This window comes from Agromyces neolithicus (genome assembly GCF_039529735.1).
Taxonomy (GTDB): domain Bacteria; phylum Actinomycetota; class Actinomycetes; order Actinomycetales; family Microbacteriaceae; genus Agromyces; species Agromyces neolithicus.
Window position 1 is genome coordinate 1 of sequence record NZ_BAAANJ010000008.1, and the last position, 57671, is coordinate 57671.

49 protein-coding genes, 2 tRNA genes and 1 riboswitch are annotated in these 57671 nt (G+C 69.4%); of the genes, 26 read left to right on the forward strand and 25 right to left on the reverse strand.

Translation table 11 applies throughout. The features are described from left to right. Window positions 1-831 (reverse strand): IS256 family transposase (locus ABD164_RS11595; protein WP_344296301.1); only part of this gene is annotated, 831 nt, incomplete at its 3' end. 436 nt (window positions 832-1267) lie between these two features. Between ABD164_RS11595 and pepN (ABD164_RS11600) the strand changes: the two genes are divergently transcribed. The 9 genes from pepN (ABD164_RS11600) to ABD164_RS11640 all read left to right on the forward strand — a co-directional run bounded on the left by pepN (ABD164_RS11600) (window position 1268) and on the right by ABD164_RS11640 (window position 13975). Continuing rightward, entirely contained in the window at window positions 1268-3832 is a 2565-nt protein-coding gene (pepN, locus tag ABD164_RS11600; RefSeq protein WP_344296303.1) for an aminopeptidase N, read from the forward strand. A 389-nt stretch (window positions 3833-4221) separates the two neighbouring features. Beyond that, the gene (locus ABD164_RS11605) at window positions 4222-5133 is read left to right on the forward strand and encodes an ABC transporter ATP-binding protein (RefSeq protein WP_344296305.1); all 912 of its coding nucleotides are present in this window, start codon (window positions 4222-4224) and stop codon (window positions 5131-5133) included. Continuing rightward, window positions 5130-5978: an ABC transporter permease gene (locus ABD164_RS11610; RefSeq protein ID WP_344296307.1), complete on the forward strand. Its 849-nt coding sequence runs from the start codon at window positions 5130-5132 to the stop codon at window positions 5976-5978. Before ABD164_RS11605 ends, ABD164_RS11610 begins: the two co-directional genes overlap by 4 nt. Window positions 5979-5988: 10 nt before the next feature. Beyond that, complete coding sequence (locus tag ABD164_RS11615) at window positions 5989-7272, forward strand: sensor histidine kinase (protein WP_344296308.1); 1284 nt, start codon at window positions 5989-5991, stop codon at window positions 7270-7272. After that, window positions 7269-7976, forward strand: a complete 708-nt coding sequence (locus ABD164_RS11620) for a response regulator (RefSeq protein ID WP_344296310.1) — start codon at window positions 7269-7271, stop codon at window positions 7974-7976. Before ABD164_RS11615 ends, ABD164_RS11620 begins: the two co-directional genes overlap by 4 nt. Window positions 7977-8054: 78 nt before the next feature. Continuing rightward, a complete protein-coding gene (gene pepN / locus ABD164_RS11625; protein ID WP_344296312.1) occupies window positions 8055-10613 on the forward strand; it encodes an aminopeptidase N in 2559 nt (852 codons plus the stop codon). Window positions 10614-10624: 11 nt separating this feature from the next. Beyond that, the gene (locus tag ABD164_RS11630; RefSeq protein ID WP_344296313.1) at window positions 10625-11743 is read left to right on the forward strand and encodes a mechanosensitive ion channel family protein; all 1119 of its coding nucleotides are present in this window, start codon (window positions 10625-10627) and stop codon (window positions 11741-11743) included. Then, complete coding sequence (locus ABD164_RS11635) at window positions 11740-12219, forward strand: globin (RefSeq protein ID WP_344296314.1); 480 nt, start codon at window positions 11740-11742, stop codon at window positions 12217-12219. Before ABD164_RS11630 ends, ABD164_RS11635 begins: the two co-directional genes overlap by 4 nt. A gap of 67 nt (window positions 12220-12286) precedes the next feature. Next, window positions 12287-13975: an FAD-binding dehydrogenase gene (locus tag ABD164_RS11640; RefSeq protein ID WP_344296316.1), complete on the forward strand. Its 1689-nt coding sequence runs from the start codon at window positions 12287-12289 to the stop codon at window positions 13973-13975. 90 nt (window positions 13976-14065) lie between these two features. Here ABD164_RS11640 and ABD164_RS11645 read toward each other — a convergent pair whose 3' ends face one another. After that, complete coding sequence (locus ABD164_RS11645; RefSeq protein WP_344296317.1) at window positions 14066-14743, reverse strand: DUF8185 domain-containing protein; 678 nt, start codon at window positions 14741-14743, stop codon at window positions 14066-14068. A gap of 87 nt (window positions 14744-14830) precedes the next feature. Here ABD164_RS11645 and ABD164_RS11650 point away from each other — a divergent pair, with 87 nt between their 5' ends. From ABD164_RS11650 to ABD164_RS11660, 3 genes are all read left to right on the forward strand, one after another. Next, window positions 14831-15712: an acyl-CoA thioesterase gene (locus ABD164_RS11650; protein WP_344296318.1), complete on the forward strand. Its 882-nt coding sequence runs from the start codon at window positions 14831-14833 to the stop codon at window positions 15710-15712. Between the two features lie 161 nt (window positions 15713-15873). Continuing rightward, complete coding sequence (locus ABD164_RS11655; protein WP_344296320.1) at window positions 15874-16359, forward strand: QcrA and Rieske domain-containing protein; 486 nt, start codon at window positions 15874-15876, stop codon at window positions 16357-16359. Beyond that, the gene (locus ABD164_RS11660; protein WP_344296321.1) at window positions 16359-16880 is read left to right on the forward strand and encodes a hypothetical protein; all 522 of its coding nucleotides are present in this window, start codon (window positions 16359-16361) and stop codon (window positions 16878-16880) included. The genes ABD164_RS11655 and ABD164_RS11660 overlap by 1 nt, the downstream gene beginning before the upstream one ends. A 3-nt stretch (window positions 16881-16883) precedes the next feature. Here ABD164_RS11660 and ABD164_RS11665 read toward each other — a convergent pair whose 3' ends face one another. The 4 genes from ABD164_RS11665 to ABD164_RS11680 form a co-directional block, all read right to left on the reverse strand. Beyond that, window positions 16884-17360, reverse strand: a complete 477-nt coding sequence (locus ABD164_RS11665; protein ID WP_344296323.1) for an acyl-CoA thioesterase — start codon at window positions 17358-17360, stop codon at window positions 16884-16886. 2 nt (window positions 17361-17362) lie between these two features. Continuing rightward, complete coding sequence (gene ettA, locus ABD164_RS11670; protein ID WP_344296324.1) at window positions 17363-19045, reverse strand: energy-dependent translational throttle protein EttA; 1683 nt, start codon at window positions 19043-19045, stop codon at window positions 17363-17365. Window positions 19046-19050: 5 nt separating this feature from the next. Then, window positions 19051-19545 (reverse strand): DUF6993 domain-containing protein, encoded by a 495-nt coding sequence (locus ABD164_RS11675; protein ID WP_344296326.1) that lies wholly within the window; start codon window positions 19543-19545, stop codon window positions 19051-19053. Window positions 19546-19624: 79 nt separating this feature from the next. Next, window positions 19625-20188, reverse strand: coding sequence for a single-stranded DNA-binding protein (locus ABD164_RS11680; RefSeq protein ID WP_344296327.1), 564 nt, complete (start codon window positions 20186-20188; stop codon window positions 19625-19627). A 235-nt stretch (window positions 20189-20423) separates the two neighbouring features. On the opposite strand from ABD164_RS11680, the gene ABD164_RS11685 reads away from it, so the two are divergent. The 3 genes from ABD164_RS11685 (at window position 20424) to ABD164_RS11695 (ending at window position 22526) form a co-directional block, all read left to right on the forward strand. Continuing rightward, window positions 20424-21431, forward strand: coding sequence for an aldo/keto reductase (locus tag ABD164_RS11685; RefSeq protein WP_344296328.1), 1008 nt, complete (start codon window positions 20424-20426; stop codon window positions 21429-21431). Between the two features lie 107 nt (window positions 21432-21538). Beyond that, window positions 21539-21790 (forward strand): hypothetical protein, encoded by a 252-nt coding sequence (locus ABD164_RS11690; protein ID WP_344296330.1) that lies wholly within the window; start codon window positions 21539-21541, stop codon window positions 21788-21790. Between the two features lie 82 nt (window positions 21791-21872). Further along, window positions 21873-22526 carry a hypothetical protein gene (locus ABD164_RS11695; protein ID WP_344296332.1) on the forward strand — a complete coding sequence of 218 codons (654 nt, stop codon included), beginning with the start codon at window positions 21873-21875 and terminating at the stop codon, window positions 22524-22526. A gap of 40 nt (window positions 22527-22566) precedes the next feature. On the opposite strand, the gene nadE is transcribed toward ABD164_RS11695, so the two are convergent. Then, window positions 22567-23388 (reverse strand): ammonia-dependent NAD(+) synthetase, encoded by an 822-nt coding sequence (nadE, locus tag ABD164_RS11700; protein ID WP_344296333.1) that lies wholly within the window; start codon window positions 23386-23388, stop codon window positions 22567-22569. 131 nt (window positions 23389-23519) lie between these two features. Here nadE and ABD164_RS11705 point away from each other — a divergent pair, with 131 nt between their 5' ends. The 6 genes from ABD164_RS11705 (at window position 23520) to ABD164_RS11730 (ending at window position 27335) form a co-directional block, all read left to right on the forward strand. Next, window positions 23520-24740 (forward strand): cation:proton antiporter, encoded by a 1221-nt coding sequence (locus ABD164_RS11705; RefSeq protein ID WP_344296334.1) that lies wholly within the window; start codon window positions 23520-23522, stop codon window positions 24738-24740. 72 nt (window positions 24741-24812) lie between these two features. Then, window positions 24813-24885: transfer RNA gene (locus tag ABD164_RS11710), tRNA-Arg, on the forward strand. A 53-nt stretch (window positions 24886-24938) separates the two neighbouring features. Beyond that, window positions 24939-25559, forward strand: coding sequence for an oligoribonuclease (orn, locus tag ABD164_RS11715; RefSeq protein WP_344296336.1), 621 nt, complete (start codon window positions 24939-24941; stop codon window positions 25557-25559). Window positions 25560-25602: 43 nt separating this feature from the next. Further along, window positions 25603-25678, forward strand: a tRNA-His gene (locus tag ABD164_RS11720). 22 nt (window positions 25679-25700) lie between these two features. Next, window positions 25701-26048, forward strand: a complete 348-nt coding sequence (locus tag ABD164_RS11725) for a metallopeptidase family protein (RefSeq protein WP_344296337.1) — start codon at window positions 25701-25703, stop codon at window positions 26046-26048. A 24-nt stretch (window positions 26049-26072) separates the two neighbouring features. Further along, window positions 26073-27335: a serine hydrolase family protein gene (locus ABD164_RS11730; protein WP_344296339.1), complete on the forward strand. Its 1263-nt coding sequence runs from the start codon at window positions 26073-26075 to the stop codon at window positions 27333-27335. Between the two features lie 62 nt (window positions 27336-27397). On the opposite strand, the gene ABD164_RS11735 is transcribed toward ABD164_RS11730, so the two are convergent. The 8 genes from ABD164_RS11735 to ABD164_RS11770 all read right to left on the reverse strand — a co-directional run bounded on the left by ABD164_RS11735 (window position 27398) and on the right by ABD164_RS11770 (window position 33862). Beyond that, complete coding sequence (locus ABD164_RS11735; protein ID WP_344296341.1) at window positions 27398-27658, reverse strand: hypothetical protein; 261 nt, start codon at window positions 27656-27658, stop codon at window positions 27398-27400. 97 nt (window positions 27659-27755) lie between these two features. Next, complete coding sequence (locus ABD164_RS11740; protein WP_344296343.1) at window positions 27756-28319, reverse strand: AAA family ATPase; 564 nt, start codon at window positions 28317-28319, stop codon at window positions 27756-27758. Further along, the gene (locus ABD164_RS11745; RefSeq protein WP_344296345.1) at window positions 28306-29085 is read right to left on the reverse strand and encodes an energy-coupling factor transporter transmembrane component T family protein; all 780 of its coding nucleotides are present in this window, start codon (window positions 29083-29085) and stop codon (window positions 28306-28308) included. The genes ABD164_RS11740 and ABD164_RS11745 overlap by 14 nt, the downstream gene beginning before the upstream one ends. Next, window positions 29082-30608: an ABC transporter ATP-binding protein gene (locus ABD164_RS11750; protein WP_344296346.1), complete on the reverse strand. Its 1527-nt coding sequence runs from the start codon at window positions 30606-30608 to the stop codon at window positions 29082-29084. The genes ABD164_RS11745 and ABD164_RS11750 overlap by 4 nt, the downstream gene beginning before the upstream one ends. Window position 30609: 1 nt before the next feature. After that, a complete protein-coding gene (locus ABD164_RS11755; RefSeq protein ID WP_344296348.1) occupies window positions 30610-31239 on the reverse strand; it encodes an ECF transporter S component in 630 nt (209 codons plus the stop codon). A gap of 38 nt (window positions 31240-31277) precedes the next feature. Beyond that, a riboswitch (TPP riboswitch) is annotated at window positions 31278-31388 on the reverse strand. 54 nt (window positions 31389-31442) lie between these two features. After that, window positions 31443-31799 (reverse strand): hypothetical protein, encoded by a 357-nt coding sequence (locus tag ABD164_RS11760; protein WP_344296349.1) that lies wholly within the window; start codon window positions 31797-31799, stop codon window positions 31443-31445. Window positions 31800-31829: 30 nt separating this feature from the next. Beyond that, window positions 31830-33170 (reverse strand): DNA polymerase IV, encoded by a 1341-nt coding sequence (locus ABD164_RS11765; protein WP_344296350.1) that lies wholly within the window; start codon window positions 33168-33170, stop codon window positions 31830-31832. A 50-nt stretch (window positions 33171-33220) separates the two neighbouring features. Beyond that, on the reverse strand, window positions 33221-33862 hold the full coding sequence (locus tag ABD164_RS11770; RefSeq protein WP_344296352.1) for a hypothetical protein: 642 nt from the start codon (window positions 33860-33862) through the stop codon (window positions 33221-33223). A 181-nt stretch (window positions 33863-34043) separates the two neighbouring features. On the opposite strand from ABD164_RS11770, the gene ABD164_RS11775 reads away from it, so the two are divergent. Further along, the gene (locus ABD164_RS11775; RefSeq protein ID WP_344296353.1) at window positions 34044-35342 is read left to right on the forward strand and encodes an acyltransferase family protein; all 1299 of its coding nucleotides are present in this window, start codon (window positions 34044-34046) and stop codon (window positions 35340-35342) included. A 58-nt stretch (window positions 35343-35400) separates the two neighbouring features. On the opposite strand, the gene gatB is transcribed toward ABD164_RS11775, so the two are convergent. The 7 genes from gatB to ABD164_RS11810 form a co-directional block, all read right to left on the reverse strand. Then, the gene (gene gatB, locus ABD164_RS11780; RefSeq protein ID WP_344296355.1) at window positions 35401-36915 is read right to left on the reverse strand and encodes an Asp-tRNA(Asn)/Glu-tRNA(Gln) amidotransferase subunit GatB; all 1515 of its coding nucleotides are present in this window, start codon (window positions 36913-36915) and stop codon (window positions 35401-35403) included. Next, on the reverse strand, window positions 36915-38450 hold the full coding sequence (gene gatA / locus ABD164_RS11785; RefSeq protein WP_344296357.1) for an Asp-tRNA(Asn)/Glu-tRNA(Gln) amidotransferase subunit GatA: 1536 nt from the start codon (window positions 38448-38450) through the stop codon (window positions 36915-36917). Before gatA ends, gatB begins: the two co-directional genes overlap by 1 nt. Next, window positions 38447-38749, reverse strand: coding sequence for an Asp-tRNA(Asn)/Glu-tRNA(Gln) amidotransferase subunit GatC (gene gatC, locus ABD164_RS11790; protein WP_344296359.1), 303 nt, complete (start codon window positions 38747-38749; stop codon window positions 38447-38449). Before gatC ends, gatA begins: the two co-directional genes overlap by 4 nt. A gap of 96 nt (window positions 38750-38845) precedes the next feature. Beyond that, window positions 38846-41131, reverse strand: a complete 2286-nt coding sequence (gene ligA, locus ABD164_RS11795) for an NAD-dependent DNA ligase LigA (protein WP_344296360.1) — start codon at window positions 41129-41131, stop codon at window positions 38846-38848. Window positions 41132-41199: 68 nt separating this feature from the next. After that, the gene (locus ABD164_RS11800; RefSeq protein ID WP_344296361.1) at window positions 41200-41931 is read right to left on the reverse strand and encodes a hypothetical protein; all 732 of its coding nucleotides are present in this window, start codon (window positions 41929-41931) and stop codon (window positions 41200-41202) included. 96 nt (window positions 41932-42027) lie between these two features. Continuing rightward, a complete protein-coding gene (gene mnmA / locus ABD164_RS11805) occupies window positions 42028-43134 on the reverse strand; it encodes a tRNA 2-thiouridine(34) synthase MnmA (protein ID WP_344296363.1) in 1107 nt (368 codons plus the stop codon). Between the two features lie 204 nt (window positions 43135-43338). Continuing rightward, the gene (locus ABD164_RS11810) at window positions 43339-44553 is read right to left on the reverse strand and encodes a cysteine desulfurase family protein (protein WP_344296364.1); all 1215 of its coding nucleotides are present in this window, start codon (window positions 44551-44553) and stop codon (window positions 43339-43341) included. A 19-nt stretch (window positions 44554-44572) separates the two neighbouring features. Here ABD164_RS11810 and glgX point away from each other — a divergent pair, with 19 nt between their 5' ends. Together glgX and ybaK are read left to right on the forward strand one after the other, a co-directional pair. Continuing rightward, a complete protein-coding gene (gene glgX, locus ABD164_RS11815; RefSeq protein WP_344296366.1) occupies window positions 44573-46654 on the forward strand; it encodes a glycogen debranching protein GlgX in 2082 nt (693 codons plus the stop codon). After that, complete coding sequence (gene ybaK, locus ABD164_RS11820; RefSeq protein ID WP_344296368.1) at window positions 46651-47160, forward strand: Cys-tRNA(Pro) deacylase; 510 nt, start codon at window positions 46651-46653, stop codon at window positions 47158-47160. Before glgX ends, ybaK begins: the two co-directional genes overlap by 4 nt. A 143-nt stretch (window positions 47161-47303) precedes the next feature. On the opposite strand, the gene glgP is transcribed toward ybaK, so the two are convergent. Beyond that, entirely contained in the window at window positions 47304-49880 is a 2577-nt protein-coding gene (gene glgP, locus ABD164_RS11825) for an alpha-glucan family phosphorylase (protein ID WP_344296370.1), read from the reverse strand. A 470-nt stretch (window positions 49881-50350) separates the two neighbouring features. Between glgP and ABD164_RS11830 the strand changes: the two genes are divergently transcribed. Both ABD164_RS11830 and glgB read left to right on the forward strand, forming a co-directional pair. Then, a complete protein-coding gene (locus tag ABD164_RS11830; protein WP_344296372.1) occupies window positions 50351-52372 on the forward strand; it encodes an alpha-1,4-glucan--maltose-1-phosphate maltosyltransferase in 2022 nt (673 codons plus the stop codon). After that, window positions 52365-54563 (forward strand): 1,4-alpha-glucan branching protein GlgB, encoded by a 2199-nt coding sequence (glgB, locus tag ABD164_RS11835; protein WP_344296373.1) that lies wholly within the window; start codon window positions 52365-52367, stop codon window positions 54561-54563. The genes ABD164_RS11830 and glgB overlap by 8 nt, the downstream gene beginning before the upstream one ends. Window positions 54564-54725: 162 nt before the next feature. Here glgB and ABD164_RS11840 read toward each other — a convergent pair whose 3' ends face one another. Together ABD164_RS11840 and ABD164_RS11845 are read right to left on the reverse strand one after the other, a co-directional pair. Beyond that, window positions 54726-55688 carry a tetratricopeptide repeat protein gene (locus ABD164_RS11840; protein WP_344296374.1) on the reverse strand — a complete coding sequence of 321 codons (963 nt, stop codon included), beginning with the start codon at window positions 55686-55688 and terminating at the stop codon, window positions 54726-54728. After that, entirely contained in the window at window positions 55685-57577 is a 1893-nt protein-coding gene (locus ABD164_RS11845; protein ID WP_344296376.1) for a DUF8094 domain-containing protein, read from the reverse strand. The genes ABD164_RS11840 and ABD164_RS11845 overlap by 4 nt, the downstream gene beginning before the upstream one ends. Window positions 57578-57671 lie beyond the last annotated feature (94 nt).

Consider the following 57671-nt stretch of genomic DNA (forward strand, 5'->3'; position numbering starts at 1 on the left):
GACCCCCGCCGACCGAGCGACCCCAACCAGCATCATCGGCATAACCGCGAACACGGCATAACAGCACACGATGATCACGTCCTGCACGCCGCGGTTGCGCAACTCGGTGAGCATATTCATCCACTGCTTCGCGCCCTCCCCACCGGTCGGACCGACCCACGTCCCAAGCACGTCGCGGTGCCCGTCCAGATCGATACCCATCGCCACGTACACCGGCCGGTTCCCGACCGTCCCGGACCGGATCTTCAGCATGATCGCGTCGATCAGGACCACCGGATACACCGGCTCGAGCGGGCAGGCCCGCCATTCCGCCATCTCCTCCACGACCCGGTCGGTCACCGTGGACACCAGATCCCGGGACACCTCGTCGCCGTACATCTCCGCGAGATGGCTTGCGATATCGCCGGTGGTCATGCCCTTCGCGTACAACGAGAGCACGTTCTGATCGAACCCGTCGAGGCGGCGTTGATGCTTCGGCACGATCCGCGGCTCGAACGTGCCCGCCCGATCCCGCGGGACCTGCACGGTGACCTCGCCGATCTCGGTCCGCACCGACTTGGGTGTCGACCCGTTCCGGCTGTTCCCGCTGCCCCGCCCGCTCATCGCGTACCGGTCATACCCGAGATGATCCGACAGCGCGGCCTCCAACGCGGACTGCAGCACCTGCCGAGTCAGGCCCGTCAACAGCCCGTTCGGGCCCGTCAGCTCGATGCCCTGCGATTGCGCCGACGCGACCAGCTGCTCCGCGAGTGTCGACAGGTCGACCTCGGCCTGAACGACCTCACCGGTCTGCGGATTCACCTGCGTGAACCGCTCCAGTTCGCTACTCATGCGCGATTCTCCTCACACCACGACCCCAAATCGCGGCAATCACGCCGAGCCATTTACACAAACTTCCCGACAGACCCGCGCCCGGGCTCGTGATGCCATGCCTCCCGTAAACGGCAGCACCTCGGCCGAACGCGCCGCCCGGCGAGATCTACTTGTCGGCCTTGTCAGCCTTGTCGACACGGCAGGCGACCAGGTGCTCGGCGTCGGTCTGCGCGGCCAACCCGGTACACACCGTTGAGTGTCTCGGCGAGCAACTCCTGCGCGGCCTCCGGACGTTCGGCACCGGGCGTGAGTGCCCGCACCGCCCTCAGGTCGTCCTTCAGAACCATCGGTGACGCCGGGCGATCGAGCACCACTCCATTGACCATCGCCCGGGTCTAGGCTGGGTCACGTTGCCTGCGGCCACGAGCCGCGTCGATATTGCGAAGGAGCGCACGTGCCCGGAGAGAATCTCACCCGAATCGAAGCCGAAGAGCGGGCCGCGCTCGTGACGGTGCACGACTACGACGTCGTGCTCGATGTCACCACCGGACCCGAGGTGTTCAAGACCACCACGACGGTGCGGTTCGCCGCGGCAACGCCGGGTGCGTCGACGTTCATCGACGCGATCACGGCGGCCGTGCACTCGGTCACGTTGAACGGCGTCGAACTCGACCCGGCCGAGGTCAGCGACGGCGTGCGCATCCAGCTGCCGAACCTCGCCGCCGAGAACGAGCTCGTCGTCGTCGCCGACGGTAACTACATGAACACCGGCGAGGGACTGCACCGCTTCGTAGACCCCGTCGATGACGAGGTCTACCTGTACACCCAGTTCGAGGTGCCCGATTCGCGCCGCATGTTCGCGGTGTTCGAGCAGCCCGACCTGAAGGCGACGTTCCGCTTCACGCTCACGGCGCCGTCGCACTGGGAGGTCGTGTCGAACTCCCCCACGCCCGAGCCCGAGCTGCACGCTTCGACCCGTCGTGCCGACGACGTCTCGAAGGCGACCTGGGCGTTCTCGCCGACGCCGCGCATCTCGAGCTACATCACCGCGCTCGTCGCGGGCCCCTACCACGTGGTGCGCGACGAGCTCACGAGCGCCGACGGCCGCACGATCCCGCTCGGCGTCTTCAGCCGCAAGAGCCTCGCCGAGCACCTCGACGCCGACTACATCTTCGAGAAGACGAAGCAGGGCTTCGAGTACTTCGAGGCCAAGTTCGACGTGCCGTACCCGTTCGAGAAGTACGACCAGATGTTCGTGCCCGAGTACAACGCGGGCGCCATGGAGAACGCGGGCGCGGTGACGTTCACCGAGTTCTACGTGTTCCGCTCGAAGGTGACCGATGCCGTGCGCGAGCGCCGCGTCGTCACGATCCTGCACGAGCTCGCGCACATGTGGTTCGGCGACCTCGTCACCATGAAGTGGTGGAACGACCTGTGGCTCAACGAGTCGTTCGCCGAGTGGGCGTCGACGATCGCGACCGCCGAGGCCACCGAGTGGACCGAGGCGTGGACGACATTCAACTCGATGGAGAAGAGCTGGGCCTACCGCCAAGACCAACTGCCCTCGACGCACCCGGTCGTCGCGACCATCAACGACCTCGAAGACGTGCTTGTGAACTTCGACGGCATCACGTACGCCAAGGGCGGGTCGGTGCTCAAGCAGCTCGTCGCGTGGGTGGGCGTCGACGCGTTCTTCGCCGGCGTCTCGGCGTACTTCAAGAAGCACAGCTGGGGCAACACGACGCTCGCCGACCTGCTCGCCGAACTCGAGATCGCCAGCGGCCGCGATCTCTCGGCGTGGTCGGGCCTGTGGCTCGAGACGGCGGGCGTGAACACCCTGCGCCCTGAGATCGAGACGGATGCCTCGGGCACGGTAACCTCCTTCGCGGTGCTGCAGTCGGCCATCGACGAGCACCCCACCATCCGGCCGCATCGCCTCGCCATCGGGTTCTACAACCTCTCGGGCGGCAAGCTCGTGCGCGAGCACCGCGTCGAGCTCGACGTCGACGGCGAGCGCACCGAGGTCGCCGAGCTCGCCGGCCTCGCGCGCCCCGACCTGGTGCTGCTCAACGACGATGACCTCGCCTACGCGAAGATCCGGCTCGACGAGGCCTCGCACGGCGTCGCACTCGCCAATCTTTCGGCGATCGAAGACCCGCTCGCACGGGCGCTCGTGTGGAGCTCGGTGTGGGACGCCACCCGCGACGCCGAGACCCGCGCGACCGACTATCTCGCGCTCGTGCTCGGCAACATTGCGAGTGAGACCGAGTCGACGACGCTGCGCATCGTGCTGGCCAACGCCAACCTCGCCGCCAGCGCCTACACCGCCCCGGAGCGACGGGCCGAGGCGCGCGCCGCACTCGCCGACGGCTACTGGAAGCTGGCGCAGGAGGCGGCGCCGGGCAGTGACGCGCAGTTCCAGTTCGTGATGAACTTCGCCGCGATCGCCGAGGCCGGCTCGCACGTCGACGACCTCGCCGCGCTCTACGACGGGTCGCGCACCCTCGAGGGACTCGAGATCGACACCGACCTCGGCTGGGAGCTGCTGATCGCGCTCGTCGCGGCCGGCCGCGCCGGCGACGCCGAGGTCGACGAGCGCCTCGCGAGCGACAACACCGCGACCGGTCAGCAGTCGGCCGCGCACGCCCGTGCCGCGATCCCGACACCCGAGGGCAAGCAGCGCGCCTGGGCATCGCTCATCGACGTCGACACCGCCACGAACACCGTGGTGCGCGAGACCGCCGAGGGATTCCTGCGCGGCGACACCGCCCTGCTCGAGCCGTTCGTTGGGCCCTACTTCGAGATGCTCGAGCGCATCTGGGAGGAGCGCAGCTACGCGATCGCCGAGAAGCTCGTCGATGGCCTCTACCCGTCGCCGCTCGCGAACCGCGCGCTCGCCGACGCGAGCCGCGCGTGGCTCGACGCGCACCCCGACGTGCCCGCACTTCGCCGACTCGTGATCGAGCGGCTCGCGGGTGTCGACCGCGCGCTCGAGGTGCAGCAGCGCGACGCGCAGTAGGCAGAATCCCGCCGGTCGAGTAGCGAAGCGTCCCGTCGGTCGAGTAGCGACGAAGGAGCGTATCGAGACCCCTCGCGAGGTCTCGATACGGCGCTGGAGCGCCTACTCGACCGGCGGTGGAAGGTCTCGATACGGCGCTGGAGCGCCTACTCGACCGGCGGTGGAAGGTCTCGATACGGCGCTGGAGCGCCTAGCGACCGGCGGTGGAAGGTCTCGATACGGCGCTGGCGCGCCTAGCGACCGGCGGTGGAAGGTCTCGATACGGCGCTGGCGCGCCTAGCGACCGGCGGTTGGGCGGCGGGCGTGGTACCCCGGTACCATCGCCCGCCGCCCCGATACCCTTCCTGAGGCCGATGTGCCCGGGTCGCGGCATCCGTAATTTCGATGTCATGATCACTGCAGAAGGACTTTCCAAGCGCTTCGGCGCGAAGACCGCCGTCGATGACATCTCGTTCACCGTGCGCCCCGGTCAGGTCACCGGCTTCCTCGGACCGAACGGCGCCGGCAAGTCGACGACCATGCGCATGGTCGTCGGCCTCGACCGCCCGAGCGGCGGCAGCGTCACGGTCAACGGCAAGCGGTTCGCGCAACATCATGCACCGCTGCACGAGGTCGGCGCCCTGCTCGACGCGAAGGCGGTGCACACCGGCCGCACCGCCGAGAACCACCTCCTCGCGATGGCCGCCACACACGGCATCGGCCGGCAGCGCGTGCGCGAGGTCATCGAACTCACCGGCCTCGAGTCGGTCGCCCGCAAGCGGGTCGGCGGCTTCTCGCTCGGCATGGGCCAGCGCCTCGGCATCGCCGCGGCCATGCTCGGCGACCCGGCCACACTGCTCTTCGACGAGCCCGTCAACGGGCTCGACCCCGAGGGTGTGCTGTGGGTGCGCCAGTTCGTGCGTCACCTCGCTTCAGAGGGGCGAACCATCTTTCTCTCGTCGCACCTGATGAGCGAGATGGCGATGACGGCCGACCACCTCATCGTGCTCGGCAAGGGTCGAATCATCACGGATGCCCCGGTGTCGGACGTCATCGCGGGTGGCACGCGTTCCCGCGTGCACGTGCGGTCGCCCCACGCGTCGCAGCTGGCCGACCTGCTCGCCCGACCCGATGTCACCGTCATGCGCGCTGAAGCCGGCGTACTCGAAGTGACCGGCCTCGACGCGGCGGGCATCGGCGATCTCGCGGCACAGCATGCCCTCGCAATCCATGAACTCACCCCCAAGACCGCATCGCTCGAGGAGGCCTACATGGCCCTTACCGCCGACGCCGTCGAATACCGTTCGGAGGCAGTCCGATGACCACGATCACCCCTACCGCGACCCACCCTTCGCAGGGCGTTCCCACCATGCGACTCACCTTCGGCGGCGTGCTCCGCTCGGAGTGGATCAAGCTGCGCAGCCTGCGATCGACCGTCTGGTCATACCTCATCGTCATCGCCATCGCCCTCGGCATGGCGCTGCTCATGTCGCTCAGCATGGTGAACGGCATGAGCGGCGGCACGGATATCTCGGGGGCACCCGCCGGCCAGCAGCACGAGCTGGTGATGCAGGCCTCCACGTTCGGTGTCTACTTCGGCCAGCTCGTCGTCGGCGTGCTCGGCGTGCTCGTCATCAGCGGTGAGTACACCACCGGCATGATCCGCTCGACGCTCACGGCGGTGCCGAAGCGGCTGCCCGCCCTCGCCGCGAAGGGCGTCGTGCTGTTCGTCGCGACCTTCGTCGTCGGTGCGATCGCGAACCTCGGCGCGTACATCACCTCGTCGATCGTGTTCGGCACCGACCTCGAGCTGTTCGACCCGAATACGCTCCTCACGCTCGCGGGCGGCGCGCTCTACCTCGCGCTCGTCGCCGTGTTCGCGCTCGGCGTCGGCACGATGCTGCGTTCGAGCGCGGGCGGCATCGCCGCGGTGCTCGGACTGTTGCTGCTGCTACCGACCGTGCTGCAGCTCATTCCGGCCGACTGGGCGCACGACATCATCCCGTACCTGCTCTCGTCGGCGGGCATGACGATGTTCATGGCGATCGGCGCCGATGACGCAGCGATCGTCGGCCCGAACGCATGGCAGAGCCTGCTGGTCGTGCTGGCCTGGGTCGGGGTTGCCCTCGCCGGCGCCGCGGTGCTCCTGAAACGACGCGACGCGTAGAGTCCTGCCTATGACGGAAGCACCGTTCTCCCCCGGCCGCCCGGCTTCGGCGGTCGGGGGAGAACTCCGCCTGCCGAAGCCCCCGGGCGTGATCCGACAGTTCTGGGCGCGGCATCCGCGACTGACCGACTCGCTCATCGCGGGCATCTACGGTGTTCCGACCCTCGTGAGTACGATCGTCATCGCCGTTCAGCACGAGCCCCCGCTCTGGCTGTCGTTGCTGCAGGTGGCGGTGGTGCTTGCGGCCGCTGCGGCAATACTTCTGCTGCGCCGTACCCGCCCATGGCCAGTGCTGACTCTCGGCTGGGTCGCGTGTCTCGTCTCGGCGCCATCGGGCACGCTCGACATCCTCGTGATCCTGATCGCCCTGTACGCATTGGCCGTATACGCCACGTCGCGCGCAGCATGGATCGGCTTCGGCATCTCGGTCGGGGTCGGCGCCGCGGGCTCGAACCTGTCGACGTGGCTGCGCGACGCCCTGATCGTCGAGCCGTTCGATTTCGAACCCCTGGGCTCCTCGATCGCGTTCGCGTTGTTCATGCTCATCGCCACCCTCATCGGCGTGACGGTCGGCAACCGCCGCAGGTACCTCGATGCGCTCATCGCCCGCGCCCACGACCTGGCGAGGGAACGCGACCAGCAGGCCGAGCTCGCCGCGGTGCAGGAGCGCTCGCGCATCGCCCGCGAAATGCACGACATCGTCTCGCACGGCCTGACCGTGATGATCACCCTCGCCGAGGGTTCCGCGGCGACCGCCTCCCGCGATCCCGAACGCGCCGCCGACGCGATGCGCAACGTCGCCGATGCCGGGCGCGACGCGCTCGGCGAGATGCGCCGCATGCTTGGCGTGCTGACCGGGCCGGCTGATGCTGCCGCCGACCGTTCGCCGCAGCCGGATGTCGCAGCCATTCCCGCGCTCGTCGACGGCTTCCGCGAGGCCGGCCTGCCGGTTCGGCTGACGACTTCAGGAGCTCCGATCACCGAGCCGACGGTTCAGCTCACCGTGTACCGCCTCGTGCAGGAGGGGCTCACGAACGCCTTGCGCCACGCCACCGGCGCACATCGGGTCGACGTGCTGGTCGAGCGGCGCGATGACGAGATATCGGTGACGATCGAAGATGATGCGGCGCACGCCGCACCGCAGATGACCGGTGCGGGGCGCGGCCTCGCCGGGCTGCGTGAGCGCGTCGCGCTGTACGGGGGCGCCGTCGACGCCGGGCCACGACCCGGCGGCGGCTGGCGGCTCCACGCCACGCTCAACGGGACATCCGATCGCACCGAAGGAAGCGCATGACCGACGACCGTCCTTTCGCAATTCGCGTCGCGATCGTCGACGACCAGTCGCTCGTGCGCACCGGCTTCCGCATGGTGCTCGAGGCCGAGCCCGATCTCGAGGTCGTCGGCGAGGCCGGCGACGGCGCGGCCGCGATCGACCTGGCACGATCCACGGCGATCGACGTCATGCTCATGGACGTGCGGATGCCCGGGGTCGACGGCATCGCCGCGACCGCCGCCGTGACGGCGGCCGAACGCCCGCCTCGTGTCATCGTGCTGACGACCTTCGACCTCGACGAGTACGCCTTCGCCGCGATCCGAGCAGGTGCGAGCGGCTTTCTGCTGAAGGACGTGCGCCCACACGAGCTCGTCAGTGCGATCCGCACGGTGCACGCCGGCGAGGCGGCGCTCGCGCCGCGCGTCACCCGCCGCATGATCGAGATGTTCGCCGACGAGCTGCCGGTCGCAGGTGCTGACGCTGCGCCCGCGCCGTCGCTGCTCGACGCGCTGACGCCCCGTGAGCGCGAGATCCTCGTCGCCATCGCCGAGGGGCTCAACAACACCGACCTGGCCGCGCGCTTCCACCTGTCGGAGTCGACCGTGAAGACCCATGTCGGCCGCATCCTGCAGAAGCTCGATGCACGCGATCGCGTGCATCTCGTGATCATCGCCTACGAGCACGGGCTCATCCCTCCGGCAGCGGGGGTCTCGATACGGCGCTGAGGCGCCTACTCGACCGGCTGGGAGTCGGCGAGCGTAGGTAGGCTGGCTGGGCACATCGACGCGAAGGGGTCTCATCACATGCCGGCTGCCAATCTCACCCGCAGCGAGGCCGAAGCCCGCGCCGCCGCCATCGAGGTCCGCGATTACGCGATCACGCTCGACCTGACTCGCGGCACCGAGACCTTCTCGAGCGAGACGGTCGTGCGGTTCGGCGCGACCCCGGGCGAGTCGACATTCATCGAGGCGACGACGCGTGAGGTGCACGAGATCGTGCTGAACGGACATCCGCTCGATCTCTCGGCAAGCGACGGTGCGCGAATCCGACTCGACGACCTCGCGGCCGAGAACGAACTCATCGTGCTCGGTACGTTCGCGTACTCGAACACCGGCGAGGGACTGCACCGCTTCGTCGATCCCGTCGACGACGAGGTCTACCTGTACACCGAGTTCGCGGTCGCCGAGGCGAATCGCGTGTTCGCGGTGTTCGACCAGCCCGACCTGAAGGCGTCGTTCCGCTTCACGATCACCGCGCCCGCGCACTGGCAGTTCCTGAGCAATGCGCCAACCCCCGCGCCCGTCGTCGACGGCGAGCATGCCACCTGGGCGTTCGACGCCGGCCCGGTGATGTCGAGCTACATCGTCGCGCTCGTCGCGGGGCCCTACGCCTCGTGGCGCGACACGGCCACGAGCGTCGACGGCCGCGAGGTGCCGCTCGGGCTCTTCACGCGCGCCTCGCTCGCCCGGTACGCCGACCCCGAGGTCATGTTCGAGACGGTGAAGGCCGGCCTCGCCTTCTATGAGCAGGCGTTCGGCGTGCCCTACCCGTTCGGCAAGTATGACCAGATCTTCGTGCCCGAGTACAACTGGGGCGCCATGGAGAACGTCGGCGCGGTCACGTTCAACGAGTCGTACCTGTTCCGTGCGCGCGTCTCCGACGCCCGGCGCGAGCAGCGGGCCATCGTGGTGCTGCACGAGCTCAGCCACATGTGGTTCGGCAACTCGGTGACCATGAAGTGGTGGAACGACCTGTGGCTCAACGAGTCGTTCGCGACGTGGGCGTCAACGCTCGCGACCTCGCAGGTCACCGAGTTCACCGGCGTCTGGGCGACGTTCGCGAGCGACGAGAAGACGCATGCGGCCGAGCAGGACCAGCTGCCGTCGACGCATCCGATCGTCGCCGTCATCGATGACCTCGCCGACGTCGAGGTCAACTTCGACGCAATCACGTACGACAAGGGCGCCTCGGTGCTCAAGCAGCTCGTCGCGTTCGTCGGCCTCAGCGCGTTCCAGCGCGGCGTCGGCGCGTACCTGACCGCACACGCGAGCGGCAACGCGACACTGCGCGACCTGCTCGACGAGCTCGAACGCGCGAGTGGGCGCGAGCTGACCCGCTGGTCGCAGCTGTGGCTCGAGACCGCCGGCGTCAACACACTGCGGGCGGTCGTCGAAACGGATGCCTCGGGCACGATCACCGCCGCACGCGTCGAGCAGTCCGCGGCCGCGCAGCATCCGACCCTGCGCCCCCATCGGCTCGCGCTCGGGTCGTACACCCTCGACGGTTCGACGCTCACCCGCACGCATCGCGTCGAACTCGATATCGACGGACCGAGCACCGACGTCCCAGAACTCGTCGGCCGGCCGCGTCCCGACCTGCTGCTCGTGAACGACGACGACCTGACCTATGCGAAGGTGCGGCTCGACGATCAGTCGTTCGCGATCGCCACCGAGCACCTCGCCGGCATCGCCGACCCGGTCGCCCGTGCGGTCGTGCTCGGGTCGGCGTGGGACGCCGTGCGCGACGCCGAGCTCGCTCCACTCGCGTTCGTGCGGCTCGTGGTCGCCAACATCGGGCGTGAGACGCAGTCGGCCGCGCGCGGTCTCGCCCTCGGTCACCTCGAGACGGTGCTCGATCGCTACCTCGCCGAAGAGCACCGTGCGCAGATCGCCGCAGAAGCGGGCGACGCCGTGTGGGCGCTCGCCGAACTCGCCGACGCCGGCTCAGACACGCAACTGCAGTTCGTGAAGGCGTTCACCCGCATCGCGGCCACGGCCGCGCACGCCGACGTGCTCGGCAGCCTGCTCGACGGGTCGATCAGGCTCCCGGGGCTCGAGGTCGATCTCGACTTGCGGTGGGAGCTCGTCATCGCCCGTGCGACACTCGGCGCGGGCACTGATGAAGAGCTCGCCGACGCCCTGCAGCGCGACGACACCGCCAAGGGACGCCAGCTCGCCGAGACCGCGCGGGCCGCCCGACCCGACCAGGCGTTCAAAGATGCCGCGTGGCAGCGCGTCATGACCGACACCGCGCTTTCGAACGACCTGGCGCGTGCGATCGCCGACGGCTGGCGCCGCACGACCTCGCCCGAGCTGCTCGCCTCGACCACGGTGGAGTACTTCGATCGCCTGCAAGCGGCGTGGTCCGAGCGCGGCTTCACGATGGGGCGCATCATCGCGACGCGGCTGTTCCCGTCGCCGCTCGTCACGCCCGAGCTCGCAGACCTCACCCGCGCGTGGCTTGCCGGCAACACCGAGCCCGCGCCGTTGCACCGGCTCATCGCCGAGCAACTGGCAGAACTCGAGCGCGCGCTGGCTGCTCGGGCGCGCGATGCCAGCGAGCTCTCGGTCGCGGCTCAGTAGACTTTCGCAGCATGTTCAGTTCTGAGGTTCCACCCGAGCCCACACCGGTTCCCAGCCCGGTGAGCGGCGACTTCTGGGCGGGCATCGTCGACTACTGGGTGACCAACTGGGACGACGTGCTCGGCAACCTCATCTCGATCGTCTTCATCATCGCGATCGCCCTGCTCATCCGCTGGGTGCTGCACTTCGTCATCGAGCGCGTCGTCAAGCAGATCGTCACGGGCGTCAAGAAGAAGCAGGACGTCACCGACACGCAGGCGCTGCAGGCGTCGCCGTCGCCGCTCGCGGCGGTGCGTCTCGTGCAGCGCACGCGAACGCTCGGGTCGGTGCTCACGAACATCGTGAACGTGATCCTGTTCATCATCGTCGTGCTGCTCATCGTGAACACGATCAATCCCGACGTGCTCAGCTCGTTCGCACTGCTCACGGCGGCGGTCGGCGCAGGCCTCGGCTTCGGCGCGCAGAACATCGTGAAAGACGTGCTCAACGGCCTCTTCATGGTCGTCGAAGACCAGGTCGGCGTGGGCGACATCGTCGACCTCGGACCGGCCACCGGCATCGTCGAAGCGGTGCAGATCCGCATCACCAAGGTGCGCGACGTGAACGGCACCCTGTGGTTCGTGCGCAACGGTGAGATCCTGCGCGTCGGCAACATGTCGCAGGGTTGGGCGCGTGTCATCCTCGACCTCGCGATTCCGTACGACGTCGATGTCGAGGCCGTCGAGGCCGAGCTGCTGCGCACCGCCACCGAGATGTCGCAGACCGGCAAGTGGCGCTCACGCATCCTCGAGAAGCCCGAGGTGTGGGGTCTCGAGTCCATCACCGACGAGGCACTCGTCATCCGCGTCGTGATGAAGGTGCGCTCGTCGGCGAAAGACGACGTCGCCCGCGAACTGCGCATGCGGCTCAAGCGCGCCACCGACGCCATGGAGGTCAGGCTCCCGAACCTGTCGAGCGTCGTGCTCACCGGCTTCGACGGGGCGACCCGCGTGCGGGGTGCGAAGCCGCCGCGCACGGCGCCGAGTGCCATCGTCGAGGGCGCGCCGCCCGCCAAGGCACGCCCCGCCCGCGCGCCGCGAGCGCCCCGAACGCCGAAACCCCCGAAACCGCCGACCGGAGACCCATCATGACCGAACAACTGCAGCCCGGGGCATCCGCGGCGCAGTCCCCCACGAAGGTACCGGCGGCGAACGTGCCGCTGCGTGGCAGCGAGCACGGCGAAGCACTCGGCGCCTCGTTCTACGAGACCGTCGGCGGCCGGCCGACGTTCGAGCGGCTCGTCGCCGAGTTCTACCGCGGCGTCGCCGACGATCCGGTGCTGCGGCCGATGTACCCCGAAGAAGACCTCGGGCCGGCCGCCGAGCGGCTCACGATGTTCCTGGTGCAGTACTGGGGTGGTCCAGGAACCTACAGCGAACAGCGCGGTCACCCGCGGCTGCGGCTGCGGCACCAGCCGTTCAAGGTCAACCCAGAGGCCCGCGACCGCTGGCTCGCGCACATGCGCACGGCCGTCGACTCGATCGAGCTGCCGCCCCTCGCCGAGGCGACCCTGTGGGACTATCTGCAGCGGGCCGCCCTCGCGATGGTCAACACGTTCGACGACTGACGACCCGACTGCGTCGCGGGCGCCCCGGCCCGCGACGCACCTCACCACCCGAGACGAAGGAGTCCACGTGGCAACAACCCCCGCCCCCGCCGACCGCACCCCGGCCGCGGCGCCCGAACCCGACGCGATCATCGTCGGCGCCGGCCTCTCGGGCCTTGTTGCGGCTGCAGAACTCGTCGACGCGGGCAAGCGCATCGTCATCGTCGAGCAGGAGCCCGCGGCGAGCCTCGGCGGACAGGCGCACTGGTCGTTCGGCGGGCTGTTCCTCATCGACTCCCCCGAGCAGCGACGCATGGGCGTGAAGGACTCGCTCGATCTCGCGAAGCAGGACTGGGACGGCACCGCGGCCTTCGACCGCGATGAAGACGAGTGGGGCCGCCGCTGGGCCGAGGCCTACCTCGAGTTCGCCGCCGGCGAGAAGCGTGCGTGGCTGCACGACAAGGGCGTGCGCTTCTTCCCCGTGGTCGGCTGGGCCGAGCGTGGCGGCTACAACGCGATCGGTCACGGAAACTCCGTGCCGCGATTCCACATCACGTGGGGCACGGGCCCGGGGGTGCTCGCCCCGTTCATCGCACGTGTGAAGGCGGGCGAGGCGGCCGGGCTCGTCGAGTTCCGGCACCGGCACCGCGTCGACGAACTGGTCGTCGAATCGGGTGCCGTCGTCGGTGTGCGCGGTGCGGTGCTCGCAGCCGATGCCGCGGGGCGGGGCGAGCCCTCGAACCGTGAGGTCGTCGGCGATTTCGACCTGCGTGCCGGCGCCATCGTCGTCGCTTCTGGAGGCATCGGCGGCAACCACGAACTGGTACGCAGGTTCTGGCCCGAGCACATGGGCGCCGCACCCGCCTCGATGCTGTCGGGAGTACCCGCCCACGTCGACGGGCGCATGCTGCCCATCAGTGAGCAGGCCGGTGCGCGCCTCGTGAACGGCGACCGCATGTGGCACTACACCGAGGGCATCACCAACTGGCAGCCGGTCTGGCCGATGCACGGCATCCGCATCCTTCCGGGCCCGTCCTCGCTGTGGTTCGACGCCGAGGGCAAGCGCCTCCCCGTGCCGCTGTTTCCCGGGTTCGACACGCTCGGCACGCTCGAGCACATCGTGTCGACCGGCCACGACCATTCGTGGTTCGTGCTCACCCAGAAGATCATCGAGAAGGAGTTCGCGCTCTCGGGCAGCGAGCAGAACCCCGACCTCACCGGCAAAGACCTGAGGCTGCTCGCCCAGCGCATCGGCTCTGGGGCGCCGGCACCGGTCGAGGCGTTCAAGCAGCACGGGGTCGACTTCGTCGTCGCCGACACCCTCGATGAACTGCTCGACGGCATGCGGGCGCTCTCGCCCGACGTCGAGATCGATGCCGAGAACATCACGCGCGAGGTCGTCGCCCGTGATCGCGAGGTCGACAATGAGTTCTCGAAAGACCTGCAGCTCACGGCGGTGCGCGGTGCGCGCAAGTACCGCGGCGACAAGCTCATCCGCGTCGCGACGCCGCACAAGATCCTCGACCCCGCCGCGGGTCCGCTCATCGCCGTGAAGCTGCACATCCTCACCCGCAAGAGCCTCGGCGGCATCCAGACCGACCTCGACTCACGCGCGCTCGGCGCCGACGGCACGCCTGTGCCGGGGCTGTACGCCGTGGGCGAGGCCGCCGGCTTCGGCGGCGGTGGTGTGCACGGTTATCGCGCGCTCGAGGGCACGTTCCTCGGCGGATGCCTCTTCACGGGCCGAGCCGCCGGACGCGCCGTCGCCCGGGGCTGATCGCCGGTCGAGTAGCGACGAAGGAGCGTATCGAGACCAGTGGGAGGTCTCGATACGGGGCTGGCGCGCCTTCTCGACCGGTGCCTGCGGCTACGCCTTCAGCGTCCAGGGCTTGCGTCGCACGAGCACATGGCCGCGACGCGACGTGAGCCGCGTCCACGGGCCGGTCTCGAACAACCGCACCGGGTCGTCGCCGAGAAAGCCGAGGCTGAACGCGGCGAACGCGGCACCGGCGGGAACGTACTCGAGCCCGTCGACACCTCGACCCCACACCTCGGAGCGCACCCGCTGCACGAGTTGTTCGCCCGTGCCATCGGGAATCGCGGCGGCGACCTCGTCGATGCCCGCACGTGCAGCGGCCTCGAGCGTCGCGGCATCGGTCTCACCGAGCGCTCGCCAGCCGCCTCGCGGCGGAGAGATCCCTGCCCACGTCACGGTGCTCACCTCGGGTGGGCGCGACATGCTCACGACGCGCGATTCGTCGTCGCCCACCTCGGAACGGGCGCGCACGATTCGTTCGACGAGCGAACGCATCGGCACGACCGAGTCGAACTCGGCATCGTCGGCGAGCGCGAAGGTGCGCAGGCCGAGCACGGTCGGGCTTTCGTCGAGGATGCCGCGCGGATAGAGGATCGCCGTGTAGACGGCGAGGATGCCCGAACCGGCCACGAGACGCACCGACCCGTCTTCGACGCGGCCGGCCCGTTGCAGGTAGGTGTGAAGGTCGCCGAGCGACAGGCTGTCGGCGAGCGTGAGTTGTTGAGCCATCTGCTGTCTAAACTACCAAGGACGCGCCGACGCCCCGACCGCAATGAGAGACGACGGGCAACGGTCGCGCACCGACACGGAGGAACGATGAACGGTCCCATCGACGGCCTGCTGAGCACGTTGAACCTCACCGACACCGGCGCGCGCACACGCGAAGACATCTTCACCGGGCCCTCGCAGTGGATGCCGCTCGGACGCGTGTTCGGCGGGCAGGTGCTCGCGCAGTCGCTCGTCGCGGCGATGCACACCGTGCCGACCGACCGCGCCATCCACTCGATGCACGGCTACTTCCTTCGACCAGGCGATGTGCAGCATCCGATCACCTTCTCGGTCGACCGCCTGCACGATGGCCGCTCGTTCACCACCCGCCGCACCCAGGCCTACCAGAACGGTGAGCCGATCCTCTCGCTCATCGCGTCGTTCCAGACCCACGACGAGGGTGTCGAGCACCAGGTCGACATGCCCGGCGACCTGCCCGACCCCGAGAGCCTGCCCTCGACTGCCGACGTGCTCGGCGAGTTCGATCACGACGTCGCCAGGTACTGGTCGAGCCAACGCGCCTTCGACGTGCGGCACATCCCCTCGCCCATCTACCTCACGGTCGACGGCGAACGCGTGCCCCGGCAGGCCGTGTGGATGCGGGCCTTCGGTCGCCTGCCCGACGACCCCAACCAGCACCGCGCGGCGCTCGCCTACGCGACCGACTACTCGATCCTCGAACCGGTGCTGCGCGCCCACGGCATCGCCTGGTCGTCGCCCGGCCTGAAGGTGGCCAGTCTCGACCACGCGATGTGGTGGCACCGCGACACCCGGGTCGACGAGTGGTTGCTCTTCGCGCAGGAGTCGCCGTCGGCGGGCGGCGGGCGTGGTCTCACGCTCGGCCGCATCTACACGCAGGCCGGCGTGCTCGTCGCCAGCGTCGCTCAAGAGGGCATGGTGCGGGTTCCGCTGGGTAAGGCGATCGACTGAACCGAACACGAGCCGATCTCGTTCTAAGGAATACGGTGCCTGATCCGAATCCATTCGGCTGAATGAAATTCCGTGAGGCTACCGCGCCCCTACCGCCGGTTCACCGAGAATGGGGCCAGAACGCGCGCACGGCGCGGCTCGCGACCGAAGGAGGCCTCTCGATGACGGATCCCACCGAACTCACGCGGCGTACCATGCTCACGTTCGGCTCACTCGGCGCATTCGGCGGCGCGCTTGTGCTCGCCGGCTGCGCCGCGGATGTCTCGCCCGATGGCGACTCCGAAGCGCCGACGCCCGACGTGACCGACGATCCCCCCGCCGAGCCGAGCGGCGCACCCGATGCTCCCGCCGTCGGCGATGACATCGCAGCGCTCGCCGACGTCCCCGTGGGCGGAAGCATCGATGCCACGATCAACGGCGAAGCTGCCCTCATCTCGCAGCCCACCGCGGGACAGGTGGTCGCGTTCAGCGCGATCTGCACGCACCAGCAGTGCGTGGTTGCGGCAGCCGGCACGGAGTTCCACTGTCCCTGCCATGGCTCGATGTACGACGCCGCGACGGGCGAGGTCATCCAGGGTCCCGCGCTCGAGCCATTGAGCGAGATCGCCGTCGCCGTATCGGGCGACCGTATCGTGGCGGCCTCCTAATGGACTACGAAGTCGCCGGCCTACCCGCCCACGTGCTGCTCGTGCACGCCGTGATCGTGCTCACGCCGCTTCTCGGCCTGCTGCTCGTCGTCATCGCGGTGTGGCCCGCCGCACGGCGCGTGCTGTGGCTGCCCGCACTCATCGGTGCGGCGGTGCTGCTGCCGCTCGGGCTCCTCACCATCGAGGCGGGCAAGTGGCTCGAAGTACGCGTACCCCCGGCACCGCTCATCCAGCAGCACACTGCGATGGGCGAGGACATCGTTCCCTGGCTCATCGCACTGCTCGTGCTCGCAGCGGTGATCGCCGTCTGGGCGATCGTCGAGCGAGCTGCGAAACGTCGAGCCGCCGCGACCGACGGCCGCGGGTTGACGCGCGGCGTGCGCATCGTCGTCGGGGTCGTGCTGACGCTCGCCGCGCTGGTGATCACCGTCGGATCGACGTGGACGATCGTGCGGATCGGCGAGGCCGGTAGCAGAGCCGTCTGGGAAGGGTCGTTCAGCGACGTGCCGCTCGACCGCTGACGCTCAGCGGCGGCGGAACGTGACCGCCTCTTCGAGGTACGGCTCCCATGCGGCGCGTTCGGAGTCGCTGATGCGTCGCGGACGCTCGGTCGCGGCATCAACGACGACGATCGTCGTGACCGCGCGCGTGTACAGCACGCGCGGTGCGACGTCGGCCGGTGAGAACACCTCGTAGCAGACGTCGAGACTCGCACCACCCATGTGCCCGATCCACAGCTCGACGTCGAGCGGCTGGCGTTGGTACGGGATCGGAGCGAGGTACTCGACTTCTTGGCGGGCGATGAGCGTGATGGTGTTCGCGCCGGGGCTCGCGTCGAGCACCGCCGTTGACGCGCCCACGGCGTGCTCTGACGTGTCGTCGCTGACCCAGAACGCCTGGATGCGCGCCTCTTCGAGCAGGCTGAGCATGCGGGCGTTGTTCACATGTCCGTAGGCATCGAGGTCGCTCCAGCGAAGCGGCGTCGGCACGTGCAGGCGCATGGCTAGTCTCTCGTGAGCTTGCGGTAGGCCGAACGATGCGGCTTCGCCGCCTCGGGCCCGAGACGCTCGATCTTGTTCGCCTCGTAGGACTCGAAGTTGCCCTCGAACCAGTGCCAGTACGACGGGTTCTCGTCGGTGCCCTCGTAAGCGAGGATGTGCGTCGCGATGCGGTCGAGGAACCAGCGATCGTGCGTGATGACCACCGCGCAGCCGGGGAACTCGAGTAGCGCGTTCTCGAGGCTCGACAGCGTCTCGACATCGAGGTCGTTGGTGGGCTCGTCGAGCAGCAGCAGGTTGCCGCCCTGTTTGAGCGTGAGCGCGAGGTTCAGGCGGTTGCGCTCGCCACCCGAAAGCACTCCGGCCGGCTTCTGCTGGTCGGGGCCCTTGAACCCGAATGTCGAGACGTAGGCGCGGCTGGGCACCTCGGTCTTGCCGACCTGAATGTAGTCGAGCCCGTCGGAGACGACCTCCCAGAGGGTCTTCTTCGGGTCGATGCCGCCGCGGGACTGGTCGACGTAGGAGATCTCGACGGTCTCGCCGACCTTGACCTCGCCGCCGTCGATGGGTTCGAGGCCGACGATGGACTTGAACAGCGTGGTCTTGCCGACGCCGTTGGGGCCGATGATGCCGACGATGCCGTTGCGGGGCAGCGAGAAGCTGAGGCCCTCGATGAGGGTGCGGTCGCCGAAGCCCTTCTTCAGGCTCTTCACCTCGAGCACGATGTCGCCGAGTCGAGGGCCCGGCGGGATCTGGATCTCTTCGAAGTCGAGCTTTCTCGTGCGCTCGGCCTCGGCTGCCATCTCTTCATAGCGCGCAAGGCGCGCCTTCGACTTCGCCTGACGACCCTTGGCGTTCGAGCGCACCCAGTCGAGTTCGCTGGCGAGTCGCTTGGCGAGCTTGGCGTCTTTCTTGCCCTGCACGGTGAGTCGCTCTTGCTTCTTCTCGAGGTAGGTCGAGTAGTTGCCCTCGTAGGGGTACAGGCGCCCACGGTCGACCTCGCAGATCCACTCGGCGACGTGGTCGAGGAAGTAACGGTCGTGGGTCACGGCGAGCACAGCGCCGGGGTACTTCGCGAGGTGCTGCTCGAGCCAGAGCACGCTCTCGGCGTCGAGGTGGTTCGTGGGCTCGTCGAGCAGCAGCAGGTCGGGCTTTTGCAGGAGGAGCTTGCAGAGTGCGACACGGCGCTTCTCACCACCAGAGAGCACCGAGACCCGCTCATCGCCGGGCGGGCAGCGCAGGGCGTCCATCGCCTGGTCGAGCTGCGAGTCGAGGTCCCACGCGTCGGCGGCGTCGATGGCCTCTTGGAGGGTGCCCATCTCGGCGAGCAGCGCGTCGAAGTCGGCATCGGGCTCGGCCATCGCGTGCGAGATCTCGTTGAATCGGTCGAGCTTGGCCTTGATGGGGCCGACGCCCTCTTGCACGTTCTCGAGCACCGTCTTGGTCTCGTCGAGCACGGGCTCCTGCATCAGGATGCCGACCGAGTAGCCGGGCGTGAGCTTCGCCTCGCCGTTGGACGGTTGGTCGAGCCCGGCCATGATCTTCAGGATCGTCGACTTGCCGGCGCCGTTCGGGCCGAGGACGCCGATCTTCGCGCCGGGCAGGAACGCCATCGTCACGTCATCGAGGATGACCTTGTCACCGACCGCCTTGCGGGCGCGAACCATCGAGTAAATGTAGTCAGCCATATCGCCTACCAGTCTATGGGTCGCGTCTGACCCACGAGACAGCCGCCGATGCCGAGGGCAGGCCGCACCGCGCCGTGGTACCCGCCCGACTCGGGCCCGTACTGGCCGACGAGGCAGTCGTCGCCGAGCCGGACCGAGAACAGCACCGAGCCCGCCTGCAGGTCGACGGTCGTGCGGTCGGCGGTGACCTGCATCACCGAACGCTCGAATCCGACTGCAGTGAGGGCGTCGATGAAGTCGCGCCCGCCCGCCGACTCGTTCGCGGCGATGACCGAACGGTTCACCGAGTCGAAGAACGCGCGGTTCTCGGCTGCTGGGAGGTCGGGTTGCAGTCGGGGCACTGTGGTCGCCTCGGGGGTGTCGGATACCGCCGGGGCGGAGACGGATGGCGCCGGCGACGGCGACGGTGGTTGCGGAATCCGCGAGCAGCCTGCGAACCCGAAGATCACGACGATTGCGGTCAGTGCGACCGATGTCGCCGTTCCGATCGGTTGTGCCACCGTTCTCCTCAGCTGTCGTGCCGGCCACCCGAGCCGAGTCTATGGAGTCGTGACGACTCGGGTGGCCGGGTCGCGCCGATCAGTCGGCGGCTCCGGCGGTGGCGAACACCTCACCGGTGCGCTCATCGGCATCGTCGTAGGCCGTGAACGCGTGGTCGGGATCCGACCCTCCGAGGTCGGACACGCCCCAGCCGGCCGCGTCGTCAGGCGCACCGAAGCCGATCGACGACCCGTCTGCCGCAACCTCGGTCTCGGCGGCGTCCGCCTCGGTTCCCGCAGCGCGCGGCTTCTCGAGCCGTCCGTACGTCGTGACGCACCACGAGAGGTCGTGACCGATCGTGTCGGCCTCGATCTCGACGTTCGTTCCGGCCTTGGTGCCGTTGTTCCACTCGCGCTGACGCAGCCGACCTCGGACGACGAGGCGCTCGCCCTTGCGCACCGAGAGGCTGGTGTTGACGGCGAGCTGCCGGAACGCCGAAACGGTGTACCAGTTGGTCTCGCCGTCCTCCCAGGCGCCCTTGGTGCGGTCGAAGTACCGGTGTCGCGAGGCGAACCGGAACGAGGTGATCGCGAGCCCCTGGTTGGTGACGTGGTGTCGCGGGTCGCTGCCCACGATGCCGGTCAGTGTGATGGTGTCGGTCATAGTGCACTCCTCGGTCGGGCGCCGCCGCGGATCGACGGCTCGCGGTCCCGGGGCGACCTCGTGCCGGACGACGCCCCGGAACCGCGTGACTCGAGCCTCGGGCCCGCGGCGGGACATCCGACGACCCTTCGGCACACCGGTGGAGAACCGTGCACGCGGCGGCGCTGTCGAGGAGGAGTGGATGCCGTCGAGGACTGGCGGGAACACGGCCTCCGGTGGCCATAGAGTTGGCCGAATGAGCTTCGTCGCAGACCCTGAACGTTACGACCGCATGCTGTACAACCGGGTCGGCCGCAGCGGCCTGAAACTCCCCGCGCTGTCGCTGGGACTGTGGCACAACTTCGGTCACGACCGGGCCTACGACACGCAGCGCGCGATCGTGCGGCGTGCCTTCGACCTCGGCATCACGCACTTCGACCTCGCGAACAACTACGGCCCTCCCGTCGGCAGCGCCGAGGAGAACTTCGGTCGCATGCTCGCAACCGACTTCGCGCCCTATCGCGATGAGCTCGTCGTCTCATCGAAGGCCGGTTACGACATGTGGCCGGGCCCGTACGGCGAGTGGGGCTCGCGCAAGTACCTGCTCGCGTCGCTCGACCAGAGCCTGCGGCGTCTCGGCCTCGACTATGTCGACATCTTCTATTCGCACCGGCCCGACCCCGAGACGCCGATCGAAGAGACGATGGGCGCGCTCGCGACCGCGGTGCGCCAGGGCAAGGCGCTGTACGTGGGAATCTCGAACTACGGCCCCGATGAGACCCGTACGGCCGCCGCGGCGCTCGAAGCCGAGGGTGTTCCGCTGCTCATCCACCAGCCGCGCTACTCGATGTTCGATCGGCACATCGAAGCCGGTCTCTTCCCGGCTCTCGACGAAGTCGGCGCTGCCAGCATCGTGTTCTCCCCGCTCGCACAGGGGCTGCTGACCGATCGATACCTGTCAGGGGAGGTCCCGGCCGGGTCGCGAGCCGCGACGAGCCGGTTCCTCTCCCCCGACCGCATCAGTGCCGAGTACCTCGACCGCGCCCGCGCGCTCTCGGCGATCGCGACCGAGCGCGGGCAGTCGCTCGCGCAGCTCGCGCTCTCGTGGGTGCTCAGGCAGACGCTCGTCGCGAGCGCGCTCATCGGCGCGTCGAGTGTGGCCCAGCTCGAGCAGAACGTCGCCGCGCTCGATGCGGCACCGCTCACCCAGGCCGAGATCGATCGCATCGAACCGTTCGCCGCGCACGGCACCGCGCTCGGCTGAGTTCGCCTCGCCTCGCCGCTCGCCGCCCATCGAATCGGCGGATGTCGGTGGGTCTGCGTATCGTCGCAGACACACCGCAGGGCCGGCTGCACGATGAGAGGAGCGAAATGAGCACCGCCGTACTCGCACGAAGCCGCGAACCCTTCCCCGTCGTCGTACCCGGTATCACGATCTCGGCTGCCGCGCCCGACCTGTGGCGGGTCACGCGTTCGAACGGCGCGGTCATCGGTCACATCGAGCGCAGGGGCCACGACGACAGTGCGCGATTCCAGGCGCGACGCATGCTGCAGGGCGGCATGCGATCGATCGATCTGGGCGAGTTCTGGTCGCCACGGGCGGCGGCTGAGCTCTTCCGGTGAAGCCCGTCGCGTGCGGTCGCGAGTTCTTGGCGCGCCGCAGGCGGGTCGCGTCGGCGCCACGCCGTCGCGGTAGCCTGCGGCCATGCAGTGGTGGAATGACTTCATCTCGTGGATCACATCGAGCGACGCCCAGACGGCCGTCTTCACGGCTGCCGTGCTCTTCGTCGCCGTGCTCGCTGCCGGTTTGCTCGCCGCCGTGATCTCGACGGGCGCGATCAAGCGGGTCATCGCACAGCGCGACCGCGAGGCGAAGACCGCGGCCATCGCCGCGCTCGTCGACGCGGCGACCGAAGCGTCGGTGTGGAACTCGCTCACTCCGCAAGAGCAGGTGCTCGCCGACCGCGTCGTCGGTCAGGCCGACATCCAGGTGCGGCTGCTGCCGATCCGCGGTTCCGACATTGCGGCGAACTGGGCGGCACACCAGCTGCACGAGCTCAAGCGAGCCTCCGCGACGTTCGGGTACCAGCTCGACCCCGCGGTCGTAGAGTTCCGTGACCGACTGCTCGAATGGCAGCGCCACCCGGCGCGCACGCGCAAGCAATTCCAGAACGACCTCGATCGCTGGCGCACGCAGCGGGTCGAACAGCCCGAACTCGAGACCGTCGAGCAACAAGATGCATGGGTCGCCGCCCAGCACCACGAGCGCTACACCGAGACCGTCGCCGTCGACGACGCCACTGCAGACGCCGCGACCGGACCGACCCCGACGGTGGCCACCGACCTCCCCAGCCGCTGAGGCTCGTCAGTCGCCGACGCGGGTCAGTCGCTGACGCGGGTCACCGCCACCACTCGTCGAACATCGACACCGGCACGGTGCGCTTGTGGCGCGTCTGCAGGAACCGCGCCTCGATCTTCTCGGCGATCTCGGCGTCGATGTCCTCACCCTCGAGGAACGCATCGATATCGCGATAGCGCAGCCCGAGGTTCGCCTCGTCGGACTGACCCGGGATCCCGTCGAGCAGGTCGGCGGTCGGAACCTTCGTAGAGAGCCGCTCGGGCGCTCCGAGGTATTCGAGCAGCGCCCGCCCCTGCCGTTTGGTGAGGCCCGTCAAGGGCAGGATGTCGGCTCCCCCGTCGCCGAACTTCGTGAAGAATCCCGTGACCGCCTCGGCGGCGTGGTCGGTGCCCACCACGAGCAGTCCGCCTTCGCCCGCGAGGGCGTACTGGGCGATCATTCGCGTGCGCGCCTTCACGTTTCCCTTGCCGAAGTCACTGATCGGCAGGCCCGTCGCCTCGGCGAAGTCCGCCGACAGGCCGTCGACGCCGCCGCGGATGTTGAAGACGACGGTCTCCTGCGGGTCGATGAAGTCGAGTGCCAGCTGCGCGTCATCCTCGTCACGCTGCATGCCATACGGAAGCCGCACCGCGATGAATCTCGCAGCGCCTCCCTCGGCGACGACCTCTTCGACCGCGAGGCGGCACAGACGCCCGGCGAGTGTGGAGTCCTGTCCGCCGCTGATGCCCAGCACGAGGCCCTTGGCCCCCGTTGTGCGCAGGTACCCCTTCAGAAAGTCGATACGGGCACGCACCTGCTCGGCAGGGTCGATGGCAGGGGTGACATTGAGTTCGGCGATGATCCGGGCCTGCATGTCTCGCATGCCCCGACGATACCGTCGGCGTGTTTCGAGCAGGAAACAGGACGCGGACATCGACACCGACCCGAGCGGCTGAGATCCGCTCCCAGTAGCATCGCGACTGGGGGTTCGGCCGCGCACCGAGGGGAGGGGCCATGGAAGTCTCGGTCAGCACCATGCTGTTCGTGCCCGCGATCGCCGCGGCCGCGCCGCTGCTCGTACGCGGCATCGGGCGCTGGCTGGCGATTCCGCTCGTCGTGTTCGAGATCCTGCTCGGGCTGGCGCTCGGGCCGTCGGGTCTCGGCTTGGTGGTACCCGACGCATTCCTCGACCTCCTGTCGGAGTTCGGCCTGGCGATGCTGTTCTTCCTCGCCGGCAACGAGATCGACTTCCGCAAGATCCGCGGCCGGCCACTGACCCGCGCCGCGATGGGATGGATCATCTCCCTCGCGGCGGGCCTCGGCATCGCTGTCATCTTCGCGGTCGATCTGCCCGCTGCGGCGTTCATCGGAATCTCGCTCACGTCGACCGCGCTCGGCACGATCCTGCCCGTGCTTCGCGACTCGGGCGACCTCGGCACGCCGTTCGGTATCGCGGTGATCGCCTTGGGTGCGGTCGGAGAGTTCGGACCGCTGCTGGCGATCTCGTTGTTCCTGAGCGGCCGCTCACCGCTCGTCGCGGCACTCGTGCTGCTGCTCTTCGCGGTCATCGCCGGCGCCGCCATCTGGTTCGCGGCGAAAGGGCTCGGCGAACGCCTGCACCACGCGATCACGGCGAGTCTCCACACAAGCGGGCAGTTCGCGGTTCGCCTCGTACTGTTCGTGCTGCTCGCACTCGTCGCGCTCAGCATGGTGCTCGACCTCGACATGCTCCTGGGCGCATTCACCGCGGGCGTGATCTATCGGCTCCTGATCGCGGGTGCGCCGAAAGCCGACGCCGAAGCGGTCGAATCGAAGCTCGAGGCTGTCGGGTACGGGTTCCTCGTTCCCGTGTTCTTCATCAACACCGGCGTGGAGTTCGACCTCGCCGCCCTGTTCGCCGACGGACGCACGATGGCGATGCTGCCGTTGTTCCTGGTGCTGATGCTCGTCGTGCGCGGCATACCGTCGCTGCTCGCCGCGGTACCCGGCGCAAGCCGGCGCGATCGCATCGCGACCGCGCTCTTCGGAGCGACCGGCCTGCCGATCATCGTCGCAGTCACGGCGATCGGTGTGGATCGCAACGAACTCGACACCGGTACGGCTGCGGCGCTCGTCGGTGCGGGAATGCTCTCGGTGCTGCTGTTCCCGCTCATCGCGCTCGCCATCCGCGTCACCCGGAGACGATCGCGTCGACGCACGATGACCGATGACGTCGGCCTTCCCACCGAAGGCTGAGCGTCGACCGGCACAGCGCAGGCGATCAGCGTGCGGTGGCTATGCTGTCTGATGCACGTTCCATCGTCGCCCCCCCCCGTAGCTCAGTGGACAGAGCAGGTGGTTTCTACCCACTTGGTCGGGAGTTCGAATCTCTCCGGGGGGACGTCCGTGCTCGGCTCGGCGGTCGGTGTCGGCGCCCCCCGCTAGACTCGCCGCATGGCTTCCTCGAGTGACCGACTGGTCTGGATCGACTGTGAGATGACCGGGCTCGACCTCGAGGTCGACGAGCTCGTCGAGATCGCGGTCATCATCACCGACTACGACCTGACGCCCGTCGACGCGGGGCTCAGCATCGTCATCAAGCCCGACGCGAGCGCGCTCGAGTCAATGGGCGAGTTCGTACGAGCGATGCACACCGAGTCGGGCCTCATCGAAGAGATCCCCAACGGAGTGAGCGTTGCCGACGCCGAGTACCAGGTGCTCGAGTACGTCCTGAAGCACGTCCCCGCAGAGCAGAAGGCCCCGCTCGCGGGCAACTCCATCGGCACCGACCGCGCATTCCTCACGAAATACATGCCGCGCCTCGACGCACACCTGCACTATCGCAACGTCGACGTGTCATCGATCAAAGAGCTCGCGAAGCGCTGGTACCCGCGTGCATACTTCAACGCACCGGCGAAGAACGGCGGGCACCGCGCCCTCGCCGACATCCTCGAGTCGATCCGTGAACTGCACTACTACCGGCGCGCAGTGTTCGTCGCCGACCCCGGCCCGTCGAGCCAAGACCTGCAGACGCTCGCGGCGTCGGTCGTGCACGAGTTCTCCTCCAAGGTGTAGTAGTCTCTTGTAGTTGCCAGATCGCCTCGGCGGTCGACACATGGTGGGTATAGCTCAGTCGGTAGAGCGCCTGGTTGTGGTCCAGGAGGTCGCGGGTTCAAGCCCCGTTACTCACCCCAATGCCCCGGATCGGAGCAGGCCGTGCACCTCGACGCCGAAGCCTTTGAAGCACTGGTCGTCGATGAACTCGACCGATTGCCCGATGACATGGTCGACGGACTCGAGAACGTCGTGTTCGTGGTCGAGGATCGCCCTGAAGACGGCTCGCTCGACACGCTCGGCCTCTACGAGGGATGGGCGCTCACCGAACGCGACCGGTACGGCTTCGGCGAGATGCCCGACCGCATCATCCTGTTCCGCGAACCGCTGCTCGCCATCTGCGACGACGAAGGCCAGTTGCGCGATGAGATCCACGTGACCCTCGTGCACGAGATCGCGCACTTCTACGGCATCGACGACGACCGGCTGCACGAGCTGGGCTGGGCCTGAGCCAGACCGGGTTACCCTGAGTCCATGAATCTGCGCCCCGGCCGCATCATCGGCATCACCCTCGGGGCAGTGGCGATCCTCGCCGTCGGCGTGTACGGCCCGGCAATGCTCCTCGGCCCGCTCCCCGAACCGTCGGTGCACCTCGCGACGACCTCGGCCGAGACATCCGAAGCGGGCGCCGCGGCGCCCATCGTGCTGCCCGACGAAGGCGCGAGCGCGCTCGCCCTCGTGTCCGAAGACGGCAGCGCCGCAGCTCTCGCGGCCGCCGGTGACTCCGACGCAGTGCCGATCGGCGGTGCGGTGAAGCTGGTGACGGTGCTCGCGACGCTCGAGTCCCTACCGCTGCCCGCCGACGGTGATGGCCCCGGACTGCGGATCGGCCCCGCCGACTACACCGACTACCTGCGATATGAGGCCGAGGGGTCGCGCACCCTGCAGGTCTCGCCCGGCGATACCTGGTCAGAGCGCGACGTCGTTCGCGCCGTGCTGCTCGCCTCCAGCAACAACCACGCCGACACGCTCGTGCGTTGGGCATACGGCAGCGTCGACGCGTACGTCACGGCCGCGAACGAGTGGCTCGCCGAGCAGGGCTTCACGGCGACCCGTGTCGCCGATGCGACGGGACTGTCGGGAGACAACGTCGGCACGCCCGAAGAGCTCACCCGGCTCGCGGCGCTCGTGCTCGCAGATCCAGAACTCGCGGCGATCTATGAGGCTCCCGACTCCAACACGTTCGGCGCCCGCAACGTTCCCGATGTCGTCGACCGGCTCGGCGACGAGGGAATCCGCGCGATCGCACGCAGCTACACCGATGAGGCGGGCGTCAGCTTCATCTACACGACGACCGTGACCGCGGCCGAGGGCGACGAGCCCCATCGCGTCATCGGCGCACTGACGCTCATGCCCGATTACGAAACACTCGATGCCGCCGTCGTGCAGACCACGCAGTCGGTGTCGGCCGCGGCGCAGCCGATCAGCGTCATCACGGCGGGCACGAGTTACGGCAGCGTCGAATCGGCGTGGGGCGACACCGCCGAGCTGATTGCGACCGCCGACCGAACCGATGCCGCGTGGGGCAGCGATCCGGGCGAGGTGTCGGTCACCGTCGAGCGGTTCACCACGGCGCCGGCCGGGCGCGTGGTGGGCCGCGTCGCGGTCACGACGGCCGACGGCGACCTCACGTCGGAACTCGAACTCTCGAGTGGCATCGGCGATCCGGGACCGCTGTGGCGCCTCGTGAACCCGGCCGCGCTCATCAGCGCCTTCGTCGCAGGCCAATCGAGCTGACGACACCGACGCACCGTGCGCTCGAGTCGCCTACCTCGTGGTGAGCGCCCGGGCCTGCTCCATCAGTCGTTGTTGTCCTCGTCGAACTCGACGGGATCGGAATCACCCGCGTCGAATCGGAACCGCACGCGAAGCTGGCCGTTCACGTGATGCTGGTCGACCGCGTCGTACCAGAAGAGCGACTCGAGCCCGTCGACTGCGGCAACCATGCCCACACGCGTCTCGGGCTTGCCCGAGACGAGGGCGCGGTGCTCGAAGTCGCCCTCGAGCGGACCGTCGATGAACTCCGCGACGTACTGCACGCCTGCCGTATCTCCACTCATGTCACTACCGTAGTCCTCGCGGCCCTACGGTGGCAGGGACACGCGAGTCGAACGGCAGCTCGTCGCGGCACGTGCCGAGGCATGAGGCGGCCGCCGATCAGATGTCGACGGCGCGCACCCTGATGGCGTCGACGAGCACCGGCCTGGTACGGCGCACATGCCGACGCCATTGCCGCTCCCACATTTCCCAGTACGGGTCGAAACGCCCCTGGTCGCGGTCGAGCGCACGTTGCTTGCGAACACGATCGGATGCCTCGACCCAGACCCGCACGGCGTCGCGCGCCGCACGGCCCGCGGTGAACGCGCCGCACCCCTCGATGACGAGGGCCTGGCCGGGGCGGTTCACCTCGGGGTTGCCGGCGCGATCGGCCGCCCAGTCCCACCGTCGCCAGCGGCCGACATCGCCGCGCAGCAACGACGGCACGAGCGTGCGGGCGAGCTGCTCACCGGCCAGGTCGAGCCCCGACCATCCGGGGTACACGTCATCGAGGCGAACAAGGGTCGGCTCGACGCCGGGCCACGCCGCGACGACCGCGTCGGCGAGTGTCGACTTGCCGGCACCGCTCGGCCCGTCGATGAGCACGATCGGTGTTCGTCGTCCGCGCACGGCCGCGATGATCGCCGCGACCGCGGGGGTCGCGACACCGTCACGACCAGACAAGGTTCCAGCTTCCGGTGAGGATCGCCGCCGACACCGACACGACCGCGATGAGGCATCCGACCGCGATCACGCACCATTCGGGCGCGCCGAACGTCGCCGTGCGCGCCCAGGTGCGCTGCACCGGAGCACCGAACCCGCGCGACTCCATCGCCGTCGCGAGCGTGCCGCCCCGGCGGATGGCGAGCACGAGCAACGCGAACGCCTGGCCGAGGCTGCGCCGCACGACACCGAGATCTGCGACGCCGCGGGCCCTGCGGGCGAGCGCCAGGTTGCGCCAGTCGTCGATCGACGATCCGACGAGCCGCAGCGCCGCAAGCGCGCCGAGCACGAAGCGCGCGGGCAACCTCAGCGTCTGGGCGAGCCCGTCGGCGAAGTCGGTGGGATCGATCGTGAGGAAGAGCACGACCGCCGGCAACGCGATGGCGATCACGCGCGTCATCGTGGCGAGCCCGATCGCGATCGATCCGTCGCTCACCTCGATGAGGCCGAACTGCCAGTACGTCGTGCCCGAGGGCTCGCCGTAGAGCACCATGCTGATGCCGGTGAGCGGCGCCGCGATCCAGACGGGCAGGGTGCGGGGCGACCACAGCAGGGGCCCGAGCCCGACGGCGGTGAAGAGGATGAGTTCGCAGAGGATCGCCACGCCCGCCGACACCGGATCGAGCGTGAGTATGAGCCCGATCGAGAGCGGAATCGTCGCCGCGACCTTCGCGACGGGATTGATCGACGCGAGCGGCAGGTCGGGGCGAACGGCGGCGATGCTCATGCCGACACACCCCCGCCGTTCGAGCGACCGCGCACCGGGGCGTCGGTCAACGCGGCACCGCCGGCGAGCGCGAGCCCGAATCGCGAGTCGGCGACCGCGTCGATGAACGTGTCATCGTGCGTCACGGCGATGATGCCGACGCCCTCGTCGCGCAGGTCGGTGATGAGGCGCGCGAGCTCACGCCAGGTGTTGGCGTCCTGCCCGAACGTGGGCTCGTCGAGCACGAGCATGCGCGGTCGCGTCACGAGCACCGTGCCGACCGAGAGCCGGCGTTTCTCGCCGCCCGAGAGAGTGAACGGGTTCGCCGCGGTGAGCGCTTCGAGCCGCAGCGACGAGAGCAGCGGTTCGATGCGTTCGCGCCGCTCGGCCGGAGACATCTTGAGCGCGCGCGGCCCGACCTCGAGCTCTGCGAGCACCGATCCGGTCAGGAATTGGTGCTCGGGATGCTGGAACACGGTGCCGATGCGGGTGAGCAGGTCTCGGGAGCGCCACCGCCACGGCTCGGTTCCGCGGGCGCCCGCCATCGGCGCCCCGGGTTCGAGGCGTCCGCCTTCGGGTCGCAGCAGACCCGCCATCGTGAGCGCGAGGGTCGACTTGCCCGCTCCGTTGGGCCCGGTGATCGCGGTGATGCAGCCCGAGTCGACGCGCAGGTCGATGCCGCGCTGCACCGGCACACCGGGCACTCGGGCGACATCGAGCCGATGCGCGGTCATCAGCGGCTCGGAACCCCGGGCCGTCGAGGGATCGGCCCGCCACGGGACATCCGACGGCAGCCAGACCCCCGCCGCACGAAGGGGTGCCGCCTGCTCGACCAGCACGTCGTCGGGACGGCCGTCGGCGATGAGCCCGCCCTGCCCGAGCACGACGACCCGGTCGACGACCGGCAGCCACACCGAAACGCGGTGCTCGATGACGACGAGCGTCGCTCCGGTCTCGTCGGCGATCCGGGCCACGGCGTCGCGCACCTCGTGCACCCCATCGGGATCGAGGTTCGCCGTCGGCTCGTCGAGCAGGATGAGCCCGGGACGCATCGCGAGCACACCGGCGAGGGCCAGCCGCTGCCGCTGGCCGCCCGACAGCGCCGCCGTCGAGTGATCGAGCGGCAGCGCCAGCCCGACGGCGTCGAGTGCCGCGCCGACACGCGCCCAGATCTCGTCGGCGGGGACGCCGAGGTTCTCGAGCCCGAACGCGACGTCGTCGCCGACGCGCGCCATGACGATCTGTGAATCGGGATCTTGCAGGACGAGGCCCGAACGCCCCCGCACGGCCGAAGGCCGACGACCGTCGATGGTGAGTTCGCCCAACGACTCGCCCTCGTCGTCACCGCCCAGCACGCCGGCCAGCCCGTGCAACAGGGTCGACTTTCCCGCACCCGACGCGCCGAGCAGCAACACCCGCTCGCCCGGCTCGACGCGCAGGTCGAGGCCCGAGACGGCGGGCGCGCGCCGGCCCCCGTGCCGCCACCCCCAGCTGCGCGCCTCGATCGACGCGGGTGCAGGGGCGGCGATCGTGCCGCCCCGCACGTCAGACCGCCTGCAGCTCGCGCCCCGCAGCGAACCGGCCGAGCGCGCCGGCGCGGGCGAGTCCGCGCATCGCGAGCCACGACAATCCGCCCGCGATGAGCGCACCGCCGACGACCGCCGACAGGGTGTAGATCGTGGCGAACGCCGGTGCTGCGCCCGCGTACCAGAGAATCAGGTCGTTGATGGCCATGCCCAGGCCCGCCGCCGCTCCGGCGAGCAGTGCCACCGGGAACCGCCAGTAGCGGTAGAGGAAGAGCGCGAAGACGAGTTCGGCGCCGAGCCCCTGCACGAGGCCGGCCTCGATGGTCAGCAGACCGCCCCACTGGCTGCCGATCAGGGCCGAGACGACCGCCGCGACGACCTCGGTGTACAGTGCGGCGCCCGGCTTGCGGATGATGAGTCCGCCGAGAACGCCGGCGATGAGCCAGACGGCCGCAGGCGCTGCCTGCAGCCCGGGAAGCAGCGCCTCGATGGGCGCTGAGATCGGCGCCCAGGCGACACCCCAGGCCCAGAAGATGACGCCGACGGCGACGCCGATGACGCTCGCGACGACGATGTCGACGACGCGCCAGCGCAGGCGCGGCGCTGGGTTCGTCGTGGCGGAACCGGATGCGGAGATGGTTGCGTGCACTGTCGTGCCCTTTCTACTCGTGGAAAGAGGCACGGGAATATGAGATGTGTTCAGCCTCCCTGCGCTGGCATTACCCAGATCAGGTTCGACGGTCGAAGGTTGAGAACCTTCCTCTCAGCCCGGCTCACCGGACTCCCGTGTTCAGGCTCGAGTATACGCCGCTGCGCCGGCGGCCGCGGCACACTGCGGCCGAGCGGCCTTCGTCAGCGCTTGAGCGCTCGGATGACCCATCGCAGCGCCTTGCCCGTGACCCACACGAGTGGGGTCGCCACGAGCAGCAGCCCGATGATGTTCGGCTCGAAGCGCACATCGCCACCGCGCCCGACATATGCGCCGAGAGGAATGGACACGCCGCCACCGCCGCCACCGCTGCCGCTGCCCTGGCCATGGATCTCTTTGCTGCCCACACCATCGCCGGTGCCGCTGCCACCGCCGAACCCGTAGTAGCCGAGTGCGACGGGCACGACCTTGGTGCCGTCGATGTCGACCGGGTCTCCGTAGGAGGTCTTGACGCCGATGCCGGCGACCGTCTGGGCGAGTTCGAGAACGAGATCAGCCATGCCCGCAACGCTACCCGGCGAGGTCGCGGGTTACCACCCCCAGCCGCGCGCGGCTGCGGCGGTGTCTTCGTCGTCGGCGGCGGTACCGTCGTGGTCGGCGGCGGCGGCGGTGCCGTTGCCGCCGGGGGCGCCCGAACGCGGCCGGCCGGCGCGGCGATCGCCGACCCGACCGACGAGCGCCGCCGGCGTGACCGCACCCCGGCCGAACTTGGCGGTCACCTCGTCGATGGTGCGCTCGGCGTCGCGCCAGTCTTCATCGGGATCCCAGAGCATAGCCCCGGTCGTCGAAACCCGCAGGTGCTCGGCACGCACGCCGATGAGCCGAACCCGCTCGCCGTCGCCGATGAGTTCGCCGAGCGCGTCGGAGGCCTCGTCGTAGATGCGCCGTGCGACATCGGTGGGTTCCGAGAGCGTACGCGACCGGGTGACCGTGCGGAAATCGCCGTAGCGCAGCTTGAGGGTCACCGTGCGGGCGACGAGGCCCGCCTTTCGCAGGCGCACGGCCACGTTGTTCGAGAGCCTCAGCAGTTCACGTCGGATCTCGACGGGGTCGACGAGGTCGTGCCCGAAGGTGTTCTCGTGGCCGATGCTCTTCTCGGTGCGCGTCGTGTGCACGTGCCGCGGGTCGATGCCGTTCGCAAGACTGCCCAGCTTCGCCGCGAGAGCGGGCCCGACCGCGCGTTCGAGGGCAGATGCCGGCATCGCCGCGACGTCGCCCACCGTGCGCAGCCCGAACCTGGCAAGCGACTCTTCGGTGACACTGCCGACCCCCCAGAGCGCCGAGACAGGCAGTGGGTGCAGGAACGTGATCGTGTCGGCAGCCGGCACGACGAGCATGCCGTCGGGTTTCGCCCGACTCGAAGCGACCTTGGCGACGTATTTGGTCGCCGCCACGCCGATGGAACACGTCAGCCCGGTCTCGTCGAGGACGCGCCTGCGGATCGTCCATGCGATTTCGGCGGGGCTGCCGTGCAGGCGACGCGCCCCCGACACGTCGAGGAAGGCCTCATCGATCGAGAGCGGTTCGACGAGCGGGGTGATCTCTTGGAAGATCTCCATCACACGCTTCGAGTAGGTCGAGTAGCTGGCGTAGTCGCCGCGCAGCACCACGGCGTTCGGGCAACGCTGCAACGCGATCGACATCGGCATCGCTGAGTTCACCCCGTACTTGCGGGCCTCATAGCTCGCCGCTGCGACGACCCCGCGCCCGGCGGTGCCGCCGACGAGCACCGGCTTGCCGCGCAGGTCGGGGCGCTTCAGCAACTCGACCGAGACGAAGAAGGCGTCCATGTCGACGTGCAGGATCGGGGTCGCCGAATCGTCGACCGGGCCGGTGGTGACCTGGCGCGACGAGCCGTCCTGCTTGCTCATGCTCGAACCCTAGCCGCTGCCACCGTCACCGGCACCACGGGCACGGGTGATCAGAACCCGAAGTCGCCGCCGCCACCGAAGTCGCCGCCGCCGCCGAAGTCGCCGAACCCGCCGAAGTCGCCGCCGCCATCGGCACCCGAGGCGTCGGCAGCACCGGCATCGGCCGAACCGGCATCACCCGACCCGGCATCGCCGCTCGTGTCGCCACCGGCTTCGAACGCGGCAGGATCGGGCAGGAACGCCTGCGCGATCGCCGAGCCGATCACGACACCGGCGATGGTGCCGAGCATCGAGCTGCCGATCATCTGCCCCATCGACGGCCCACCCTGCGTGCGGCCGCCACCCTGAGCATTCGCGCCGTTGAAGGCGCGCTCCATGCTGCCCGGCGAGCGGAGCTCCGCCCGCGTCGCGGCACGCGCGAGCGCGCTGGGCTCGTCGGAGACGAGTCGCTCCCCTGCGGGCATCTGGTCGGCGAGCGAGCGGTACACGGCCTGACGCTGCTCGGGAGTGAGTTTCGCGAACGCCTCGGTGTGCACCGCCTCGATCGACTCGGGCGGTGCCGTGCGCAGCAGGTACCGGTAGCGCTCGACGGCGAGTTCGTCGTCGCTCAGCCGTCGAGCCTGGGGAACCGGCGGTGCGGTGCGCTGGTCGCGCGAGTCGCCGCCGCCGAAGAGTCGATCCAAGAAGCCCATGATGTCCTCGTCAATCGTTCAGGGGACGACCAATCTATGGCAGCCGGCATTGAGCCCGCTGTGAACGGCCACGCGTACCGCGTCGCGGCGCTCCGCGTCGCGTTGCAGCATTCTCTCGGCGTCGCCCTTCGGTGATCGTGCCAGACTTGCAGTAGGCCAGCTTGAGCCTGTCGGAGGGGTCGTGAGCGAGTCGAGCGCATCGTATTCCGCCGCCGCCATGCTCGGTGCAACCGCACGTGACCCCGTCATGGATCTGGTCCGTGTGCTCTGCGTCGCGGTGGTGGTCGTCGGCCACATGCTGATGATCGGCGCGACTGTCATTCCAGGGCGCGGACTCGTCGTCGAGAAAACGCTACTCGAGACGAACTGGATCGGCCCGGTCACGTGGATCGCGCTGATCATGCCGCTCTTCTTCGTGGTGGGTGGTTTCGCCGGGATCGTTGCGTGGCGGCGCATGGAGGCCTCAGGCAGAACGGCGGCGGACTTCATCCGGTCCCGTATCCTCAGACTCGCTCGCCCGTCGATCGCCCTGTTCGCCGCGCTTGCGCTCGGCGTGCTGGCGATGCACCTTGCGGGTATCGATCCCGCCGTGATCCGGCTCATCGCCCTCGGCGTCTCTTCGCCGCTCTGGTTCCTGGCGGCCTACGCCTTCGCGCAGGCATACCTCCCAGGGCTCGCGATCCTCCACGCGCAGGCTCGCTGGCGGACGCTCGCGACCCTGGCAGCGGGAGCGGTGATCTTCGACGTCCTTCGAGTCGCCACCGGCATCGAGCCGCTCGGCCTCCTGAACATGACGTTCGTCTGGTTGTTCGCGCAACAGCTCGGCTTCTGGATCGCAGACGGATGGTTCGGCGCCAGATCCAGCGCCACGATCGTGGCGATCGGTCTGGGCGCATACCTGTTGCTCGCCGGTCTCGTCGGAGTCGGGTACTCCGGGAACATGCTGGACAACCTCAATCCGCCGAACTTCGCACTCGTCGCGCTCGCGGTCGGGCAGACCTGCCTCCTAGTGCTTGCGCATCCCGTGCTGGAACGTGTCGGGGCCATGCGACCTGTGCGAGTGGCCGTGGCGATCGTCGGCTCCCGCCTGATGACGATCTACCTGTGGCACGTGCCCGTGCTCGTGCTGGTCATCGGCCTGCTTCTGCTCACTCCCCTGCCGACCCCGACAGCTGGTTCCACCGAGTGGTGGCTGACCAGGCCCGTGATCTTCGTTGTCATGGCCGGCGTGCTCGCGGGGATCTCGCTCCTGCTCGGGCGGCTCGAACGCCCGTCATCCGCGCGCGGCTACCGCGCGTCGGATTGGTCGACGGGGCTCGCGGCCGGGTGCATGGTGATCCCGTCGTTCGCTGTGATCGTCTTCGGACTCGACTTCACCGTTGCGGTCGCGAGCGCGCTCGTTCTCACGGCGGCCGCGCTGCTTCTCGGTCCGCTGCCTGCGGGCAGGCGTGCGGGCGACCCGAGCCCTGTGACGCCGTAGCCGACTCCGGTCCTCCGGTGCGACGGAGGCACCGACGGCGACCGAAAGCCCGCCTTCGTCAGCCTTGGGCGCGTTCGAGCACCAGTTCGCGCACGCGCGCCGCGTCGGCCTTGCCGTGCATCGCCTTCATGACCGCGCCGATGACCGCGCCGGCTGCCTGCACCTTGCCGTCGCGGATCTTCGCGAGCACATCGGGCTGCGACGCGAGCGCCTGGTCGATGGCGGCGATGAGTGCGGCGTCGTCGGAGACCACTGCGAGACCTCGTGCGTCGACGATCTGCTGCGGCGACCCCTCGCCCGCGACGACGCCCTCGAGCACCTGCCGGGCGAGCCGGTCGGTGAGCGTGCCGGCGTCGACGAGCTTCGCGAGCTCGGCGACGTGCGTCGGAGTCACGAGGCTCGACGCATCCTGACCGGCGGCGTTCGCGAGGCGCGCGATCTCGCCCGTCCACCACTTGCGCGCCGCGGTGGGCGTGGCTCCGGCCTTCACGGACTCGTCGAGCTCGACGAGCAGGCCCGAGTTCGCGACATCCTGGAATTCGAGATCGGTGAAGCCCCACTCGGCCTTCAGCCGGCGCCGATGCGCGGCCGGAGGTTCGGGAAGGGCCGCGCGCAGCTCGTCGATCAGCTCGGCCGACGGCACGACCGGCAGCAGGTCGGGCTCGGGGAAGTAGCGGTAGTCGTCGGCGTCGGACTTCGGCCGGCCGGGGCTCGTGGTGCCGGTGTCTTCGTGCCAGTGCCGCGTCTCTTGCGTGATCGAGCCGCCCTTGGCGAGAATGTGGGCCTGCCGCTGGATCTCGTAGCGCACGGCCCGCTCGATCGAACGGAAGGAGTTGACGTTCTTCGTCTCGGTGCGGATGCCGAGCTTCTCGGCGCCCCGCGGACGCAGCGACACGTTGGCGTCGCAGCGCAGGTTGCCGCGCTCCATGCGGGCCTCTGAGATGCCGAGCGAGAGCGCGATGTCACGGATGGTCGAGACGTAGGCCTTCGCGAGCTCGGGTGCATCGGCCTCGGCGCCGAGGATCGGCTTCGTGACGATCTCGACGAGCGGCACCCCGGCGCGGTTGTAGTCGACGAGCGAGTACTCGGCGCCCTGGATGCGGCCCGTCGAACCGCCGACGTGCGTGAGCTTGCCCGCGTCTTCTTCCATGTGCGCGCGCTCGATCGGAACCTGGAACACCCGGCCGTTCGCGATCTCGACCTCGACCTGACCCTCGAAGGCGATCGGCTCGTCGTACTGCGAGATCTGGTAGTTCTTCGCGAGATCGGGGTAGAAGTAGTTCTTGCGAGCGAACCTGCTCGACGCGGCGATCGAGCAGCCGAGCGCGAGGCCGAGCGAGATCGACGAACGCACCGCCTCACCGTTGACCACCGGCAGCGATCCGGGCAGGCCGAGGCACACCGGTGACACCAGCGTGTTCGGCTCGGCGCCGTGGTAGGCCGAGTTGGCCGGGTTTGGTGCCGGCGAGAACATCTTGGTCGTGGTGTTCAGCTCGACGTGCACCTCGAGGCCGATGACCGGCTCGAAGAGCTCGAGGGCCTTGTCGAAGTCCATCAGTTCAGCGCGGGCCATCAGAGTGCGCCTTCCTCGGTCGCGGTGAGCTCGTGGGTGGAGAGATCGGGCGCGTCGGCGAGCAACGGCCCGCCCCATTCGGCCTCGAGCAGCTGCTCGAGCGCGCCGCCGACGTTGTAGAGCCGTGCGTCTTCGCGCGCCGGCGCGAGGAACTGGATGCCCACGGGCAGGCCGTCTTCGGGCGCGAGGCCCGACGGCACCGAGATACCGGGAACGCCGGCGAGGTTCGCGGGGATCGTCGCGATGTCGTTGAGGTACATCGACAGCGGGTCGGCGAGCTTCTCGCCGAACTTGAACGCCGTCGTGGGCGCCGTCGGCGAGGCGAGCACGTCGACCTTCTCGAAGGCCGCGTCGAAGTCGCGCTGCACGAGCGTGCGCACCTTCTGGGCGCTGCCGTAGTAGGCGTCGTAGTAGCCGGCCGACAGTGCGTAGGTGCCGAGGATGATGCGTCGCTTGACCTCGGGTCCGAAGCCCGCCTCGCGCGTTGCCGCCATGACCTGCTCAACCGTGCCGCCGCCGTCGGGTGTCACCCTCAGGCCGAAGCGCACCGAGTCGAACTTCGCGAGGTTCGACGATGCCTCGGCCGGCAGGATCAGGTAGTACGCCGCGATCGAGTACTCGAAGTGCGGGGCCGAGACCTCGACGATCTCGGCACCGTGCTTGGCGAGCAGGTCGAGCGACTCGTGGAACCGCTGTCGCACGCCGGCCTGGAAACCCTCGCCGTCGAGCTCTTTGATGACGCCGATGCGCAGGCCTGAGACATCGGCTCGCCTGACGGCCTCGGCCATCGACGGCCACGTCTCGGGAATGGACGTCGAGTCGTGCGGGTCGTGCCCTGCGATGACGTCGTGCAGCAGTGCCGCGTCGAGCACGGTGCGGGTGACCGGGCCGACCTGGTCGAGCGACGAGGCGAGGGCGATCGAGCCGTACCGACTCACTGCACCATAGGTGGGCTTGACGCCGACGGTGCCGGTGACGTGCGCCGGCTGGCGGATGGAGCCGCCGGTGTCGCTGCCGAGCGCGAGGGGCGCCTCGAACGCGGCGACGGACGCGGCGGAGCCGCCGCCCGAGCCGCCGGGGATGCGCTCGAGGTCCCACGGGTTGTGCGTGGGGCCGTAGGCGGAGTGCTCGGTCGACGAACCCATGGCGAACTCGTCCATGTTGGTCTTGCCGAGGGGCACGAGGCCGGCTTCGCGCACCTTCGTGACCGGGGTCGCGTCGTAGGGCGGGATCCAGCCCTCGAGGATGCGCGAGCCCGAGGTCGACGGGATGCCCTTGGTGACGAGCACGTCTTTGATCGCGATCGGCACACCCGCGAGCGGGCCGAGCGGCTCGCCTGCGGCGCGCTTGGCGTCGACCGCGGCGGCGGTCTCGAGCGCGTGCTCGCCGGCGACGTGCAGGAACGCGTGCACGGCGCCGTCGACGGCCGAAATGCGGTCGAGGTGCGCGCGGGTCGCCTCGACCGACGAGACCTCGCCCGCTGCGAGCCTGATGCCGAGCTCGGCGGCGGACAGCCGGATCAGTTCGTCGCTCACTGCTCTTCTCCCAGGATCGCCGAAACCACGAACCGGTCGCCGTCGCGCTCGGGGGCGCCCGCGAGCGCCTCGTCGACGCTCAACACGCTGGCGCCGACCACGTCGTCGCGGTACACGTTCTGCATGGGGATCGGGTGACTGGTGGGCGGCACGTCGGGCGTGGCGACCTCGCTCACCTTCTCGACCGCGTGCATGATCTGGCCGAGCTCGGTCGTCAAGTGCCCGATCTCTTCGTCGGTGAGCGCGATGCGTGCGAGGTTCGCGAGGTGTGCGACCTGCTCCGCACTGATTTCGGACATGCTGCTCCGTCGTCTCGTGGTGGGGATCAACCGATTCTATCGGGGCGCGAAGCGCGGTCGGATGCCTCGTGCCGAGGCATGCGCCAACACTGGGGCCTATTCGTCGAGTGCCGACGGCCCCTCGGTGACGAGCACCGCGAACTGCGCTGCGTCGAGCACCCGGATGCCGAGCTCTTCGGCCTTGGCGAGCTTCGAGCCCGCACCGGGACCCGCCGCCACGAAGTCGGTCTTCTTCGAGACGCTCGACGCCGACTTGCCACCGGCGGCGATGATCGCCTCTTGCGCCCCCTCGCGGGTGAAGCCGTCGAGGCTGCCGGTCGCCACCACCGTGAAACCGACGAGCAGTCCCCCGGCTTCGCCGGCGGCGCCAGGACCCGGATGACCCGGAGTCGCCCATTGCACGCCCGCAGCCGTCCACCGCTCGATGATCTCGAGATGCCAGTCGACGGCGAACCATTCGATGAGCGAGTCCGCGATGATGCCGCCGACCCCTTCGACCTCGGCAAGCTGCTCGCGCGTGGCCGCGCGGATCGCGTCGAGCGACCCGAACCAGTCGGCGAGCGCTCGCGCGGCGACCGGGCCGACGTGCCGGATGTTGAGTGCGACGAGCAGCCGCGCGAGCGGCTTCGTCTTCGCCTTGCCGAGTTCGTCGATGAGCTTCACGGCGCTCGCCGACGGCTGGGGCCCCTCGACACCCGCCCTGCGCTCGGCGGCGCTCGGCGAACGGCGGAACGGTGCCCGCACCCGAGCAGCACCCTCGTCGTCGAGCTTCGGCAGGCCGGTCTCGGTATCGCGCACGACGACCTCGATCGGCAGCAGATCGTCGATGGTGAGCTCGAACAAGCCGGCCTCGGTCACGAGCGGAGGCACCTCGGGGATCTCGGGCTGGGTGAGCGCAGCAGCAGTCACCTCGCCGAGCGCCTCGATGTCGAGACCGCCGCGGGAGCCGATGTGCTCGACCCGCCCGCGCACCTGCGCCGGGCACGACCTCGCGTTGGGGCAGCGCAGGTCGATGTCGCCCGCTTTCATCGCCCGCAGCGGAGTGCCGCACTCAGGACAGAACTCGGGCATCTGCCACTCGCGCTCTGTGCCGTCGCGCGACTGCTCGACCGCGCCGAGGATCTCGGGGATGACCTCGCCGGCCTTGCGCAACACCACGGTGTCGCCGATGAGCACGCCCTTCGCCTTGACAACCTGCTGGTTGTGCAGCGTCGCCTGACGCACGGTGGAGCCGGCGACCTTCACGGGCTCCATCACCGCGTAAGGTGTCGCCCGACCCGTGCGGCCCACGCCGACCACGATGTCGAGCAGCTTCGTGTGCACCTCTTCGGGCGGGTACTTGAAGGCGATCGCCCAGCGCGGCGCACGACTCGTGGCGCCGAGCTCGTCGTGCAGGGCGAGCTCGTCGACCTTGACGACGATACCGTCGAGTTCGTGCTCGACGTCGTGCCGATGCTCACCGCGATCGGCGATGTACTCGGCGACCTCGTCTACGGTTTCGAACACGCGCGAGTGCGGCGAGACCGGCAGACCCCAGCCGGCGAGCAGCTCGTAGATCTCTGACTGCGCCTGCACTGCCGGGTGCTGCCAGGCGCCGATGCCGTGCAGGTACAGGGCAAGACGCCCGAGCCGTTCGCGCATGAGCGAGAGCTCGAGCTCGTTCTTCTTCTCACGACGCTGCCGCAGGCTGCCCGCGGCCGTGTTGCGCGCGTTCGCGAACTCGGGGTACTTCGTGGGGATCTCGTCGATGGCGCGACCCTTCGCAAGTTGCTCGGCCTGGTACGCCGCCTGCAGCTCGTGCTGACGCTCGTTCAACGCCTGGAAATCTGCCGTGCTCAGGAACACCTCACCGCGCACCTCGAAGAATGAGGGGTAGCCCTCGCCCTCGAGTCGCCGTGGGATCGCCGGGATCAGGTCGACGTTCTCGGTGATGTTCTCGCCGATACGGCCGTCGCCGCGGGTGGTCGCGGTCTCGAGCACGCCGCTGCGATAGGCGAGGCTGATCGCCAGCCCGTCGATCTTCAGTTCGGAGAGCCAGCGCACATGGCGACCGGCCGCAGCGGCGGTTTTCGTCGCCCAGTCGCGGAACTCGTCGATGGAGAAGACGTTGTCGAGGCTCAGCATGCGCTCGGCGTGTTCGTGCTCGGGGAACCCGGCCGAGACGATCGCGGCGCCGACCTGCTGCGTCGGACTGTCTTGACCCGCGAGTTCGGGGAACGCGCGCTCGAGTGCCTCGAGCCGGTGGAAGTCGGCGTCGTACTCGGCGTCGGAGACCGGCGAATCGCCGTCGGCGTAGTACGCGAGCCGATGACGCTCGATGCGTTCGGCGAGCAGGTCGGCTTCAGCCCGTGCAGCTTCGAAATCGGTGGGGATGTCGCTCACACCGCAATCCTAGGAGGCACCCCCGTCACCCGCCGTGAGCCGACCGGTCGTCGTGGCCGGTGGCGCCGCTACCCCTCGAGCCCGAACCGATCGACGCGGCGGTGGTATCGAACCCCGATGACACCGCCGAGCATGGCGCCGCCCAGGGTCGCGACGGCGACGAGCACGGCGGCGGTGATGAGCGCGATCGTCATCACGCCGTCGGCGACCGGGAGTCGCGGGAAAGCGTCGGCGTAGCCGAGGACGTCGTTCTGCATCCCGAGGAGCACGCTCATGATCGCAGCCGCGATCGCGACGACGAGCGCCCACCCCCAGACGGCGAGGCCCTGCACGATGCCGTTGAATCGGGCCATTCGCCCGGCGACGTAGCCGCCGCAGTAGAACGCTGCGAACAAGAGCAGCATCAGTGCACCGACACCGGTCCAGGTCACCGTGTCGGCATCGAGTGGGATGTCGCTCGCCATTGCCCGCGGGCTCTGCGTCACGTCGAAGCCGAGCGCGACGGCCACGATAGCGATCACCCCGGTGACGATCATGACGACGCCCACGGCGATCAGCCACCCGAAGAATGCAGAGCCGATCTTCACGCCGCCGAATCGCTGCCGCTGGCGCTCGACGACCTCGTCGGCGGTGAGCAGGTCGGCATCGACGACGTCGTTCCACGAGTCGGGCAGCCGCTCGGTGGTCGCCACCGGGAGCGTCGTCGGGGCCGTGTCGAGGTTGCGGAACGGCGTATCCGGATCTTCGTTCGGGTCGGCGGTGTATCGGTTCGGATCGATAGAGTCACGTGGGTAGGACACGGAGTCTCCTCATCATCATTCAGCGCTCGGGTAGCGCCGTGGCGAATCTACGCGAAGCCGGTCACCGAGGCGAGGCCGCGCCACGCGATCGATCGGTCAGGCCTCGACAGGAACGGCACTCACCGTGCGGTCGATCGTGAACTGGCCGAGCACGCGGGTGCCGACGTAGATGACAGCGGTCTGCCCCGGCGCGACGCCGTCGAGCGGATGACCCGGGGTGACGACGAGCTCGTCGCCGTCGAGCACCGCGACTGCGGGAACCGGGTCGGCGTGCGCGCGGATCTGCACGTCGCAGTCGAACGCCGACGTCGGGTCGGCGGGCGGCAGTCCGGCCCACGAGAAGCGCGACCCGGCGATGAGCCCGACCGCCAGCGCCTCTTTGGGGCCGACGACGACGGTGTTCTCTTTGGGCCGCACCTCGAGCACGAATCGCGGCTTGCCGTCGGCGGCCGGTGTGCCGAGGCGCATGCCGCGCCGCTGGCCGACGGTGTAGGCGTGCGCACCCTCGTGCGACCCGACGACGGCGCCGGTGCGGTCGACGATGTCACCGTTCGCGGTGCCGACCTTCTCGGCGAGCCATCCCTTGGTGTCGCCGTCGGGAATGAAGCAGATGTCGTAGGAGTCGGGCTTCTGCGCCACGCTCAGCCCTCGGCGCGCGGCCTCTTCGCGTACGAGCGCCTTCGACGGGGTGTCTCCGAGCGGAAAGTAGGCGTGCGCGAGCTGCTCGGCCGTGAGCACCCCCAGCACGTAGCTCTGGTCTTTGGCTTCGGCGCTCGCCCGGTGCAGTTCGCGGTGGCCGTCGGCGTCTTCGACGATTTTCGCGTAGTGCCCGGTGGCGACGGCGTCGAACCCGAGCGCGAGCGCCTTCTCGAGCAGGGCGGCGAACTTGATGCGCTCGTTGCAGCGCATGCAGGGGTTCGGGGTGCGGCCGGCCGAGTACTCGGCGATGAAGTCGTCGACGACGTCGGCCTTGAACCGCTCTGAGAAGTCCCACACGTAGTAGGGAATGCCGAGCACGTTCGCAGCCCGCTGCGCGTCCATCGAGTCTTCGATGGTGCAGCAGCCGCGGCTGCCCGTGCGCAGGGTGCCGGCGTTGCGGCTGAGCGCGAGATGCACCCCGACCACCTCGTGGCCGGCCTCGACGGCGCGCGCAGCCGCAACGGCGCTGTCGACGCCGCCGCTCATCGCTGCGAGAACCTTCACGTGTTCCAGTGTAGACAGCGCACCCTGAGCGGATGCCCGGGAAGGCGCAGCACGTTCCAACACCCCGCGAGCGGCATCGAGTGGGCAGAGATCGCGGTTCTCCGCACCACGAAGGACGATCTCTGCCCACTCGATCCCCCGATCGCGGTGACGACGCAACAGGGGAACGAGCCAGCCCGACGAGCGGATGCCCCGGGGCCGGGGTCAGCGGTCGAACGAGGTGGCGCGGGCGGCGAGCCCGGCACGGGCGGCCTGCGCGTGCGCGGCGGGCAGCGCGGCGAGGAACGCGTCGATGTCGGCGTCGGTCGATGTGTGCCCGATCGTGATGCGCAGGGCGCCGCGGGCGTCGGCCTCGGTGCGGCCCATGGCCATGAGCACGTGCGAGGGCTCGGGCACCCCGGCCTGGCAGGCCGAGCCGGTCGACACGGCGACACCGGCCGCGTCGAGCAGGAACAGCAGCGAGTCGCCTTCGCACCCGGGGAACGAGAAGTGCACATTGCCGGGCAGCCGACCCGCCGGCGTCGGGTCGCCCGACAATCGCGCTGACGGCACCGCCGCGAGCGCACCCGCGATGAGGCGGTCGCGCAGTGCGGCCATGCGGGGCGCGTCGTCGTCGAGACGCGCGGCGACCACACGTGCCGCCGCGGCGAACGAGGCCGCCGCCGCGACGTCTTGCGTGCCCGAGCGCACCTTGCGCTGCTGCCCGCCGCCGTGGATCAGCGGCTCGACGGCCGCCGAGCGGTCGAGCACGAGCGCACCGATGCCGGCGGGCCCGCCGATCTTGTGCGCCGAGGCGCTGAGGGCTACGAGACCGGCGCCGCGCGGGGCATCCGTCATTCGTCGCAGGCGGTGGAAATCGATCTGCAGCTGCCCGTAGGCCGAGATCGCGTCGACGTGCAGCGGCACGCCGGCTCGCGCGGCGAGCCGGGCGACCTGCTCGACCGGTTGGATGGTGCCGACCTCGTTGTTGGCCCACAGCATGGTGACGAGGGCGACGGACGACCCATCGCCGAGCGCCGACTCGAGGGCGTCGAGCCGCACGCGCCCGACCTCGTCGACCGCGATCTCGTCGACGACGGCACCCTCGTGCTGCGCGAGCCACTCGACGGTGTCGAGGGTGGCATGGTGCTCACCCGCCGGCAGGAGGATGCGTCGGCGCGAGGGCGTCTGCCGCTGCCACCAGATGCCCTTGATCGCGAGGTTGACGGCCTCGGTGCCGTTGCCGGTGAGGATCACCTCGATGCCGTCGGCGCCGAGGGTCGCCGCGATCTGCTCGCGCGACTCCTCGAGCAGGCGCTTGGCCTGCTGGCCCGCGCTGTGGATCGATGAGGGATTGCCGACGACCGAAAGGGCAGCAGTGAGCGCCTCGATGGCTTCGGGCAGCATCGGGGTCGTGGCGGCGTGGTCGAGGTAGACCATGTGTCCTACTGTAGAACGCATGTCTGCGCCCGATCCCCTGCGTGACCTCGGTGTTCGCGCCGGGGCCGACGGCGGCGAGATCCGGGTCTGGTCCGAGCATGCGACATCCGTCGATCTCGTGGTCTTCGACGCAGACGACCTCGACTGGGCTACCGAACGCACCCCGCTGACGCGTGACGAGCACGGCGTGTGGAGCGGGGCTTCGGCGTCACTCACGACGGGTGCGCACTACGGGCTCCGGGTCGACGGGCCGGCCGGATTCGACCACGCGTTCAACCCCGTGCACTCGCTGCTCGACCCCTATGCCAAGGGTCTGGCACGGGCCGACGACGGCTCGTGGCGCGGCGTCGCGCTCGCGTCGCTCACCGAGTCGGGCTTCGACTGGGGCGGCGTCGGCAAGCCGCGCACGCCGCTCGACCACTCGGTCATCTACGAGGCGCACCTGCGCGGCTTCTCGAAGCTCAACACCGCGATTCCCGAGCCACTGCGCGGCACGTATGCGGGCCTCGCGCACGACGCCTCGCTCGAGTACCTCACGGGGCTCGGCGTCACGACGGTCGAGCTGCTGCCCGTGCACGCCTTCGTCTCGGAAGAGCGGCTCGTGCGGCAGGGCAAGCTCAACTACTGGGGCTACAACACGCTCGCGTTCTTCGCAGCCCACGCGCCGTACGCCTCGGCCGCGGCGCAGGCCGAGGGCGCCTCGGCCGTGCGGCGTGAGTTCGCCGGCATGGTGAGGCGACTGCACGAGGCGGGGCTCGAGGTCATCCTCGACGTCGTCTACAACCACACCGCCGAAGAGGGCCGGCAGGGCCCGACCTACTCGTTCCGCGGCATCGACAACGCGGCCTACTACCGCCATGACGCGCACGGGCGCTACGTCGACACCACCGGATGCGGCAACTCGCTCGACTTCGGGCGCGAGCCCGCCCAGCGGCTCGTGCTCGACTCGATGCGGTACTTCGCCGAAGAACTGCAGGTCGACGGGTTCCGCCTCGATCTCGCCGCCACCCTCGGCCGCGACGACCACGAGCAGTTCACTCCCGAGCACCCGCTGCTGCAGGCGATGCTCGCCGACCCCGTGATCAGTGCTTCGAAGCTCATCGCCGAGCCGTGGGACGTCGGCCCCGGCGGCTGGCAGACCGGCAACTTTCCCGCCGGCTTCAGCGAGTGGAACGACCGCTACCGCGACCGCATGCGCGACTTCTGGCTGGGCGACCTGCGCCGCGAGCGTGCGAACGACCCGAACGTCAGCGGCATCGGCCGGTTCGCGACCCGCCTCGCGGGCTCATCGAACACGTTCGCACTCGAACGGGGGCCGCTCGCGAGCCTCAACTTCATCACCGCGCACGACGGCTTCACTCTCGCCGACCTCACCGCCTTCGACATGAAGCACAATCACGGCAACGGCGAGCAGAACCGCGACGGCACCGACAACAACAACTCCTACAACCATGGCGTCGAAGGCGAGGCGGCCGACCCGATGATCCGTGCGGCGCGGCGGCGCAGCATCCGCAACCTGCTCGGCACCCTGCTGCTGTCGGCCGGCGTGCCGATGCTGACCGCCGGCGACGAGTTCGGCCGCAGCCAGCGCGGCAACAACAACGCGTACTGCCATGACTCGTCGCTGACCTGGCTGGCGTGGGACGCCGATCAGCGGCCGCGCTTCGGCCCCGACCTGCTCGCAACGACCCGGCACCTCATCCGGTTGCGCACCGAGAACCCGGCGCTGCGGCCCGTGCACTTCGGGCGGCTCGGCGAGCCCACCAAGAACGCGTCGCAGATGGACTGGTTCAACGCCGAGGGCGGCACGATGACCATCGACGACTGGAACGAGCCCGGTGAGCAGACGCTCCAGTTCCTGGCGGCGTCGACGCCCGAGTTCGAGGGGTACAACCGCATCCTGCTCGTCGTGCACGCGAGCGAGTCGGCGGCCGAGGTCGTCCTCCCGTCGCACGAGGGCGTCACCGGGTACACGCTGCTGTGGGATTCGGCCGAGGAGTCGCCCGGCTACGGGCTCGGCGGCGATCACGCGCCCGGCGAGCAGGTCACGATCCAGGGACCATCGATGCGGCTGTTCCGCGTCGCCGGAACGCCGGCATGAGCAAGCGATCGGATGCCGCGTCCGCGGCGTCGGCGGCGACCCCCGCAACCCTCGCCCTCACGAGGGCCGGCATCGCATTCACGGCGCGCTCGTACGACCACGACCCGCGCGCCGCGGCCTACGGGCTCGAGGCCGCCGAGAAGCTCGGCGTCGAACCGGAGCGCGTCTTCAAGACCCTGCTCGCCGACATCGACGGTCGGCTCGTCGTCGGCATCATCCCGGTCGCCGAGAAGCTCGACCTCAAGGCGCTCGCGGCCGCGGTCGGCGGCAAGCGCGCCGAGATGGCCGACCCCGCCGTCGCGGAGCGCAAGACCGGATACGTCGTCGGCGGCATCAGCCCGATCGGGCAGAAGTCCGCGCTGCCGACGGTGCTCGACGAGTCGGCCATTCTCTGCGAGACGATCCTCGTGTCGGGTGGTCGGCGGGGCCTCGACCTCGAGCTCTCCCCCGACGACCTCATCGCCGCCACCGCGGGCCGCTACGCCCCGATCGCCCGGCCCCGCTGACCTCGCAGTCCCTCCTCCGCTCGCTGACCCGCGTTCCGAAAACAGGAAGACACGCCGCGGCGGCACCGAAAACAGGCACCACATGCGGGTTCCACCTGCCGGTGCCTGTTTTCGGGACGGAACGGGCCAGAGGGCGAGCCGGGTCAGCCCGCGACCGCGACGAGCCCGAGTTCGGCGGCCGACAAGAGCAGCGGATGACGCGGCACGGCCCGCACCGTGTAGCCGAACGCACCCGCGCGATCGAGCGTGACGGTGCCCGTGTAGAGGCGCGGGCCCGACGGGGCGGCCTCGGCCGGGGCATCCGTCACCTGAACCGGCTGCAGCGGCGCGCGACGCACCGCATCGAGGGTGTCGTCGGCGCGGCTGCGACCGTAGACGACCTCGACCGTCACGTCGTCGGCCGAGAGCCCGTCGAGTTCGACATAGGCGCGCAGCTGCAGTTGGTCGCCGACGTGCGGGCTGTCGACGCCACCCGATTCGACGTGTGCGACCTGCACGTTGGGCCACGACGTGCGCACGCGTGCAGTCCAGGCGGCGAGCGCACGGGCGTTGCGCGCACCGTCGGCGATCATCGCGGCCGCATGCTCGGCTGCGGGCCGGTAGAGCTCCTCGACGTACTGGCGCACCATGCGATCAGCACCGAGCTCGGGTGCGAGCGTCGCGAGGGTGTTGCGCACGCGCCGCACCCACTCGACCGGCACGCCGTCGCCGTCGCGCTCGTAGTACCGCGGGGCGACGTGGTGCTCGAGCAGCTCGTAGAGCGCGGCGGCCTCGAGCGCGTCGCGCTCACGGGCGTCGCCCGCGGCATCGGCCGACGGAATCACCCAGCCGTAGTCGTCACCGGCGAACTCGGCCCACCAGCCGTCGAGGATCGACAAGTTGAGCGCGCCGTTCATCGCGGCCTTCATGCCCGACGTGCCGCACGCCTCGAGCGGGCGCAGCGGGTTGTTGAGCCACACATCGCAGCCGGGATAGAGCACCTGCGCCATGCCGATGTCGTAGTCGGGAAGGAACACGATGCGATCGCGCAGCTCGGGCTGCTGGGCGAACTGCACGAGCTGCTGGATGAGCCGCTTTCCCTCGTCATCGGCCGGATGCGACTTGCCGGCGATCACGAACTGCACGGGCCGCTCGGGGTCGGTGAGGATCGCCTTGAGTCGCTCGGGATCCTGCAGCATGAGCGTGAGCCGCTTGTACGTCGGCACGCGGCGGGCGAAGCCCACGGTGAGGGTGTCGGGGTCGAGCACCTTCGAGATCCACTTGGGAGCCGCGGACCCCGAGTGCTGCTCGGTCCACGCCGCGGCGAGGCGGCTACGCGCGTCCTCGACGAGTTGCAGGCGCATGCGGCGCTTGACGTTCCAGAACTCGCCGTCGCTGAGCGCAGCGCTGCGCCAGTCGGCGTGCTCGGTGTCCCCCGTGCCGAGCGTCGATTCGGCGACACCGAGCAAGGCCGGGTCGGTCCAGGTGGGTGCGTGCACCCCGTTCGTGATCGACGTGACCGGCACGTCGTCGGCGTCGAAGCCGGGCCACAGGTCGCCGAACATGCGCCGGCTGACCTGGCCGTGCAGCTTCGAGACGCCGTTCGCGTGCCGCGCGAGACGCAGGCCCATGACGGCCATGTTGAACGCGCTCGTCGCGGGATCGGCCCCGGGCTCGACGCCGAGGGCGAGCGCGTCGGCGGGCTCGACGCCGGGAAGCAGTGAACTCGTGAGGTACCGCTCGACGAGACCGCGATCGAATCGGTCGATTCCCGCGGGCACGGGTGTGTGCGTCGTGAACACGGTGCCCGCCCGCACGAGCTGCAATGCCTCGGCGAACGTGAGGCCCTCGCCGATGTAGGTCGCGATGCGCTCGAGACCGAGGAACCCGGCATGCCCCTCGTTCATGTGGAACACGTCGGGCGCGGGCGTGCCGCTGAGCGCGGTGTACGCGCGCACGGCGCGGGCGCCGCCGATGCCGAGCAGCAGCTCTTGCAGCAGCCGGTGCTCGCCGCCGCCGCCGTACAGACGGTCGGTCACCGTGCGCAGCGCGTCGGTGTTCGTGGGGATGTCGGTGTCGAGCATCAGCAGAGTGATGCGCCCGACCGAGGCCTTCCAGACGCGGGCGTGCAGGCTCGCGTCATCGGGCAGGGCGAGCGTGATCTGCACCGGCGATCCGTCGGGGTTGCGCAGCACTGACAGCGGCAGACCGTCGGGGTCGAGCACGGGATAGCGCTCCTGCTGCCAGCCATCGGGCGAGATCGACTGCGAGAAATAGCCGGCCCTGTAGAAGAGGCCGACGCCGATGAGGGGAACACCCAGATCGGATGCCGCTTTCAGGTGGTCGCCCGCGAGGATGCCGAGGCCGCCCGAATACTGCGGCAGCGCCTCGGTGATGCCGAACTCGGGCGAGAAGTACGCGATCGTAGCGGGCACCTGGGCGCCGAGCGACTGGAACCAGCGCGGCTCGGTCAGGTATTCGCGCAGTCCCGCCCGTTCGCGCTCGGCCCACTCGACGTAACCGCCGTCGGCTGCGAGCTCGTCGAGCCGCGCCGGGTCGACCTCGCCGAGGAACGCCACCGGGTCGCGCTCGCAGGTGCGCCACAGCATGGGATCGATGTGCTCGAACAGGCGACGCGTCGGCTCGTGCCACGACCAGCGCAGGTTGCCGGCGAGCTCTTCGAGGGCGCTCAGGGCACCGGGGACGACGGCACGTACGGTGAACTTGCGGATCGGCTTCACGCGCTCCACCTTATGGGCGGTGCGTGTCGAACACGTGAACGTCAGGGTTCAGGGCGAACCAGGACGGCGAACGCATCGTCTGCTGGATGATCGCGCTCCCGCTTGGGCCATGACCTCGCCGGTCTTCGAGTCGAGGAGCGGAAGCTCCGGATACAGCCCAAATCCCGTCCCGCTCGCCTCCACACTAAGACTCGTGCCGTCGGCCATAGCGACCACTTGGGCACTTGGGCACTTGGGCACTTGGGCACTTGGGCACTTGGGCACTTGGGCACTTGGGCACCCTGCTGGAGATGAGAACCCTCCCCCTACTCCCGGGCAGATCGAGATCGAGGCGACGCCCATCGGATGATTCCGCGCTGCCCTGACATGAATCCGGCCCCTCATCGCCTCGAGCCGCAAATCCGCATCGTTTCGAACGGTGCAGCGGATTCGACAGGCTCAACCCGCAGCAGACGCGCTACGGTCGAACCGTGACGACCGCCCCTGTGCTCGCCGGCCGCATCCCCGTGACGCGGCTCACCCCAGCTCTGCCCGATGACCGCTGGCACCCCAAGGCCTTCGAGGGCGAGGTGGTGCCGTTCCGCGCGACCGTGTTCCGCGAGGGTCACGACCAGGTGGGCGCGATGCTCGTGATCACGAGCCCGTCGGGCGTCGAACGACGTGAGCGCATGGCGCCGATGGCGCCGGGCACCGACCGGTGGCAGGCGAAGATGCTGCTCGACGAGGTCGGCGAGTGGCGCTGGCACGTGACGGGATTCGACGACGAGATCGCCACCTGGCGTCACGATGCCGCACTCAAGATCGACGCGGGCGTCGACGTCGAGCTCATGTACGAGATCGGTGCACGGCTCATCGATCGCGCCGTCGCCGAGAAGACACGCGCCCGCGCGACGCGCACGAAGCTGACGGCCTTGGCGACGGCACTGCGCGACCCCGCGACATCCGCCCCCGAACGCCGCGCCCTCGTCGACCACCCGCTGCTCGACGAGTTCGTCGGCCACCCGCTCGCGCGCCTCACGACCGACTCCCCCGAGCACACGATCCTTGTCGAGCGCCGCCGCGCCGGCGTCGGCTCGTGGTACGAGTTCTTCCCCCGCTCCGAGGGTGCGAAGCAGCGCAAAGACGGACGGTGGAAGTCGGGCACCTTTCGCACCGCAGCCAAGCGCCTCGACGAGGTCGCCGCGATGGGCTTCGACGTCGTCTACCTGCCGCCGATCCACCCGATCGGCGTCACCAACCGCAAGGGCCCGAACAACACGCTGACTCCCGGCCCGAACGACCCGGGCTCGCCGTGGGCCATCGGCGGGCCGCTCGCCGACGGCCGGCCCGGCGGCCACGACGCCGTGCACCCCGATCTCGGCACGCTCGCCGACTTCCGCGCGTTCGTGCGCCGGGCCGCCGCACTCGGCATCGAGGTCGCTCTCGACCTCGCGCTGCAGGCCTCCCCCGACCACCCGTGGGTGACCGAGCATCCCGACTGGTTCACGCAGCTGCCCGACGGCACCATCCGCTACGCTGAGAACCCGCCCAAGAAGTATCAAGACATCTATCCGGTGAACTTCGACGACGACCCCGAGAGCATCTTCGCCGAGGTCGTGCGCGTCGTACGGCACTGGATGAAGCAGGGCGTGCGCGTCTTTCGCGTCGACAATCCGCACACGAAGCCGCTCTGGTTCTGGGAGCGGCTGATCGCGACGATCAGGGCGGATGACCCGGGCGTGGTGTTCCTCGCCGAGGCGTTCACCCGTCCTGCCATGATGCAGGCGCTCGCGATGGTCGGATTCCAGCAGTCGTACTCGTACTTCACGTGGCGCAACACGAAGGCCGAGCTCGAGGAGTTCCTGACGTCGGTGTCGCAGGATACCGCCGACTTCATGCGGCCGAACCTGTTCGTGAACACCCCCGACATCCTCACCGAGTACCTGCAGTTCGGCGGGCCCGCGGCATTCACCGTGCGCGCGACGATCGCCGCGACCGCGGCGCCCCTCTGGGGTGTGTACTCGGGATTCGAGCTGTTCGAGTCGGTCGCGCGGCCCGGCGCCGAAGAGGCGATCGACAACGAGAAGTACGAGTACAAGCCGCGCGACTTCGCCACCGCCGAGGCCGAGGGCCACTCGCTCGCGCTCTACCTCGGCATTCTCAACCGCATTCGCGCCGATCACCCCGCGCTCGGGCAACTTCGCAACATCCGCTTCCACACGAGCGAAGACGACTCGGTGCTCGTGTACTCGAAGCACCTCGAGGGCCGCTTCACGGCTGACGGCGTCGACGACACGATCATCGTCGTCGCGAACGTCGACCCGCACTCGGTGCGCGAGACCACTGTGCACCTCGACCTCGCCGACATCGGCCTCGCGCCCGGCGAGCGCTTCGAGGTCGAAGACCTCGTCACCGGTACGGTCTGGGAATGGGGTGCGTCGAACTACGTGCGGCTCGACGCCTTCACCCGCCCCGCGCACATCCTGCACGTGAGAAGGGGCATGCATGCCTGACGTAGTCGCCGCACCCGTCATCGCCGACGAGGTGCTCGCCGCGGTCGCCGAGGGCCGCCACTCCGATCCGCACTCGGTGCTCGGCCAGCACGGCTTCGACCTGGCCCACGAGCGCGGGCCGTTCACGGTGATCCGCACGCGACGCCCCCTCGCCGACGCGGTCGACGCGGTGCTCGCCGACGGCACCACCCTTGCGCTCGACCACGTCGGGCACGGAGTGTGGGCGGGCGCGGGCGCCTTCGGCCCGACCGACTACCGGGTCGTCGCTCGCTACAACGGTGACACCGAGTGGTCGGCCGACGACCCCTACCGGTTCGCCCCCACCATCGGCGAGCTCGACCTGCACCTCATCGGCGAAGGCCGGCACGAAGAGCTCTGGAAGAGCCTCGGCGCCCGGTACCGCGACCATTGGGGCGTCGCTGGCGCCGTGCATGGCGCCGCCTTCACCGTGTGGGCGCCGCGGGCCCGCGCCGTGCGCGTCGTCGGCGAGTTCAACCGCTGGGACGGCGCAGGCCACGCGATGCGCAGCATGGGCGCTTCCGGCGTGTGGGAACTGTTCGTGCCCGACCTCGAGCCGGGCGCCACCTACAAGTTCGAGATCCTCACGACGTCTGGCGAGTGGGTGATGAAGGCCGACCCCATGGCCCGGCAGGCCGAGATCGCCCCGGCGACCGCGTCGGTCGTGAGTGCGAGCACCTACGACTGGCGCGACGGCGAGTGGATGTCGCGGCGTGCCGCCACCAACCCGCACGAACAGCCGATGTCGATCTACGAGCTGCACCTCGGCTCATGGCGCCCGGGCAAGGGCTACCGCGAGATCGCCGACGAGCTCATCGAGTACCTCGACTGGCTGGGCTACACCCACGTCGAGTTCATGCCGCTGGCGGAGCATCCGTTCGGCGGATCGTGGGGCTATCAGGTCACGGGCTACTTCGCCGCGACCAGCCGTTACGGCTCCCCCGACGACCTTCGGTACCTCATCGACCGCCTGCACCAGGCCGGCGTCGGCGTGCTCATGGACTGGGTGCCCGGGCACTTCCCGAAAGACGATTGGGCCCTCGCCCGCTTCGACGGCGAACCGCTGTACGAGCACGCAGACCCGCGGCGCGGCGAGCAGCTCGACTGGGGCACCTACGTGTTCGACTACGGCAACCCCCGCGTGCGCAACTTTCTCGTGGCGAACGCGCTGTTCTGGCTCGAGGAGTTCCACGTCGACGGGCTGCGTGTCGACGCCGTCGCGTCGATGCTCTACCTCGACTATTCACGCGAAGCCGGGCAGTGGGAGCCGAACATCCACGGTGGGCGCGAGCACCTCGAGGCCATCGGCTTCCTGCAGGAGGCCAGCGCCACGGCCTACAAGCGCAACCCCGGCATCGTCATGATCGCCGAGGAGTCGACGTCATGGCCCGGCGTCACCGCGCCGACGAGCTCGGGTGGCCTCGGATTCGGCTACAAGTGGAACATGGGCTGGATGCACGACACCCTGCAGTACATCCAGAAAGACCCGATGTACCGCTCGCACCACCACAACGACCTCACGTTCTCGTTCCTCTATGCGTTCAGCGAGCACTTCGTGCTGCCGATCAGCCACGACGAGGTCGTGCACGGCAAGGGCTCGCTCATCCGCAAGATGCCCGGCGACCACTGGCAGCAGCTCGCCAACGTGCGCGCCTACCTGTCGTACATGTGGGCGCACCCCGGCAAGCAACTGTTGTTCATGGGGCAGGAGTTCGGCCAGCTCAGCGAGTGGAGTGAAGAGCGAGGCCTCGACTGGTGGATCCTCGACCAGCCCACCCACCGCCAGCTCGCCGAGTTCGTCGGTGCGCTCAACCGCGCCTATCGCGCGCTGCCGCAGCTCTGGCAGCTCGACGACGACTCGGCCGGGTTCGAGTGGGTCGAGGGCGGCGCGGCAGCCGAGAACGTCATCGCGTTCCTGCGCTACGACCGCGACCGCCGGCCGCTGCTGTGCATCGTGAACTTCGCCGGCCGCCCGCACGACGGGTTCCGCGTCGGACTACCGATCGCGGGTCGCTGGCGCGAGTTCCTGAACTCCGACGCGCTCGAGTTCGGCGGTTCGGGTGTCGGCAACCTGGGCAGTGTCGAGGTGACGGATGCCCCGTGGGCCGGCCGCCCCGCATCGGGCGTGTTCACCCTGCCCCCGCTCGGCGCGGTGTGGTTCACGCTCGAGTAGAGCCGGTCGAGTGGGCGCGCCAGCGCCGCCCGCCGGTCGAGTAGGCGCGCCAGCGCCGCCCGCCGGTCTAGTAGGCGCGCCAGCGCCGTATCGAGACCCCGCGCGCGTCACCGCCCGCCGGTCGAGTAGGCGCGCCAGCGCCGTATCGAGACCCCGCGCGCGTCAGTACAGCAGGCTCGCGAGTCGGCGGCGCGCCGCCGCGACCCGCGGGTCGTCGACGCCGACGACCTCGAACATCTCGACGATGCGCTCGCGCACGAGCCTCTTGCCATCGGCGTCGAGCGTCGGGAACAGGTTCAGCAGCCGGTCGAACGCGTCGTCGATGTGCCCACCCGACAGGTCGAGGTCGGCCACGTCGAGCTGGGCGCCGAGGTCGTCGGGTGCGGATGCCGCAGCCGAACGGATCTCGTCGAGCGTCTTGCCCTTGAGCCGGCCGAGCAGGTTCACCTGCGCGAGCCCGGCGCTCGCGAGGGAGTCGCGCGGGTCCTGCGCGATCGCGGTGCGGTAGGCCGCTGCCGCGGCGTCGTAGTCGCCGCGCTCGATGGCGTCATACGCCTCTTGGTGCAGCGGGGGCAGCGGAGCCTCGACCGGCTCGGCGCTCGCGCTCTCGGCACCCGGCTCGCCGGCCTCGCCGGCTTCGATGCGGCCGGTCACGCCGTGCTGCGCGGCGAGTTCGAGCAGCTGGTCGAACAGCTGGGCGATCACGTCGTCGGGCTGCACGCCCGCGAAGAGCGGCACCGGCTGGCCGGCGACGAGCGCGACGACGGTCGGAATGGACTGCGCCTGGAACGCCTGCACGAGTTGCGGGCTGCGATCGGCATCGGCCGCCGCGAGCACGAGTTGGCCGTCGCGGGCGCGCACCAGGCGCTCGAGCGAGCCGAGCAGCGTCTTCGACGGCTCGCTCCACGACGCCCAGAGCGCGACGACGACCGGAACCGTGCGTGAAAGCTCGAGCGTGTGGCCGAAGGCCGCGTCATCGGTCTCGAAGACGATCTGGTCGCCGGGCACCGAGGAGGAGTGCGCACCGTGCTCGGGCTGGGCGCCCTGCTGCTGACGCTGGACGAGCGCCGACAGGTCGACGGCGCCACGAAGGGCTGCGCCCGAGGGCGGGATCGCGTTCGTCATGGGATCTCCGATGCTGCGATGAGGCTCTCGGACCAGCCGAGCAGCCGGATCTGCTGGTTCTCGTCGCCGGTGCCCACGCCCGGCACGTAGAAGAGCAACTGAATGCCGATCTCGCGCTGCACGCCCTTGGCGCTGTTCTCGGTGAAGCCCGAGAGCGCGGCACCCGGTGCACCCTCCTTGAATCCGATCGTACCGCCGTCGTTCGGCACGACCTTCTCGGTCTGGTTGATCGAGACGGTCACGAGCGCGCCGGCGTCGTTCGTGGCGAGCGCGACCGTGGGGCTGTCGTCGACCACGTTCGAGAACGTCGCGTCGGCCGTGGCCGGCAGCCCGTCATTGATCACCTTCTGACCGGCGACGCCGAGTTGCTCGCGAATCAGGTCGCCCTCGGGGTCGAATGCCGTCGCGAACTCCGACTCGTCGCCCTTCAGCAGCACATCGGCGTACGCCGCGGCGACCTGGCCGGTCGGCATGACGAGGCCCTTGAACTCGGGTGAGATCGGAGCGGCGCCGATCGAGGCGGGCGCGACCTCGGGGACGTCGGCCTCGGGAGCGAGCGCCATCGAATAGAGCACGTGGTAGTTCTCGCGCGGCGTCTCTTGCACGAGCACGAGCGCGGTCGGGGCGATCGTCGGGTCGTCGGCGTTCTTCGCGATCGTGAGCACCGTGCGCGGCCACCCGGTGACCTGCTGCGGCAAGGTGAGCGTGAGCGGGGCTGCCGGGATCGCGGGCGGCGCCGGGTGATCGGGCAGGGTGCCTCGGATCTTGTAGTTGGCTACTCGGGAGTCGAGAGCCGGTCCGACGAATCGCTCGGCGACGCGAGCAGCGTCACGCGCTTCGTCGACCTCGCTCGTGAAGACGGCGAGGCGGCGCATGATGCGCTCCATCTGCGGCACGGTGACCGCGGGCTCAACCGTGGGCTCGTCGGGGGCGACGGTCTCGGTGGGCTCAGCGGAGGCCGGCTGCGTCGCAGGTGACGAGGTCGCAGGCGCCTCTCCCTGGTCGAAGCTCGGCCAGTAGTCGGCCGAACACGCGCTCAGCGCGATCGCCGGCACCAGGAACACCGGCACGAGCGCGACGCGCTTCGCGCGACCGATCGCACGCCTGCCGCCTGTCGACTGGCGCCGCGGTGGCTTCGGCGCGCTCAGCAGCTTGCCGCGGGGACCCTTCGGCAGGTTGCGGCGAGGACCACGAGAGCGGCGGTGATGCAGGAACCCCGAGATCACGAGGCCGATTCCGACCAGGAACACCAGGGCGCCGCCGACGAGGAGGGGCCCGGCCATCGGCGTGGCGTCGTCAGTCGGCCAATCGAGTTCGACCTGCGTCGGTGCGGGGCTCAGGCCGTCGGAGGCGATCAGCACCGAGATGTCGTCGGGCACGTCGATCGTGGTGGTGATGGTGCGCTCAGCAGTGAACTCGTCGAGCCAGAGGTCTGAGCCGACGGGTGAGGCTGCGGCAAGCGCCTCGGGGTCGGGCGCGGCCTCGGCCTCGGGCGTCGGTGCGGGCGTCGGGGTTGCGGGGGTGGTCTCGGCGGGCACCTCGGGCAGGGGGTCTTCGACCGGGGCGGTGGTCACGACCTCGGTCGAGAGCTCTTCGGTCTGGGCGTCGTAGGTCACTGACTGATAGGGGGTCTCGCCGAGCCACGCCTCGACGTCGCCGCTGCGACCGTATGAGACGAAGACCGTGTCGCTGCCCGACGTGCTGATCGTCTGCTTTCCCGGCTGGGCCGCGAGCGCCTCGGGCTCGACCACGATGAACGCGGTCTCGCCGCTGAACTCGGCTGACAGGGCCACCCGGTCGGGTTCGAGGAACACCGTGCGCTGGGCGATGCCGAGCCCGATCATCACTGCCGCAGCGATGAACGCCACGATTGCGAAGACGAAACGCACGAACTACCTCCAAAGGCCGCATACGCGGCACCGACAAAAGACATTCCACACTACTGGCGGTGTCTGGGAGTCTCCTAACCACCGGCTGAGCATT

Coding starts and splice junctions, on each gene's coding strand:
- ABD164_RS11605 (WP_344296305.1), top strand. CDS start 4,222: ATGATCACTGCAGAAGGACTTTCCAAGCGCTTCGGCGCGAAGACCGCC.
- ABD164_RS11610 (WP_344296307.1), top strand. CDS start 5,130: ATGACCACGATCACCCCTACCGCGACCCACCCTTCGCAGGGCGTTCCC.
- ABD164_RS11615 (WP_344296308.1), top strand. CDS start 5,989: ATGACGGAAGCACCGTTCTCCCCCGGCCGCCCGGCTTCGGCGGTCGGG.
- ABD164_RS11620 (WP_344296310.1), top strand. CDS start 7,269: ATGACCGACGACCGTCCTTTCGCAATTCGCGTCGCGATCGTCGACGAC.
- pepN (WP_344296312.1), top strand. CDS start 8,055: ATGCCGGCTGCCAATCTCACCCGCAGCGAGGCCGAAGCCCGCGCCGCC.
- ABD164_RS11630 (WP_344296313.1), top strand. CDS start 10,625: ATGTTCAGTTCTGAGGTTCCACCCGAGCCCACACCGGTTCCCAGCCCG.
- ABD164_RS11635 (WP_344296314.1), top strand. CDS start 11,740: ATGACCGAACAACTGCAGCCCGGGGCATCCGCGGCGCAGTCCCCCACG.
- ABD164_RS11645 (WP_344296317.1), bottom strand. CDS start 14,743: ATGGCTCAACAACTCACGCTCGCCGACAGCCTGTCGCTCGGCGACCTT.
- ABD164_RS11650 (WP_344296318.1), top strand. CDS start 14,831: ATGAACGGTCCCATCGACGGCCTGCTGAGCACGTTGAACCTCACCGAC.
- ABD164_RS11655 (WP_344296320.1), top strand. CDS start 15,874: ATGACGGATCCCACCGAACTCACGCGGCGTACCATGCTCACGTTCGGC.
- ABD164_RS11660 (WP_344296321.1), top strand. CDS start 16,359: ATGGACTACGAAGTCGCCGGCCTACCCGCCCACGTGCTGCTCGTGCAC.
- ABD164_RS11665 (WP_344296323.1), bottom strand. CDS start 17,360: ATGCGCCTGCACGTGCCGACGCCGCTTCGCTGGAGCGACCTCGATGCC.
- ettA (WP_344296324.1), bottom strand. CDS start 19,045: ATGGCTGACTACATTTACTCGATGGTTCGCGCCCGCAAGGCGGTCGGT.
- ABD164_RS11680 (WP_344296327.1), bottom strand. CDS start 20,188: ATGACCGACACCATCACACTGACCGGCATCGTGGGCAGCGACCCGCGA.
- ABD164_RS11685 (WP_344296328.1), top strand. CDS start 20,424: ATGAGCTTCGTCGCAGACCCTGAACGTTACGACCGCATGCTGTACAAC.
- ABD164_RS11690 (WP_344296330.1), top strand. CDS start 21,539: ATGAGCACCGCCGTACTCGCACGAAGCCGCGAACCCTTCCCCGTCGTC.
- ABD164_RS11695 (WP_344296332.1), top strand. CDS start 21,873: ATGCAGTGGTGGAATGACTTCATCTCGTGGATCACATCGAGCGACGCC.
- nadE (WP_344296333.1), bottom strand. CDS start 23,388: ATGCGAGACATGCAGGCCCGGATCATCGCCGAACTCAATGTCACCCCT.
- ABD164_RS11705 (WP_344296334.1), top strand. CDS start 23,520: ATGGAAGTCTCGGTCAGCACCATGCTGTTCGTGCCCGCGATCGCCGCG.
- orn (WP_344296336.1), top strand. CDS start 24,939: ATGGCTTCCTCGAGTGACCGACTGGTCTGGATCGACTGTGAGATGACC.
- ABD164_RS11730 (WP_344296339.1), top strand. CDS start 26,073: ATGAATCTGCGCCCCGGCCGCATCATCGGCATCACCCTCGGGGCAGTG.
- ABD164_RS11735 (WP_344296341.1), bottom strand. CDS start 27,658: ATGAGTGGAGATACGGCAGGCGTGCAGTACGTCGCGGAGTTCATCGAC.
- ABD164_RS11745 (WP_344296345.1), bottom strand. CDS start 29,085: ATGAGCATCGCCGCCGTTCGCCCCGACCTGCCGCTCGCGTCGATCAAT.
- ABD164_RS11760 (WP_344296349.1), bottom strand. CDS start 31,799: ATGGCTGATCTCGTTCTCGAACTCGCCCAGACGGTCGCCGGCATCGGC.
- ABD164_RS11765 (WP_344296350.1), bottom strand. CDS start 33,170: ATGAGCAAGCAGGACGGCTCGTCGCGCCAGGTCACCACCGGCCCGGTC.
- ABD164_RS11770 (WP_344296352.1), bottom strand. CDS start 33,862: ATGGGCTTCTTGGATCGACTCTTCGGCGGCGGCGACTCGCGCGACCAG.
- gatB (WP_344296355.1), bottom strand. CDS start 36,915: ATGGCCCGCGCTGAACTGATGGACTTCGACAAGGCCCTCGAGCTCTTC.
- gatC (WP_344296359.1), bottom strand. CDS start 38,749: ATGTCCGAAATCAGTGCGGAGCAGGTCGCACACCTCGCGAACCTCGCA.
- ABD164_RS11810 (WP_344296364.1), bottom strand. CDS start 44,553: ATGGTCTACCTCGACCACGCCGCCACGACCCCGATGCTGCCCGAAGCC.
- glgX (WP_344296366.1), top strand. CDS start 44,573: ATGTCTGCGCCCGATCCCCTGCGTGACCTCGGTGTTCGCGCCGGGGCC.
- ybaK (WP_344296368.1), top strand. CDS start 46,651: ATGAGCAAGCGATCGGATGCCGCGTCCGCGGCGTCGGCGGCGACCCCC.
- glgB (WP_344296373.1), top strand. CDS start 52,365: ATGCCTGACGTAGTCGCCGCACCCGTCATCGCCGACGAGGTGCTCGCC.
- ABD164_RS11840 (WP_344296374.1), bottom strand. CDS start 55,688: ATGACGAACGCGATCCCGCCCTCGGGCGCAGCCCTTCGTGGCGCCGTC.